Consider the following 57,671-nt stretch of genomic DNA (forward strand, 5'->3'; position numbering starts at 1 on the left):
CGCCACATCCGATACCTCGGCACGCGTTGGTCGCGGGTTTCGGATCATTGAATCGAGCATCTGGGTCGCCGTGATAACGACCTTGCACGCTAAGTTACACTTGCGGATGATCATCTTCTGAATGTGCGGAACCTTCTCTGCCGGTATCTCCACGCCCATATCGCCCCGGGCTACCATGATGCCGTCGCTCGCCTCAATGATGGAATCAATATTTTCAATTCCTTCTTCATTCTCGATTTTCGCGATAATTTGCATAGCAGAACCTTTTTCATCCAGAATCTCCCGGATCTCGCGGATCGCATCGGCATTGCGGACGAACGAAGCCGCCACAAAATCAAAGCCTGCATCCACGCCGAAACGAATGTCTTCCTTATCTTTATCGGTCAGCGCCGGAAGCTTGACCCGTACTCCCGGTACATTGACACCCTTCTTCTCGCCCAGCTCGCCGCCATTTTCAATCCGGCAGACGATGTCTGTTCCATTGACCTCCCGCACGTGCAGCTCAATCAGGCCATCATCGATCAAAATGCGGTCGCCCGGCTTTACATCCTCCGCCAGCCCCGCATAGTTGATGTAGCCGCGTGTCTCATCCCCCACAATCTCCTCGGTCGTCAGAGTATACAGATCGCCCTCTTTCAGCGTCACTTTCTTTCCATCTTTTAATTTGCCGGTACGGATTTCCGGTCCCTTGGTATCCAGAAGCGATGCGATCGGAATCCCCAGCTCCTCGCGCACACTTTCCAGAATCTCCAAACGATGTCTATGCTCCGCATGATCGCCATGCGAAAAGTTAAAACGTGCGACATCCATGCCATTTAACGCCAACTCCTTCATAATCTCCCGGTTATCGGTGTTTGGTCCCATTGTGCAGACAATCTTTGTCTTTTTCATGCCGTTATTCCTCCTCATATTCTGTCATTTTTTTAAGAATTTTCCCATCAGCGAATCATTTATAGGCTCTTTTGTATGCTTTATCCAGCCTATTTAAATCCCCTGCGTAACTGTTCAGTAAATGCGCAGACCTGCTGAACAGTTACTCCCCTGCTAAAAAACAATCCACCGCCTGATTCTATTTAGAATCTTTCAATTCTTCTTCGGTCACGTGTTTGTGCGTATACAGATGATCCATGCAATATTCCAGATTTCCCGCACACTTCGAACAATAGCGGAACTCCAGGTTCGGATCGTCCTTCTCGGTACGTCCGCAGACCGCGCATTTGTGGCGGGTCAGGGAAATTTTCTGGATCTGCGCTTTCTGCATCTCGTTTTTGAACTTCTGCTTGCGAACCGCCTCTTTCGGGCTGATCTTCCGGTAGTTACGCGTCATCAGGAAGAAAATGATAAAATTGAGCATCGAAACAACAATCTCAATTTTCGCGATAATGCCACCCGTTAAGAAACTGTAGACCAGAAGCGCTCCGTACATCATTCCAAGGTATTTCGCCCGGATCGGAATGAAAATCAGAAGGAACTGCATCTCCGGGAAGGTGCAGGCAAACGCCAGAAACAGCGATTCATTTAAGTAATACGGGGACATCGGCACCGAAAAGCCGGTCACACCGTACACCAGGAATGCCGCAATGATGTGTCCCAGCACGCCCATAAAGAAAAACATATTAAATCGGAAGGTTCCCCACACGCGTTCCAACGTCGATCCAATCGAATAATAGAGATACATCGCGAGCAGCGCAAAGAGGACGCCCGACTGAGGCGGGCATACGAGAAAGGTCACGATTCTCCATACCTGTCCCCGCAGGATCGCCGCTGCATCAAGCGCCAGATACTGCACGTAAAAATACGGATTAAACAGGCTCATCACAAATCCAGCCGCATACATCATGATGATATAGTACATCAGATTCGGGATCGCAAACCGACCGAATTTGCGCTCTAATTTTCTAAAAAAATTCATAATTCACATCCTTTGCCGTTTTCCTTTCATTATAGAGAGCGGCGGATTCTTTGTCAAATTATATTGTCGCTTCCACCACGTTATCTTACGACACATTCGGTTCCAAAAGTACCCGCCTGCGCTCTATAATGGCTGCATTCCAACTCAGAAAAAGCGGTATTTTCCACGCAGAAAATGCCTTTCCTTGTACAGGAACGCCCTTCTCCCATTATGCGCGATATTAACAAATTTTGCACATTTTTAGCATCTTTTTAACGCACCCTACCGATTGTTTTCTTCCTTATTCTATGTTAAAGTATAGCCGAATACATGTGTAATACAAAGGAGGGAAGGGGCACTGCCCCGATTGTACATGAATTCCTGTAAAAAATTAGGAATCGACATCGGTTCCACAACGGTTAAAGTATCTATTATTGAATACGGCGGTAAGCTTCTTTTCGCCGATTATAAACGTCATTTTGCAAACATACAGGAGACGCTCGCGGACCTGCTCCGTGAGGGTGAAGAGAAACTTGGCGCACTGACCGTCGAGCCGGTCATCACTGGTTCCGGCGGTTTAACACTTTCTAAGCATCTGGGCATTCCATTTGTTCAGGAGGTTGTAGCGGTTGCCACATCCCTGAAGGATTATGCCCCGCAGACCGACGTTGCCATCGAGCTTGGCGGCGAGGATGCGAAAATTATTTATTTTACCGGCGGCATTGACCAGCGTATGAACGGAATCTGCGCCGGAGGCACCGGCTCTTTTATTGACCAGATGGCTTCGCTGCTTCAGACGGACGCATCCGGTCTTAATGAGTATGCGAAAAATTACAAGGCAATCTATCCGATCGCGGCGCGCTGCGGCGTTTTCGCCAAGACGGATATCCAGCCCCTCATCAATGAGGGCGCAACCAAAGAGGATCTGTCCGCCTCCATTTTCCAGGCGGTTGTCAACCAGACCATCAGTGGTCTGGCATGCGGCAAGCCGATCCGCGGCAATGTTGCGTTTCTCGGTGGACCGCTTCATTTCCTCTCGGAGCTGCGCGCGGCATTTATCCGCACCCTGAATCTGGGGACGGACCAGATCATTGCCCCGGATCACTCGCATCTGTTTGCGGCGATCGGCGCGGCGATGAACTCTGATCCGAAGACGACTGCCAGCCTGCACGATCTGATCGAACGGCTGTCCCACGGCATCAAGATGGATTTCGAGGTAAAGCGGATGGAACCCCTCTTTACTGATGAAGCTGACTATGAAAAATTTAGGACCCGCCATGCAAGTCATGATGTCAAAAAAGGTGATTTAGCGACCTACGAAGGCAACTGCTACCTCGGCATTGACGCCGGTTCCACCACAACCAAGGTGGCGCTCGTCGGCGAGGACGGCTCTCTTCTATACCGCTTCTACAGCAACAACAACGGCAGCCCGCTGGCGACGGCGATCCGTGCGATGCAGGAGATCCATGACCAGCTTCCGGAGAAAGCACAGATCGCTTATTCCTGCTCCACCGGTTACGGCGAGGCGCTCTTAAAGTCTGCCCTGATGCTGGATGAGGGCGAGGTCGAGACGATCTCCCACTACTACGCAGCGGCGGCATTTGAGCCGGATGTAGACTGCATCCTCGATATCGGCGGCCAGGATATGAAATGCATCAAGATCAAGGACGGCACCGTAGACAGCGTACAGCTCAACGAAGCCTGTTCGTCCGGCTGCGGCTCCTTTATCGAGACATTTGCTAAATCATTAAATTACAGCGTACAGGATTTTGCCAGAGAGGCGCTCTTTGCCAAAAATCCGACCGACCTCGGTACCCGCTGTACTGTTTTCATGAACTCTAACGTCAAACAGGCGCAGAAAGAGGGAGCTTCCGTCGCAGATATTTCTGCCGGACTGGCTTACTCCGTCATCAAAAATGCCCTGTTTAAGGTTATCAAGATTACCAATGCCTCCGACCTCGGAAAACACGTGGTCGTGCAGGGCGGTACCTTCTACAACGATGCGGTTCTCCGCAGTTTTGAGAAGATCTCCGGCTGTGAGGCAGTCCGCCCGGACATCGCCGGTATCATGGGTGCCTACGGTGCGGCTCTGATTGCCCGTGAGCGCTACGATGCTTCCAAGACAACCACGATGCTGCCGATCGACAAGATCTTAAGCCTGACCTACAAGACGACGATGGCGCGCTGCCAGGGTTGTACAAACCACTGTGTCCTGACGATCAACCGTTTCGACGGCGGACGTCAGTTCGTTACCGGCAACCGCTGTGAGCGCGGTCTGGGCGGCAACAAACAGAAAAAAGACATTCCGAACTTATTTGACTATAAATACCACCGTATGTTCGATTATGAACCGCTGACCGCCGATCTGGCGCCGCGCGGTACCGTCGGCATCCCGCGTGTCCTGAATATGTATGAAAACTACCCGTTCTGGGCGGTCTTCTTCAGGGAACTGGGTTACCGCACCGTTCTGTCCCCAAAATCGACGAGACAGATCTACGAACTTGGTATTGAATCGATCCCGAGCGAATCCGAATGCTACCCGGCAAAACTCGCGCACGGTCATATCGAATGGCTGATCCGCCAGGGACTGACCTACATTTTCTATCCGTGCGTTCCTTACGAGCGCAACGAAACCCCGGAAGCAGGAAATCACTACAACTGCCCGATGGTCACATCCTACGCGGAAAACATCAAAAACAACGTAGAATCCCTGACGGATCACAAGGTACATTTCCAGAATCCGTTTATGGCATTTACAAATGAGGAAATCCTGACAAAACGTCTGGTCGAAGAATTTACCAAGGATCAGTCGATCCCGGAGAAAGAGATCCGCGCCGCCGCTCACAAGGCATGGCAGGAACTCATCGCCTCCCGTCAGGATATGGAAAAGAAGGGCGAGGAAGTCATCGCCTGGTTAAAAGAAACCGGACACCACGGCATCGTGCTGGCAGGCAGACCGTACCATGTAGATCCGGAGATCAACCATGGCATTCCGGAACTCATCACTTCCTACGGTTTTGCCGTGCTGACCGAGGACTCCGTCTCCCATTTAGGACGCGTTGACCGTCCGCTGATCGTCACCGACCAGTGGATGTACCACTCCCGCCTCTACGAGGCAGCTTCCTATGTGAAGACACAGCCAAACCTGGATCTGATCCAGCTCAACTCCTTCGGATGCGGTCTGGACGCAGTTACTACTGATCAGGTCAATGATATTCTGACCCGCTCCGGCAAAATTTATACGCTGCTCAAGATCGACGAGGTCAACAACCTCGGCGCCGCACGTATCCGTGTGCGCTCCCTGATCGCCGCAATCCGTGTGCGCGAGATGCGCCACTACCATAAACCGATCGTTTCCAGCGCATACAGCCGTGTTTATTTCACGAAGGAAATGAAGAAAAACTACACAATCCTCTGCCCGCAGATGTCGCCGATCCATTTCGACCTCATCGAACCGGCGGTCCGAAGCTGTGGTTACAACCTGGAGGTGCTGCAGAACTCCGACCGTACTGCTATCGACACAGGACTTAAGTACGTCAACAACGACGCCTGTTACCCGTCCCTGATCGTGGTTGGTCAGATCATGGATGCGCTGCTCTCCGGCAAATACGACTTAGAGCACACAGCCGTTATCATGAGCCAGACCGGCGGCGGCTGCCGTGCTTCCAACTATATCGGCTTTATCCGCCGTGCCTTAGAGCGCGCCGGTATGCCGCAGATTCCGGTTATCTCGTTAAATGCCAACGGCATGGAGACGAATCCGGGCTTTAAAATCACCCTGCCGCTTCTTACCAAAGCAATGCAGGCGGTTGTCTACGGCGACCTCTTCATGCGTGTTCTCTATGCGACCCGCCCATACGAAGCAAAAGCCGGCTCCGCCAACGCCCTGCATGAGAAATGGAAAGCAATCTGCATCAAATCACTGCAGAAACGTTCTTTATCCATGGCAGAGTTTAACCGCAACATCCGCGGTATTGTTCATGACTTCGACGAACTTCCAAGACGCAATGTCCAAAAACCGAGGGTTGGCATTGTCGGCGAGATCCTGGTAAAATTCTCCCCGTTAGCAAACAACCACGTGGTAGAGCTTCTGGAAGCCGAGGGTGCCGAGGCTGTAATGCCGGATCTGCTTGATTTCCTGCTTTACTGCTTCTACAACAGCAACTTCAAAGCCGACAATCTGGGCGGCAAACGTTCCACCGCACACCTGTGCAACATGGGAATCTCCCTGCTGGAGTATTTCCGCCGCACCTGCCGCCGCGAACTGGAACGCAGCACACATTTCCTTCCGCCTGCACGGATTCAGGATCTGGCGTCGATGGCGAAGCATTACGTTTCCCTCGGCAATCAGACCGGCGAGGGATGGTTCCTGACCGGCGAGATGCTGGAACTGATTCACAGCGGCACGACGAACATCATCTGCACCCAGCCGTTCGGCTGCCTGCCGAACCACATCGTCGGAAAAGGCGTCATCAAGGAACTGCGCGCCAGCCATCCAGAGGCGAATATCATCGCCGTAGACTACGATCCGGGTGCCAGTGAAGTCAATCAGTTGAATCGTATCAAACTGATGCTTTCCACCGCACAGAAGAACCTGTCAGAAGGGAAAAAAGATTCGAGAATTGGATGATTTTGGATAAAATTTCCAGCTGACTTTTAAAGACGTCTGTGCTATAATAAATTTATATGGAGTTTAAGATAGGCTATGGATTCCATAGCCTATCTTCTATATAGGGGAACAAAAAGACAGACTAAAAGGAGATCTCAGGATGAAATCAAAATTATTCCTCTGCGCGGCTCTGGCTGCGGCTCTCTACGTGACGCCGTCTTATGCAGCTGATTATTCCGCACAGGTTGTGAGTTTTTCTCAGGAGGACCCGGACAACCTCTCCATCGAGCTGACCGGCTCCAAAGTAATTACCGACGATTTTTCATTCAAACTTCCATCCCAGGCATTTTCGAGACTCATCATGGTTCCGAGCGGGGATTCCTACGAGGTATATGAAAAAACAGCCTATGAAGCCAACGGAGGCGGACTTCTCTTCCGCATTCTCGCATTTGAGGACACGCATTACCGCGATTTAAACGGCTGCACCATCTTAGGCTTCTGCGGCAACAAGATCTTCATTCTGGATCCGCACTACGACGAGCAGTATGCCAGCGACAGCGAAGAATATACACAATGCAAAGAAATCGTGACCTCGATCAAGAAGAGTTTCATTTCCTATATCAAAGACGCCGGGACGGTTGAGTAGCATCGAATCGAATATAAATATGCAAAAAGAACGTCAAATTCTAAGTTTTTCGCTTGGGTTTGACGTTCTTTTTTACTTTAAACTCTTCTATTTTTGGCTCTTCTATTTTCGTCTTTGTGCCATAGAGGTCCCTTACAAGACCGCTGATGGTCGTGTACTGGCTTCTACGCAGGTAACGGACTGCCAGCATAGAAGAAACAACCGCGCCGATCGCCCATGCTGTATCATACCAGCCTGCCGACAGCCCCACGGTAAAGGCGTTCTCCGCGATACCGATCGTCGAAGCGCCGCCGATCGCCAGACCCGCGATACTAGCTGCCACGACAAACGCATTATTTTTTCCTTTATATAAAAGGAAGTTCTCTGAGTCCTTTTTCTGGCAGTAAGACACATAGATACTGATGCTAAACAGCAGAAGCACATATAAAATAACAATTAGCAGCGGAATATTCATTACTTCGCGCCTCCATTTTCCTCTGCCTCGCGGCAAATACGCTCGTAGGCTTCCTTTGTCTGCGGGAGCACGCTTCCGCCGTACGGAATTACATATACATCTTTTCCGTTAAAGTCTACCTCTGCCAGCAGATCCTTCATATCTTTAAACGATCTTACGCCCATATCCCGAACCAGCTCCGGCTCCATGGAAGACAGAAGCAGCGTCTTCGAACGACGGATGGACTCGCAGGCTGCGTAGAAAATATAGCCGCCGATGGTGAAAGACGCACGCAGTGCCTCATCCAGGCATCCCTTAGAGAGAGGCTTAATCCAGTCGAAGAAATCCTTGGAACCGCTTCCCTCCGGGCATTCCGCCAGCATAATGAGTGTACCGCCCTCTTTGACCGCTCTCGATGCGTTAAACAGCGTCTTGGTGGACTGATAAAAATTCAGATCCTTCGGGAAACCGCCGCAGCTTGCAATTACGACATCTGCCTGATAGTCGATCGGCAGTCCGTATCCCTTCTGTACATAACTGCAGCTTGCCTGCCATGCCTTGTCAAACTCACCACAGAATAAACCGCTGTGGCGGGAAGATGTATCTACCACGATATTGATACCGAACGTAACATGTACCATGGCACCTGCCTCGCGCATATCCAGGTTGATCGGGTTGTTCTCCACCAGACCGCTGCCGACACGCACATCCGTCATCGGTTTCTCCGGATCCAGCGCACGCTCATGGTTCATGCGGATCGTCTCACGGGAAGCAATACCTGGAACGATGCTCTTTCTTCCGCCGCCGTAGCCTGCCATCAGATGGTGCACCGTACCGCCGATGCAGATGACCTTTCTGCCGACTGCCAGCGGATTGACCGATACACGCGTTCCGAAGGACGTCGTACCGATGTATACCAGATCCGGCGCATCGCAGTCATGGTCAGTCACGCTCGCTACATGGTCGTAGACAAACTCGCTTGCAAGTTTTCTGCGATCCTCCGCCGTATTCTTGCGGTGTGTTCCCAGTGCAACCACAACCGCAATCTGGTCATATCCCACGCCTATCTCATCGTGCAGATATTTTACCAGAAGCTCGCAGATCACGTCCTGACGCATCCAGAAACGCGTCATATCACTGATCACGATCGTAACCGGATCGGTCGGTGCAATCAATTCCTTTAACGGCTTCGTGCCAATCACACCATCCGTCACACAATGCAGAAATTCTGCTTTTATATCTTCAATGACCCGCATCTTATTTTCATACAGGTATTTTACACTCTTCGCACCGTCAATCTCAAAATCGACCGCCGACGTTCCGTACTTTAAATGTACTTGCTCCATTGTCTTTCTCCTTCACATTTCCTCATCTGCGTTAAACAGTTACGCTTTAAACCACTAAAGTATATAGTAAAGCACCTGTTTTGTCAAGTCTTTCACAAAACAGGTGTTTTATTTTTATAATTTATATGATATTTTTCAATCTCCCCGGTACGCCGCATACATCTGCGTCGTTGCCATATCCGAATGTCCGAGAATCGTCTGAACCGCCCGCATGTCTGCACCTCTCGCAATCAGGTGCGCCGCAAAGGAATGGCGCAGCGTATGCGGCGTGATATCTTCCTCAATCCCGGCTTTCTCGCCGTAATATTTGATAATCTTCCAGAATCCCTGCCGGCTCATCGCGCCGCCTGTACAGTTGACAAAGAAATAGTCCGATCCCTTTCCACGCAGCAGCTCGTTTCTCGCATGTTCCAAATACTCCTCCAGCGCTGCTTTCGCCGAACGTCCAAATGGGATCGTCCGTTCCCTCTCCCCGTCGCGACAGACCAGAAATCCAATGTTCATATTGATATCTTCCATCTGGATCCCTATAAGCTCTGACACCCGGATTCCGGTCGCATATAAAAGAGCCAGCATCGCCTTGTCCCGAATCTCCTTCGGTGTCTGCCCGGATGGCTGTGCCAGAAGCGCTGATACCTGATCGACACTCAGAACCACCGGCGCCTTTTTCTCCACTTTCGGCGCATGCAGACTTTCCGCCGGGTTCCGCCGGATGCATGCCTGCATACATTCATAATTAAAAAACGCTTTCATCGCCGCCATCATCCGCGAAATGGTGGTAGCCGCCTTTCCCTGCTCTTCCATATGAAGAATATATCCATGCAGGCTGGTCTTTGTCACCTTCGCCGCCTCCCGGATCTCTTTCTCCTCCAGATAAGTAATCATCTGCATCAGATCTCTCCGATATGACTGTACGGTATTTTCCGATGCCTGTTTTACCTCCCGCAGGTACTGTTCAAATCTGTCTACTTCCCCTCTCATACTTCCCCAATCTATTCTCGTAACCATTTCCGCCATTCTTTTATTCACGGCATTTTCTGCCAAAGCCCCAGCCTGCGGGGCAGATATCGTTCCGCGGCAATCCTATTGACTCCTCCATCTGAACCATCCATTCTCCTGAGGTTTTCTCACCCTATCTGCAACTTACCTTCTTCTCCACAAACGGGGCTTTTATCGTCCGCAGGTATCATTATATCTACATTTTCCCATAAAATCAAACATAATTTTCCCCACTTTTCCTACATTTTTCGACTGATTTACATAAAAATACAACATATGGTGCGTCCACTTTTTTCACCCCCATATGTTGTAAATTTTGAATTATATTTTTATTCGGACAGCCCCATTAAAATGGGCAGTGTGAGACCAGTAATGATACAAAACCAGGATTCAGCCACACTTCCAGCGCTGTTCCCATCCCCAGCACCAATAAAAGGATTAAAAATCCAGCCGTCCGTATCCGCCTCTCCTTTGCAAGCGCCCAGGAAAGAAGCAGCCAGAACACAGGAATATAAAACACCACCTGTGGAAATAACGTCGCCACAAATACAGGCAGTCCCCAAAAACCGCCCCAGCCAGTAAATCCTGCCAGCAGCCATGCCTGCTCCAGACCTAAGACGAGACAAGCACCCCACGCAGCCAGGCATGCGACCGGCGTCATACCTGCCAGCCACAGCATCAGCGCCATCCCTGACCGCTGCAGCCAGACCTGAAAAAACAAAGTTCCCCGGCTGGCTGCCTTCATTCCGGCGTTTAGATGCCACCCGGCACCCGATGGATCTCCAATTTCTTGTCCAAGCCTCGCTGCCGGCACACTTTCCAGCCCGGCATGTCCGCTCCCGGACGAAATTTGAAAACAAACGGCTGCTATCGTCCCCAATACAATCCCAAGGATCCAAAAAAACACTGATACATCCCAGGTACTTAAAGCCGGAAGCCGGAATCTCCTTTTCACATGCAATCCCTGCCTATTCCTTTGTTACCTTATCTGTATTCAGTGTTTTTTATAATATGCCTTTATATCTGCCTCTATATGCTGTTAGCTTCATGCGTCTTTCAGCGTTTAATCCATATATTTATTTCATCACAGATGCTCACAGTGCTTCGCTGATCCTTATTTTTACTTCTGTCCTGCTTTGCAGGCATACGCCAGAATCGCGGACACAGTCTTTCCATCCGTCAGCTCTCCTGCGTAGATCCGTTTCAAAAGGTCGGAAAGTTCCCACGCCTCTACCTCAATCTCCTCGTCCGGGTCAAGATGCTGATGGGTTTTCTTGAGATCGCGTGCCAGAAAAATATCCAGCGCCTCATCACAGAACGCGATCGTTGTGTTGACGCTCATCAGATATTCCAGATGATCACAACGGTAGCCCGTCTCCTCCTCCAGCTCGCGGTACGCGCAGTCAATCTTCGCCTCATCCAGCGAATCCAGCTTACCAGCCGGAATCTCCAGTGTATAGCGGTCCAGCGCATTGCGATACTGACGCACCATGAGAATCTTTCCATCCTCCGTAACCGGAAGCACCGCTGCCGCGCCGTCATGATGGATAAAATCCCATTTTGCCTGATGTCCGTTTACCTCGACGGTATCTTCGTACATTTTCAAGATGGTTCCCTGATATTTTAACTCTCGTTTCAGGCGTTTGACCGGCACGGACTCCAGCGATGCCTGCTTTTCTACTTTCTGTTCCATATTTTCTCACCCTTATATCCAGGTTCCTTCTGGGTTCTTTTTCAACATTTTTTCACTATTTCAGGTCGATGCACTTCTCATAGCATGCGTCACATGCCTTGATAACCGCATTCCGCAAACCATACTCCTCCAGGACGCTGACCGCATAGATCGTCGTGCCGCCCGGCGAGCAGACATCATCTTTGAGTGCGCCCGGATGCTTGCCGGTCTCGAGTACCATCTTCGCACTGCCGACAACGCCCTGCGCCGCCATCCGGTAAGCCACATCTCGCGGCATGCCGTACTTAACGCCCGCATCTGCCAGCGCCTCGATGAACATATAGATGTATGCCGGTGCACTGGAACTGATACATACAACCGCATTCATCATATATTCCGGAACGATCTCCATCATACCAAAAGATTCAAAGAAATTGCTGATCATCTGCTTTTCTGTCTCTTCAAACAGCTTCTTGTCGTAGCAGACACCTGTCATACCCTCGCCGATCAGCGCCGGCGTGTTCGGCATCGCACGCACGATACGGCGGTCACCGCCCAGCTTCTCGTTGACACTGTCAATCGTGATACCCGGTGCAATCGAAATAATAATATTTTCTTTCGTTACATGGTCCTTGATATCTGCCAGTACATTGTCATAAAACTGCGGTTTTATAGCTAATACGATATATTTTGCATTTTCCGCACAATCCTGGTTTGTGTCAACCGCCTTGACACCTGTCTCTTTCTCTATCTGTGCCACTCTCCGGCGGTTCAGATCCGTAAAAGTGATGTCTTCCGTTTTATATTTGTTCAGCAGGCTTCGCATGATCGCATAGCCGATATTTCCCATTCCGATAAAACCAATTTTCGCCATAATCTTTGTCTCCCTCCATCTGCCATCCGGCACTTCCCTGCCGGATGAGCCTCCATTTGTTGTCTGACTGCAGCTGCTCTTTCCAACAGCCACATCTGGCTTTCTATTCAGCATCTTGGTAACGGTTCAATCTTCTTACCATTACGCCACAATAAATGCATGAAGCTGCTAAATAATCACTATTTTTCAACTCTATCATGCTATAATACTCGTCTTTTGGACAGTTTGCAAGCAAAATTTCTCCGCCTGCCTTCACGCTCACGACCCTTTATTTTACCCTGCTCATGCAAATTTTCAGTCTGTCCGAAAAACAGAGTTTCCGTTTTCCGCTTCATGAAAAAAAAATGTATTTTTCTGTATTTCTTTCTCTCTCAAAAAAGATGTAAAGAATGTGCTTTGGCACATTCGGGCGTCTCGCGCGGTCGCTTGCGACATGTTTCTGCTTCGCGCGAGCGCGCATCCTCGCGGAGCGTTTTTTTGTTTCATAGGACGCAATTTCCCATGAAACAAAAAAGTCTTATGAATGTAATGTATCTTCATCCATAAGACTTTTATTTTCATGCTCAAGTTTACTCCATGCAGCCCTGCTGCCGGGTTTTATTTGGCGTACTCGGTAACTCTCGATTCACGGATTACATTGACCTTGATCTGTCCCGGATACTGTAACTCTTCCTGAATCCGCTTTGAAATCTCTCTCGCCATCAGAACCATATCATCGTCGCTGACCTGTTCCGGTACAACCATGATACGCACCTCACGACCTGCCTGAATTGCGTAGGATTTATCAACACCCTTATAGGAGTTCGTGATATCCTCCAGCTGTTTCAGACGGTTGGTATATGTTTCCAGAGTCTCTCGTCTCGCACCTGGACGTGCCGCTGAAATCGTATCAGCTGCCTGTACCAGACATGCAATCAAGCTCTGTGGCTCTACATCGCCGTGATGGGCTTCCACTGCATTGATAACGGTTGCGGACTCTTTGTACTTCTTACAGAGCGCCACACCCAGTTCTACGTGGGTTCCCTCCTGCTCGTGATCGACTGCCTTTCCAATATCATGTAATAAACCTGCACGTTTGGCGGTCCGTACATCGACGCCCACCTCAGCCGCCAGAAGTCCGGCTAACTGTGCAACCTCAATCGAATGCTTCAATGCATTCTGACCGTAACTTGTCCGGAATTTCATCTTACCAAGTAGCTTGACAAGTTCCGGATGGATACCATGAATGCCAACTTCCAGAAGAGCCGCTTCGCCCTCCTCGCGCATCATGTTTTCCACTTCTTTCTGTGCCTTCTCTACCATCTCTTCGATTCTGGCTGGATGAATCCGTCCATCCACAATCAGACGTTCCAGTGCAATACGCGCTACCTCTCTCCGGATTGGATCGAAGCCAGACAGGACAACTGCCTCCGGCGTATCGTCGATGATCAGTTCCACGCCCGTCAGAGTCTCCAGTGTACGAATATTTCTTCCCTCACGTCCGATAATTCGTCCCTTCATCTCATCATTCGGAAGCTGTACGACTGATACGGTTGTCTCAGCCACATGATCCGCAGCACAGCGCTGAATCGCTGTCACCACATAATCCTTGGCTTTCTTCTCTGCTTCCTCTTTCGCTTTCGCCTCGAGATCTTTGATCAGCTTCGCCGTATCATGCTTTACATCTTCTTCCACGGAACGCAGCAGATATTCCTTTGCCTGTTCAGAGGTTAAACCGGAGATCTTCTCCAGTTCCAGCATACCTTTCTCATAGAGAGCCTCTGCCTCCGCAGTCTTTCTCTTGAGTGCCTCCTCCTTGACATTCATACCCGCTTCACGCTTTTCCATCGCTTCTGCTTTTTTGTCCAGGTTTTCTTCTTTGCTCAGTACACGTCTTTCATAGCGCTGAAGCTCAGCTCTTCTTTCCTTTGTTTCTTTCTCAAGCTCATTCTTTGTCTTTAACGACTCTTCCTTCGCTTCAAGGAGAGCTTCTCGCTTCTTTGTCTCAGCAATTTTCAATGCTTCATCTATTATTTCCCTGGATCGTTCTTCTGCGCTTCCAATCTTCGCCTCATATGTCTTCTGGCGATGCTGGTTCGCAACGACCCAAGTAATAGCTGCTACAATAACACCTGTAACGATAACCGCAATTATTACTTGTGACACAGGAGCACCTCCTTATTTAGTTTTCATTGTACGAAAATACAATACTATAATTTTAAACGGTTTTATACAGTATGTCAAGCAGAATAAGCGCTTCCTAACCAGCTTCCGTTACTGTTCACACACGTGTGCCCAGCAACGGGATTTTGCCGATGCTACGCATTCCAAATCGGCAAAATCTGCTGCCGGAACTGTATCGTACGGAATTTTCAGTTCAGAAAATTCCTACTAGTGAACAGTTACGAGACGCCTTCAGACAGCGTTCTGTTCTGTTTCATAATACATTTGCACGTTCACAGTCATGAAACAAAATCCATTCAAAATCATCTTTGGCAAATGACTCTGCGCCTGAAAGTCAACTAAATGCATCCTCCCGCTCCTTCATCTCTCTCCGGATATCTTCCCATGAAAATCCCCGCCTCATCAGATAGGCAATGATCTTTTTTTCCTCCTCCGGCGCTGTCTCTCCCGCCTTGTAATGCTTCTTCTCAAGCAAAACGCGGATTGCCTCGCCCGAATCATGTTCTGTCTCTTCCAGCTGCTCCCGGATGATCTCGCGCGATATGCCTTTTCGCTGCAGGTAAAGCTTCAATTCCGCCTGGCTTTTCCGCGTTCCATGAACCTGCAGGTAATTCGCCGCATATCTGGCATCGTCCACAAAATGATATTCCTGCAAAAATCCAATCGTCTCCTGCACGATCGAATCCGGATACCCGTCCTGGAAAAGGCGGCGGCACATTTCTCCTTCCGTCCGGTCCTGCACCTTCAAAAGATTCAGCGCCCGCTCATGTGCCCGGCGGCTTAAAAGATCCAAAAGCTCCCTCTCCGTTCTTTCTTCCAAAACCGCGCCCTCACAGACACCGTATTTTTCTAATTCCCCATTATATAAAAGAAAGGCAAAGTCCTCATCCGTGAAAACTTTGCACTTTCTCTTATCCAGGGATTCTACGCGTTCAATCCGCATATACAGCCCCTTTTCATAGCTACAGTTCACACGTTGCCAGCTGTAACTTTTCCTGTTACTGTTCACACATATGTGCCCTGTAACAGGATTTTACTCTATTTTTCGTCCTCTGCGTCCACTCCTACCGGCGGAAGCTCCGTCGGTGCTTCCTTGGACGCCTCCGGCATCATCGTGTCTTCGGAAAGTCCGTATTTGACACGTACCTTGTTCTCAATCTCAAGGCAGATTTCCGGATTTGCTGCCAGGAAATTCTTCGCGTTCTCGCGTCCCTGACCGATCTTGCTGCCCTCATAAGCATACCAGGCGCCGCTCTTCTCCACGATGTTCTCCTTCGCCGCCAGATCCAGGATATCGCCCTCACGGGAAATACCTTTTCCGAACATGATATCAAACTCTGCCTCACGGAATGGCGGAGCAATCTTGTTCTTCACAACCTTGATGCGGACACGGTTTCCAATCACTTCGCCGCCCTGCTTCAGAGACTCAATCCGGCGGACATCCATGCGGACAGAAGAATAGAACTTGAGTGCCCGTCCACCGGTCGTAACCTCCGGGTTTCCGAACATGATACCAACCTTCTCACGCAGCTGGTTGATAAAGATAACGATACAATTTGAACGGCTGATTGCTGCGGTCAGCTTTCTGAGTGCCTGCGACATCAGACGTGCCTGCAGACCTACGTGGGAATCACCCATCTCACCGTCAATCTCTGCCTTCGGAACCAGTGCGGCAACCGAGTCCACAATCACGATATCGATCGCACCGGAGCGCACCATCGTCTCGGTAATCTCAAGCGCCTGCTCGCCGTTGTCCGGCTGGGAGATATACAGATTATCGATATCAACACCGATCTTCTTCGCATATGCCGGATCGAGTGCATGCTCTGCATCGATAAATCCAGCGATACCGCCTCTCTTCTGTACTTCTGCCACCATATGCAGGGCAACCGTCGTCTTACCACTGGACTCCGGTCCGTATACCTCGATGATTCGTCCCTTCGGAACACCGCCCAGTCCCAGTGCAATATCCAGGCTCAGGGAGCCGGTCGGAATCGTCTCTATATTCATATTCGCACCAGAATCACCCAGCTTCATCACCGAGCCTTTTCCGTATGCTTTCTCAATCTGTGTCAACGCAGCATCCAATGCTTTCAGCTTGTCTTCTTTATTCATCTTTCCCTCCAAAGCGCCGCTCCGCGGCCAATCACGAACAAACGTTCTAAACTTAGCTCTATCATAGCGGATCCGGCTGTAAATGTCAACTGTTTTCTTTTGGTTTTCCCCCGGACGCACTGCAGGATGCTGCCGGATCTATAACCTGATTCTGCGATTCAAAGTATCTACAATTATATCATTTTCCGGCTGGTTCTGTCTATTATTTTGCCGAGAAAAGCTGCTACCCGAACTGTGTCGTACGGAATTTTCAGTTCAGGAAATTCCTACCTGTGAACAGTTACGCTGCCACCATTACTGTTCACACAAAACCTTCCGTTGCAAAAATGCCTGCCTGTACACGTCATCTGGCACCGCCCCGCTTCTACTCTAACAGCCGCCCGATATCCAGCGCCCCCCAGCCCTGCTGGTTGCGCGGCAGCCCCAGATCCACTGCCCGCTCTTTAAAGCGAAGCTTCACATCCCGGTTCGTCATGTCCGGGTTCTGCTCCAGCAGAAGCGCCGCCGCCCCCGCGACAAGCGGCGTAGACATGGACGTCCCGCTTTTAAAACGGTACCCGTTCCGCCGCAGGTTACAGCTCACAATCCGTGATCCAGGCGCCACAATGTCCGGCTTGCAGATGCAGGCGTCCGTCGGCCCCCGCCCCGAATAGTCCACCATCCGGCTGCCTGCCACCTCTACCTCCCGGTCATCATCCGCACATCCCACCGTGATGACCTTCCGGCTGATCCCCGGCGTTGTGATCGTGTGCGCGGCTGGACCATTATTTCCCGCTGCCACCACGACCACATACCCGGCATCCCACGCCGCATCGACACCGCGCACCAGCGCCGAATCCTCGCTCATTCCCTTCGGTGTAAAGGAGCCAACCGATATATTGATAATCCGGATCCCGTACTGGCTGCCATTCTGGCGCACCCAGCGAAGCCCTGCCAGCACATCCGATACATACCCATTTCCCCTCTGATCCAGCACTTTCAGGCAGACCAGCTGCGCCCCCGGCGCCACACCCTGATAGCGTCCCGCCGACGCCGTGCCGCTGCCGGCAATCATCCCTGCCACATGCGTTCCATGCCCATTGTCATCATACGGCTGCTGCTTTTTCTTAAGGAAATCCCGAAATCCGTAAACGCAATTTTCCAAATCCGGATGCAGAAATACCCCTGTGTCCAGGATCGCCACCCCGACGCCTTTTCCTGTCAGTCCTCGTCTGTACGCCTCATTGCAATGAATCCATTCTCTCGCCCGGTTCACAGGAAAAAGCCCCCATATTCTTCCCTTACTGTTAGAATATGGGGGCTTTCGCCGTATGTGAATGCAGCCTCTTATTTGTGGAAGCTGTAATAGACGGTTCCGCCTGCCAGTCCACCGCGGAACTGCGCCAGCTCACTGACCGTCACCAGCTGATAGCCACGCTCCACAAGCGCCGGAATGATCGTGACTGCCGCATCACCGGAAGCATTGTAAAGCTCATGCATCAGAACCACCGAGCCATCTTTTACCTGGTTTAACACGGTCTGCACCGATGAAGCCGCATTGCGCGTCTTCCAGTCCAGCGTATCCACATCCCAGAGTACGATCGGCTGGCTGATATTGGCAAGCACAGTGCTGTTTTTTCCACCGCCCGGAAGACGGACTGTTTTCGGTGCCTCGCCTGTGATCGCGGCAACCGCCTGATTGCAGGCCTCCACCTGCTGACGAATCTCCTGTGCGCCTAACTTCTGGAGATACTTGTGATCCTGCGTGTGATTTCCAATCTCATGCCCATTGGCATACATCCGCTGAATCTCACTCTTATAGGAATTCACACGGTTTCCGACCACATAAAAGGTCACACGGCCGCCGTACTGTTCCGCGCAATCCATGATGCGGTTTCCAACCGGGGCATACGGACCATCATCAAAGGTCAGTGCCACCATCGGTGCATTCGGATCGATATAACGACCGCCGCTGGCTACCATTCCATCCGGAACCTGGCTGTCCCCCTGCTCCGTTCCCTGTGTCTCAGAAGCAGTCTGTCCGTTATTTCCTGTCTCCTGGTTCTCTGTTGTCTGCTGTCCTTCCGCTGCGCCAGCATGATTCTCGCTGCCAGCAGCCGTCTGTGCATCCCCCGCCTCATTCTGGGAACCGGACGCCTGCTCCCGCCTCTGAATCAGCTCCATATCCGATGCCGGTCCGGACGGCACATCATCCGCATACGCCGCAAACGACGCCCCTACCGTACAGACCGCCGTAAGTAACAGTGCTGCTGCTCTCATTTTCCATGTTTTTCTCATACCGCTCCAAACCCTCCAAATTGTTTTCTTTTTCTTCTGCCATTCCGATGCAATCCGGAACAGCCGACCATGTGACATACTCACGTACAATGGTTTTATTATATCACACTCTTCCTTTATTAAGAACACTTCGTCCCATTTTACTTCTTACATTTTTCTGACAAGGTTAGTGTTCACGCATACGTGCCCGGTAACGGAATTTGACGTGGTTTCGCATTTAAATACGGCAAATTCCTGCTACCTCCACGTTCTCTTATGACGCTTTCGATCCCAAATGTGCCTGCCTGTAAACAGCTCCAAAGAATATTCATAAGTATTTTTAATAAATATTTCATATTGTGTAATACACCTAATATATGCTATGATAAAAATGATGTCGTTACGCATCACAACGCGTGCAACGTAACACATGGAGTTTATTGACAAAAGAGTTGAAAGGAAGTAACAAATGGGCGGATTTTTTGGTGTCACATCAAAAACAAACTGTACACTGGATCTTTTTTTTGGTACGGACTATCATTCCCATCTGGGAACACGACGCGGTGGTATGGCGGTTTATGGAGAAAACGGTTTCAGCCGTTCTATCCACAATATCGAGAATTCCCCGTTCCGTACAAAATTTGAGCACGATGTCGATGAAATGCAGGGTAACATGGGCATCGGCTGTATCTCAGATATGGAACCGCAGCCTCTGTTAATTCAGTCGCACTTAGGAAGCTATGCCATTACCACAGTCGGCAAGATCAATAATGAAAAAGAGCTGATTCAGGAAGCATTTAAGAACGGGCATATTCATTTCATGGAAATGAGCGGCGGCAAGATCAATGCAACCGAGCTGGTCGGCGCCATCATCAGTCAGGCAGATTCCCTTGTTGAAGGTCTGAAACTGGCACAGGAAAAAATCAAGGGTTCCATGACCATTCTCCTGCTGACCCCGGAGGGCATCTATATCTCCCGTGACCGCCTCGGACGTACCCCGGCGATCATCGGACGCAAAGATGGTGCGTTCTGTGTTTCCTTTGAAAGCTTTGCATACATCAACCTTGGATACACGGACTACAAAGAACTGGGACCGGGCGAGATCGTCCGCATGAACGCCGACGGCGTAGAGGTACTCAGCCCGGCTCGCAAGGAAATGAAAATCTGTTCTTTCTTGTGGGTTTACTACGGTTATCCGACCTCCTGCTACGAAGGAATCAACGTCGAGGAAATGCGGTACCACTGCGGTCGTATGCTTGCCAAACGCGATCAGTCCGACGCCGATCTGGTAGCCGGAATCCCCGATTCCGGTATCGCGCATGCAGTCGGCTACGCCAATGAATCCGGCATTCCATTTGCCCGTCCATTCATTAAATATACCCCAACCTGGCCGCGTTCCTTCATGCCGACCACCCAGAGCCAGAGAAACCTGATCGCACGTATGAAGCTGATCCCGGTAGACGCCCTGATCCGCGACAAGAGTCTGCTCTTAATCGACGATTCCATCGTCCGCGGCACCCAGCTCGGCGAAACAACCGAATTTCTGTATCAGAGCGGTGCCAAAGCAGTACATATCCGTCCGGCTTGTCCGCCGCTGCTGTTTGGATGTAAATATCTGAACTTCTCCCGCTCCAATTCCGAGCTGGACCTCATCACACGCCGCATCATCCGCGACCGTGAGGGCGACAATGTTTCCCCGGAGCTTCTGGATGATTATGCAAACCCAGACAGCCAGAATTATAAGGAAATGGTCGAAGAAATCCGTAAACGCTTAAACTTTACCTCCCTGCAGTTCCACCGCCTCGACGATTTAATCGAGTCGATTGGTCTGGAACCGTGCAAGCTGTGTACGTATTGCTGGAACGGAAAAGAATAATGTTGTAGAATACGTTTCTATGATAACCAAAATGGCAGCCCATCAATTTCTGCTGATGAGCTGCCATCTTTATTCTGTTAATTCTCTGCCAATCGTTTTATCAGCACCGTGCCTTTATAGTTTATACAAGCACACCGCCAATACCCACATCACTTCTGCCCTGTCACCATCATATAACGGTTATGTGCGTCCTTCAGACAGGCAATGAGCGGCTTCTGAGTCAGTGCAAAATACCTTTCCCGGATACTCTGCTGCATCTCGTCCAAATCCGTTTTCAAACTCTTTCCAAGCAGCATCGACACAACAAAATTGCGCGTCACCGACAAAATCGTATTGCACTCCAGATCAAGAATCTTTCCCGTCGCCCGTTCTACTACAAAACTCACATAAAACTCGCCGTGCAGGCTGTAAATCGCGTCCTCCTTGCTCGGTTTCGCCTGACCTACAACCAGAATCGTATCATCCTTATACATTATATCGTTTCCCCTTTTCTTCGAAACTGCCCTGATAAAAGCAGTTTCATCCATATACTGGTTTTATGATACCATGTTCTTAGGAAAGGTACAAGCTACGCTTCCTCGGAACCATATAAAATATGTAGGATTAGTTACTGTTCACGCATACGTGCCCAGTAACGGAATTTGCCGTGGCTTCGCATTTAAATACGGCAAATTCCTGCTGCCACCACGTTTTCTTACGGCACTTTCGGTTCCAAAAGTGCCTACCCGTGAACAGTAACTAGGATTACAATACATCATAAAAGGAACCAAACGCTCTCACGAGAAAAGGGATCGAAATCGACCCCTTTTCCCACTCTTCTTAGGTTAACAAGTATGGTTAACAAATAGTTAACAAGTAATTAACAAATGATGTACTTTTTACTGCTTTTTACCACATCTAACCACCCTTAAAACCCTTGAAAAATCAATATTTTTTAGAATTTTCCAGCTGTAGCTGCTTCCTCAATCGAAACTGCAACCGCCACAGTAGCGCCAACCATCGGGTTATTACCCATACCGATCAGACCCATCATCTCTACGTGAGCCGGTACGGAGGAAGATCCTGCGAACTGTGCATCGGAGTGCATACGTCCCATGGTATCAGTCATACCGTAAGAAGCCGGACCTGCTGCCATGTTATCCGGGTGAAGGGTACGTCCTGTACCGCCGCCGGATGCTACGGAGAAGTATTTCTTGCCTTTCTCTACGCATTCCTTCTTATATGTACCTGCTACCGGATGCTGGAAACGGGTCGGATTGGTGGAGTTACCGGTGATGGAAACGTCTACGCCCTCTTTCCACATGATCGCTACACCCTCGGTAACGTCATTTGCACCATAACAGTTTACTTTCGCACGAAGTCCCTTGGAGTAAGATTTTCTCCACAGTTCTTTCACTTCGCCTGTGTAATAATCCATCTCTGTCTCTACATATGTAAAGCCGTTGATACGGGAAATGATCTGAGCCGCATCTTTGCCAAGACCGTTTAAGATAACGCGAAGCGGTTTTTTACGGACTTTGTTTGCTTTCTCTGCGATACCGATCGCACCCTCTGCGGCTGCAAAGGACTCATGACCTGCCAGGAAGCAGAAGCAGTCGGTCTCTTCTTCCAGAAGCATCTTACCTAAGTTTCCATGTCCCAGACCTACTTTACGCTGATCTGCTACGGAACCCGGAATACAGAATGCCTGCAGTCCCTCGCCGATCGCTGCCGCCGCATCGGCAGCTCTGCGGCAGCCTTTCTTGATTGCGATTGCCGCGCCTACCGTGTAAGCCCAGCACGCATTTTCAAAACAGATTGGCTGGATCTTCTTTACCTGATCGTATACATCCAGTCCGGCATCCTTCGTGATCTTCTCAGCTTCTTCGATCGAAGCAATGCCATAGCTATTTAATACGGAATTGATCTTGTCAATTCGTCTCTCGTATGATTCAAATAATGCCATTGTGATGTTCCTCCTTAACTATGTACCCTGTGATTATTTGTTACTGTTCACGCATACGTGCCCAGCAACGCAATTTTGCCGATGCTTCGCATTCCAAATCGGCAAACTCCGATGTCAGAAATGTATCGTACGGAATTTTCAGTTCAGAAAATTCCTATCTATGTACAATAACAATTATTCCTGTCTCGGATCGATAATCTTAACTGCATCGTCTACACGGCCGTACTGACCTTTTGCCTTCTCATATGCAGTGGTCGGATCGTCGCCCTTCTTGATGAAGTCGGTCATCTTACCTAAGTTTACAAACTGGTAACCAATGATCTGATCTTCTTCATCCAGTGCAATTCCTGTTACATAGCCTTCTGCCATCTCAAGGTAACGCGGACCTTTTTTCAGAGTTCCGTACATCGTACCTACCTGAGAGCGGAGTCCTTTTCCAAGGTCTTCAAGGCCGGCACCAATCGGAAGCCCCTCTTCAGAAAACGCACTCTGCGTTCTGCCATATGCGATCTGGAGGAACAGCTCACGCATGGCGGTGTTGATTGCATCACAGACAAGGTCTGTATTTAATGCTTCCAGTACGGTTCTTCCCGGAAGAATCTCTGCTGCCATCGCTGCAGAATGGGTCATACCAGAACATCCGATCGTCTCTACCAGAGCTTCCTGAATGATACCTTCCTTAACATTCAGGGTCAGCTTACAAGCACCCTGCTGCGGCGCACACCAGCCAACACCGTGTGTTAAACCGGAAATATCCTTTACTTCTTTGGACTTAACCCACTTTGCTTCCTCCGGGATCGGAGCAGCGCCGTGATTTACGCCCTGGGCTACTGGACACATATTTTCTACTTCTTGTGAATAAATCATTGTAAGACTCCTTTCGAAATGATTGGATTTTGTACTTTGTTAATTTTATCACATCAATCCTGTCCCTATTATCTCACGAAATTCTCAATTCGTCCATATGTTTTTTGTAACTTTTCAGACGGTTTTCTCATCTTTCTTTCTCTCCAAAAAAACATACAAAAACACGACAAAACTAACGAACAGAATACATCCCTTTACCATGCTGGAAATACTTAACGCCCACCAGATACCGCTAAGTCCCATCACAGAGGACAACAACACCGCCACTGGGATGCGCGCGGAGGTAAAGGTCACGCTGACGATCGACGGATACAGCGTCCGCCCCAGACCGGAAAACGCACCGATCGAGGTCTGTTCCACCATCATAAACATCTGGCTCAGTCCCACGATCCGCAGGTAATTGACGCCGAGCGCCATGACCTCTTCTTCCTGCAAAAAGATCGAGAACAGCGGACGCGCCATTCCGATCAGCAAAAATGTCGTGCAGAGTCCCCACGCCGCCGTCATCGCGATCGCACAGAAATAGCCGCGGCGCACACGGTCATACCGCTTCGCCCCATAATTCTGTCCGAGGAATGCATTGACTGCCGCCGAAAAGCCATCTCCGACCATCCAGGAAACGGATTCAATCTGACTGCCAACACGCTGTGCCGCCACTGCCAGATCACCCCATCCGGTGATAAGGCGGGTCAGAATCATCGAAATTCCTGCGTAAATCAGGTTCTGCACCGCCGACGGCACACCGATCCGCACGATCTCCCTCCAAACCTTCACTGGAACCAGCACCCAGAGACGCAGATGCGGAAACAGCACCTTTTCCCGCAGGACTGCCTTGAAAAACAGGAGGCTTACGAGCGCCTGTGCCGTGACCGTCGCAGCCGCTGCTCCGCTGACTCCCAGTTCCGGAAATGGTCCGATTCCAAAGATCAGCACCGGATCCAGCACAACATTGAAGACAAGCCCCGCCACATTGACGATAAACGGTGTCCGGCTGTTTCCCGCCGCCGTCAAAAGTCCTGTCAAGATCGCATTTAGATAAGAAAAGATCACAAGCCCACAGGCGATCCGCACATACCATTCTGCCTGTGCAATCACCTCCGGGCTGTTTAATTTAAAAAATCCAATTAACCGACTGGCTCCAAAGAGCGAAACCAGCCCATACAGCACGGCAAACAAAATCCCCAGCTGCAGCGCACCTCTCGCATACTGCGCCGCACTGTCATTTTCTCCCGCACCAAGACAATGGGCGGTCTTTACCTGACCGCCCGTTCTCGCCAAAATCGCAAATCCCTGGGAAAACCAGGTATACATACCTGCCGATCCCACCGCTGTGACGGCACCTGCCCCGAGGCGTCCGATCCACGCCATATCGGTCAGATTGTAAAGCATCTGAACCAGAGAAGTCGCCATGATCGGAAGAGCCAGTCGGGTCAGTGCCGGGGCGATTGCTTCATTCAGCAAATCTACATGATGAGATTTCATTATTTTGCAGAAAGATACTCGTCGATGCCTCTTGCACCTGCTCGTCCGGCTTCCATCGCGAGAATAACCGTAGCCGCGCCAGTCACTGCGTCGCCTCCGGCGTAAACGCCCTCTTTCGTTGTCTTTCCATTGCTCTCATCCGCCACGATACATCTCCAGCGGTTGATCTCCAGACCTTTGGTTGTATTGGAAATCAGCGGGTTCGGGGAAGTACCCAGCGCCATGATAACGGTATCTGCATCGATCGTGAAATCAGAACCGACCACCTCAACCGGACGTCTTCTTCCAGATTCATCCGGCTCGCCAAGCTCCATACGGCGGCATACGATGCCTTTGACCCATCCGTTCTCATCCTCGAGAATCTCAACCGGGTTGGTCAGAAGGTCAAAATGGATGCCCTCCTCTTTTGCGTGATGTACTTCCTCCACACGTGCCGGAAGCTCTTTCTCACTTCTTCTATATACAATATGAACTTCTGCACCGAGACGCAGAGCCGTTCTTGCCGCATCCATCGCTACGTTTCCGCCGCCGACTACGACTACCTTCTTTGATTCCATGATCGGTGTGTCATAATCATCGCGGAATGCCTTCATCAGGTTATTTCTGGTCAGGTACTCATTCGCAGAAAATACGCCGTTGGCATTTTCACCCGGAATACCCATGAACTTCGGAAGTCCGGCGCCAGAACCGATGAATACTGCCTGGAAACCTTCTTCATCCATCAGTTCGTCGATTGTGATAGATTTTCCGATAACTACGTTTGTCTCAATCTTAACGCCCAGCTTGCGGACATTCTCGATCTCCGGCTGTACAACGCCGTCCTTCGGAAGACGGAACTCCGGAATGCCGTAGGTCAATACTCCGCCCGGCTCATGAAGTGCCTCGAAAATGGTTACTTCATAGCCCAGTTTTGCCAGATCGCCTGCACAGGTCAGACCTGCAGGACCGGAACCGATGACTGCTACTTTCTTTCCGTTTGTCTTCTCCGGCGCTGCCGGTACAAAACCATGCTCACGGGACCAGTCTGCCACGAAGCGCTCAAGTTTACCAATGGAAACCGCCTCGCCCTTGATACCGCGCACACACTGTCCCTCACACTGGGATTCCTGTGGGCAGACACGTCCACAGACTGCCGGAAGTGCCGAAGAAAGTGCGATGACTTTCGCTGCCTCCTCAATATTTCCCGCTTTTACTTCCTGGATAAACGCCGGAATATTGATGGAAACCGGGCATCCAGCGATACATTTTGCATTTTTACAGTTCAGACATCTCTCAGACTCCGCAACTGCTTCTTCCATATTATAGCCGAGACATACCTCTTTAAAATTAGTCGCACGTACCTTCGGATCCTGCTCTCTGACCGGCACCTTTTTCATCATATCTCTCTTTGCTTCCATTATTTGTCACCTCCGCACTGTCCGCATCCGCCGTGATGAGTATCGCCCTCTTTCAAGCGCAGCATCGCTCTGCCTTCCTGAGTCTTATAAATTCTCTGACGTTCCATCGCCTCGTCAAAATTAACAAGATGTCCATCAAACTCCGGTCCGTCTACGCAGGCAAATTTGACCTGGTCGCCTACGGTGACACGACAGGCACCACACATACCGGTTCCATCTACCATGATCGGGTTCAGGCTGACAATCGTCGGAATCTCCAGTTTTTTCGTCAGCAGGCAGACAAATTTCATCATGATCATCGGTCCGATTGCAACACAGACATCGTACTTGCGTCCCTGTTTTTCAACTAAATCCTCGATGACACCTGTAACCATACCTTTAATGCCAAAGCTGCCATCATCGGTTGTGATGTAAAGGTTTCCGGCTGCCTTCTCCATCTCCTCGGTCAGGATCAGCAGATCTTTGGTCTTAGAACCTACGATAACATCTACATCAATGCCGTGCTCATGCATCCATTTTACCTGCGGATAAACCGGAGCCGCACCGACACCGCCGGCTACGAAGAGGTATTTCTTCTTTTTCAGCTCTTCTACATCCTCATGGATAAACTCGGACGGATTTCCAAGCGGTCCTACGAAATCATGGAATGCATCCCCAGCCTTGAGGGTGCTCATCTTCTCGGTAGAAGCTCCCACGGTCTGGAATACGATCGTGATCGTTCCTGCCTGACGATCAAAATCACAAATAGTCAGCGGGATTCTCTCGCCCTCTTCGCCCATCTTGACGATGACAAATTCGCCCGGCTCACATGCACGCGCTACACGCGGTGCTTCTACAACCATCAGATAAATCTTATCTGCCAGTTTTTCAGCTTTTAAAATCGGGTACATTCTATTCCTCCTTACAGTTATATGAACATTTTATTGTTTGACTTTTCAGAATTCTCAATTATTTTACCACTTTGTCCTATTTTTGACAACCTTAGAGCGATTCCTTTTCCAGCTTCCGATATTCCCTGAATTCATAGCACAAATTGAAAAATGTCTGCTCGCCGCTTCGTCTTACCAGTTCCCAGCCTTCTTTCTCCAGATCAACCATATGTGTGTCTGCCACATAGGAAAAATCAATCCAGGTGATCTGCGCTGTGTCGCAGAACGGAAGGAACTGCCGGTAAATCGACTCGCCGCCGATGATGACGACATCTACATCTGTCAGATGTTTTTCCTGTTTCAGCTCGTCAATCCGCACCAGCGCCTCCTCGACACTGTGGCAGATCTCTGCCCCCTTTACGCTCAGAGCCTTCTTTTTTGTCAAAATCAGGTTGATTCTGCCATCCAGCGGTCGCTGAGCCGGGAAAGTCAGAAACGTTTTATAGCCCATCACGATGATTTTTCCCATCGTTTCCTGCCGGAATAATTTCTGATCCGCCGGGATCACCGTCAGCATCTGCCCTTTATTGCCGATACCCCAGTTCCGATCCACTGCCGCAATCAGCTGAAAATGTCTCGGAAACCGTTCCGGAAACTGTCTTTTGAGTGTCTTCATCATGCTCGCCGCATTGATATAGAATGCCTCGTCTGGCTGTTCTTTCTTATCTACATGAGAATGGAACACGCGCTCCATCTCCCGAAGCGCCGTCTCTTCTTCCGGGAACCGGTTCATAATATCAATCATTGCATCACGGCTGTCACGAAGCTTCTGCATCAGGACATCCCAGATCGTCGCCTTATCCGCTTCACTGACAAAGCCATAGTGGTTTAAAATAATCTCTTTTGCATCCAATTCCGATGAATACTCGATGGATTCTTCTGCCGCCTTATAGTCTACCAGAAACGACGGCATATAACTCCCATCATGCCCCATGACGCCTACCGTTTCACTGCACAGCATCAACTCATCGTCAATCAGGTAAGACATGGAACATTTCGTGTGGCCGATCGTCGCAAACGCGTAGATCGTATGGTCGCCCAGTTCGATCGTCTCACCGTCCTCCAGCGATACATCAATCTGTAAATCTGCATCGTCATATTCCGAATCCCATGGAAGCCCCGCCGCTTCTGCCGCCTCGCCGCTTAGACGCCGGATCGTCTTCAAAGCGCCCGGTTTCACTAAAATTTCTTTTGCGCGCTCGGAAGCATATGTTTTCACCCCCGGCCATGCTTTCCGCACCGCCGGAAGCCCCGCTACATGATCATAATGGGAATGGGATAAAAGAACCGCGTCTAACTCTGCATCGCCTAGTTCTCTTTTTATATTTTCCACCATCTGATCGGCAGCATACGCCATCCCCGCCTCGAACAGGAGATTGGCTTTTCCCTTTATCAAAAACACCGCACCGCTTCCGCAGCCAGATACATCGATCACCGTCATTGCTTTCTCATCCTTTTTGTTTGAATTTAAAATCGAACCGAGAAAATTTGAACAAAAACAAATCCTCAAATCCATATTTCGTATTTGATTTTACTGGATCTTTATGAAAAATACAAGGACTGGTTCAAATCAGATGAATGTAAGGAATAATAGGGTAACTGTTCACAAATAGGAATTTTCTGAACTGAAAATTCCGTACGATACAGTTCTCGCAGCAGATTTTGCCGATTTGGAATGCGCAGCATCGGCAAAATCCCGTTGCTGGGCACACATGTGTGAGCAGTAACATAATGGGATTTTTAATAACAGAATGCCGCAATTTCATTCCAAACAAACGGAACAATATCTGAGCGGGTGTGGCTGGGATACTCGGACAGATTTTCTAAATTATAAAAAGGATCGGCACCGATATGAAATCGTGTGTTTCGTTACACAGATTCCGGATCAGCGCCGATCCTCTGGGTGGTTGGTTTTAATTTAGTAAATTATGGGGAAGAGCTGCGCCCCAGCATGCTCAGTGGCTTCAGCGTGCTCAGTGCCCCAGCTCAAAAAAGCTGCGCTTTTTCGCTGGACGGGCTGCGCCCTATAAATCAGTCCAGCAAGACAGTTCCTTATGGGCAAGCACAACGTTCCTGTCTTACTGCCCTGCTTTGCACTGCTTATGCCTCAACCATGTACGGATATGTTACATCCAGGCACGGTACTCTGAGTTCTTTGATGGTTCTCGGGCTTAACCAGCGATACATGTTGATCTCGCTGCCGGCTTTGTCGTTGGTTCCGGATGCTCTTGCACCACCGAACGGCTGCTGGCCGATAACTGCACCGGTCGGCTTGTCGTTGATGTAGAAGTTTCCGGCTGTTCCTTTAAGTGCATCTTCCATCTTAACGATAGCTTCTCGGCCATCTGCAAAGATTGCTCCGGACAGACCATAGGACGTTGCGGTATCGCAGCTTGCCAGAGTCTCATCCAGTTTGTCATCCGGATATACATATACGGTCATAACCGGTCCAAAAATTTCCTCTACCATAGTCTTGAAATCTGGCTTCTTAGCCTCAATCAGGGTCGGATATATGAAATATCCCTTGGAATCATCGTATCCGCCGCAGATAACTTCTGCATCCTCGGATGCTTTTGCATAGTCGATGTACTCTTTGTTGGTCTTGAATGCGGATGCATCGATAACAGCGCCCATCAGGTTTCTGAAATCGGTTATATCGCCAATTTTAATCTTCTCAATCTCTGCCAGCATACCCTCTTTAACCTGCGGCCAGATGCTTGCCGGAACAAATGCACGGGAAGCTGCGGAGCACTTCTGTCCCTGATACTCGTAGGATGCTCTTGTCAGAGCTGCTACCAGACCCGGTACATCTGCGGAATTGTGAGCAAAGATGAAGTCCTTTCCACCAGTCTCGCCAACCAGACGCGGATATGTTTTGTATTTCTTGATGTTCTCGCCTACTAAGGAGTAAACACCGCTGAATACTTCGGTAGAACCTGTGAAATGGAATCCTGCCAGATTCGGATCGCTTAATACGTACTTGCTCATGTCAGAACCACGGCTCGGTACGAAGTTGATAACACCTGCCGGAAGTCCTGCAGCCATCAGGGCCTGCATTACATAGTAGTTGGAAAGAACTGCTGTGGTAGCCGGTTTCCAGAGAACTACGTTACCTGCGATCGCCGGAGCGGTCGGAAGGTTAGCACCGATGGATGTGAAGTTGAATGGGGAAATCGCGGTTACGAAACCTTCCAGTGGACGGTACTCGATGCGGTTCCAAACATTCGGTGTGTTGTTCGGCTGTCTGTCATAAATCTGCTGTAAGTAGTATACGTTGAAACGAAGGAAATCAATCAGCTCGCAGGTATCAATCTCAGCCTGATATGCGGTCTTGCTCTGTCCTAACATGGTAGCTGCATTTACTTTATCTCTCATCGGACCAGCGATTAAATCAGCTGCTTTTAAAAAGATAGATACGCGGTGTTCCATCGGCATCTCGGTCCATGCTTTTCTAGCTGCCAGAGCCGCTGCGATTGCATCCTTTAACTCTTTCTCACCGCCGGAAGCTGCTTCTGCGATTACATGAGCATGGTCATGCGGCATAACTGCTTTGGTTTTTCTCTCTGTCCAAACTTCCTTACCACCGATGATCATCGGAACCTGAACAACCTGTGCGGACTGGCGCTCCAGTTCTTTCTTTAAGCTGGCTCTCTCCGGGCTTCCTGGAAGATATGCTTTTACCGGCTCATTTTTCGGCATCTCTACTTTGAAATATCCATTGCTCATTGTTCATCTCTCCTTTTTGACATTTTGTCTCATTCGTGATTATGATATGAAAACTTTTCTCGCTTTATTTTCATTAAATCTAACTCTTTCTTGTTATTTTTCATATTAATGAATTTCTATGGCTAAATATTAGCACGTTTTTCATTTTGTGTCAATACTATTTCATATTTAAAAATACATATTTTCATTATGTTTTTCTGTGCATATCGCATAATATCTTTGCTTTTTCCTGTATTCTGTTTTGGATTGTAATTTTTATCGATCTTACTGTTCACGCATACGTGCCCAGTAACGGAATTTGCCGTGGCTTCGCATTTAAATACGGCAAATTCCTGCTGCCACCACGTTTTCTTACGGCACTTTCGCTTCCAAAAGTGCCCACCCGGGAACAGTAACTATCGATTCTTGTAATTCTGTATGTTTTTTTATGCTTTGTTTACGGGACATGGTTTTTGTGGTATACTGATCCCGCCTGAAACAACTCACAAAAGTGAGTTTATCCTGAAAATAATTCACTTATATGAAAAAGGAGTTTGATTATGCTTAAATTAGAACGTACCAGCGTCATGAATCTGGAAAATGCCATGCGCGGTGCCCGCAATCCGATGAACAGCTGGGGACGGATGGACAGCTTTTATGATGAGAATGGCAAATATAAACTGGGACCGAATGATCTCGACCTTGCGAAACGTCTCCGCAAAGCAGGCAGCGACCACCGCAAGTTTCTGCGCCAGGTATTTGTCTCAGTCGATGTGACCGCACCTCTCTACTGGTGGAAAGAATATGATACTTATAAAGTAGCGACCGTCGCCAATTCAACCAGCACGATGCACAAAATCGCCAGCAAACCGTTTTCGATGGACGATTTCAGCTGCGACCACATGACAGCCGGAACACGCGCATTTATGGAAACAGTTGTCGCCAAGCTGGAGGAAATCCGCCTGCGTTATCTGGAGACAAAGAATAAGGATGACTGGTATGATATGATCCAGCTGCTGCCGAGCAGTTATAATCAGATGCGGACTTGTTCGTTTAATTATGAGACACTGATTAATATTTATTATGCCAGAAAGGATCATAAGCTGGCGGAGTGGCATACATTCTGTGACTGGATCAAGACTTTGCCGTATGGGGAAGAATTGATTATTGGGGAAGGGAAATAAATAGATAGCTAAATAATTTGATTGTCGTGGATGGGACGGAGAAAAAGCCGCCCGGGCAAAAATGATCAGGTTTCGAGGACTGGGATTTTCTAGGCATCTTCGGTTTGATTAAAAACAGAAAGAAATCCTCACAAAGCAAGTTTGTTGCGGTTTCTTTCAACATCAAATCCGAATCTGCCAAGTAAATCCACAGTCTCGAAAATTTCATTTTTGCCCGGGCGGCTTTTTCTCCTGTTTATTGGATGATAACTTGGTAAAATTTAAGATCCTGGTGTCATCCAGCGCATGAATGCGGCTGGATGACGACGTAGGATCTTTTTTTATGACAGTATTGTGTTTATGATTTTAGCTGACATCTACTGTCTTATCTTATTATCTAATAAAGTAATGCCGTCACTGCTAGTCCTTCTTCTAATTGCTGAATGAGCAATTAGAATAGACGTTTAGTTGTGGCAGAGAACTGGCATTCCCTTGTATACTTTCTCGTAGAGAAGTTTTGCTTTATCAACCGGCAGATTGATGCAGCCGTGGCTGCCGGAATACTGGTAGATGGTTCCGCCGAATTTACTTCTCCAGCTTGCGTCATGGAAACCGATGCCGCCGTTGAATGGCATCCAATAGTCTACGTGACTTTCATATTCATATGTGCCGTCTGCCCGTTTGGCGCCGCGCAGAACGCGGTCGGCCTGCTTGTAGGTCAGGCTGTAAATACCTTCCGGGGTTGTGTAGTTTTTGGATACGTTTCCGGTTACGCACGGAGCATCCCAAGTCAGGGCGCCGTTTTCGTACATATATACATGCTGGGCGCCGAAATCAACTTCTGCGTAGGTATTGCCCCAGTCTGCGTCTGAATGGCTGGCTGCCTGCTGGGAGAACTGGACTTCACGTTCCTGATTGATACCTGTCTGCGCCATCAGAACCAGGTTGTCTGTCTCTGCAGTCTGGTCAATCTTCCATCCATAAGGGCCTGTCAAGGCTACCTCTTTTCCGGAAGTGGTATGGAAAGTACGGGTAGTTCCAGCTGTGTCGTATTTCGCTGCCAGCGCCTTGATGTAAGCAGCTGCCTTATCGCGGTCTACAGTAATGACACCATTCTCGCCGCCTGTATACCAGCTGACATATTCAGTACCGGACAGTGTCTCGGTCGCATCACCGATATGGAAGGTGATGGTCGCATTTTTAGCCTGGTTCATCTGGGCGCAGAGTGCTTTTAAGGATGCATCGCCGGAAGTCACCTGGAGCGGTGTGTAACATCCCAATGCTTCCAGATCGATCTCTGTCATGCCGGAGGCGATCGCCGCATTGATCGCCGTCTGTACCTTTGCCTTATCCACAGATTCTCCCTTTACTTCCGGAACAATCGTGAAATCTTTTCCTTCTTCCCAGGCGGATATATGGGCATCTACCGTCGGTGCTACACTATCTGACATACAATTTAAGGAAGCAATGCGGTTTGCAAGCATCGTCTGATCGCAGGAAAGCGGCATCGCGATCGTCAGCGCTCCTGCTCCAGCTACCCCTGCTGCCTGCTGGTCAATCGCTGCCTGCAGCTCATTTGTAATCACTACTTTATAGCCGATCTCCGCTGCGGTGATCTCTTCTGTCTTGCCTCCACGTTCTTTAATCGTTAATTTATAAGAACCGTAATTCTGCTCCAGCTTTGCCTTCGCTTCCTCGTTGCTCATTCCGCCGACTGCGACGCCATTTACACTTGTTCCATTTGCAAAACTGCCATCTGCCAGTACTGGCTGTGCAAACATCAGCACTAGTGCAGCTGCCGCACCAGTCATTTTAAGTATACTCATACTTTTATTTTTCATTTTTCACAAACCTCTCTGCCGCGCCATCCGGCTGCGACCTGCATGTATGGATTCTGAATCCTTATTATAGCAGAGTCGGAAAAAAAGTCCAGACCGATTCTAAAAAAGATCGTCAAAAGATCCAATTCGTAAGAATTTCTTAACGGTTCCTTTTTTCTTTCATTTTTTCCATATTCATGATTGCAGTTTTTCCATTTTGCAGTATGATGGTATTCATTGCAAATGGGAAGTATAACTTTCAGGACGTCCTTAAAAATGTTTAAAATTTTCATGTTCCCAAAAGCGCCAAAAGGACCGCCGCATCTGGCATGCCCTCTTCTAAGTAAACAAGATTTTTATTGTTATCTTGGTCTGCTTAAAAGGAAATATGCCAGTCTGCGGCAGTCCTTCTTTCTATTTCCGGTCAATTTCCGGATTGACATGCACCATAATGTGTTTTACCTTCGGAAATGTCTTTTCAATGCTGTTATGCACCACCTCGGCAATCTTGTGCGCCTCCCGCAGCGGCATGGAACCATCTACCTCAATCTCAATGTCCGCATAAATTTTATTGCCAAAGATCCGCGTCTGAAGCAGGTCAATCCGCGCAACATCTGGATTCTGAAGAACGCAGGCGCGCAGCTGTTCTTCGGTCTTCTCATCACAGGAATGATCGACCATTTTATCCATCGCATCTTTAAAAATCTCATACGCCGCTTTCACGATAAAGACGAAAATAACCAGGCTCGCGATCGGATCCATGACCGGAAATCCCATTCTCGCGCCCACGATTCCGACCAGCGCACCGATCGAGGAAAACGCATCGGAACGGTGATGCCATGCATCTGCCATCAGTGCGCTGGAATCAATCTTTTTCGCATAATATCGGGTGTACCAGTACATCGCTTCTTTACTGACAATGGATATAACAGCCGCTGCCAGCGCCAGCATCCCCGGTACCTGCAGGTGACTGTATTCTCCCTTGAGCACGTCCGTAAGCGCCTCCACGCCAATCCCCAGACCTGTCATAAAGAGAACCATCGAGAGGACAATCGCAGCCACACACTCCATCCGCTCATGTCCATACGGGTGCTCCTTGTCCGGCTGTTTGGACGACAGCTTAATTCCAATCACCACAATCATCGTGCTGAACACATCGGACGCCGAATGGATACTGTCACTGATCATCGCATTCGAATGTGCGAACACGCCGGCTAACAGCTTCATAAACGCCAAAAGGATGTTCACTACTATCGTTACAAAAGACACTTGATTTGCCACCTTCTGAAAATCATTCTGTTTCATATTCGTTACCTCCAAAAAATATCTCATGGCACTAACGATAGGTGGGTGCTGCAAACCCATAAAAAAGTATAAAAAAACACCCACGAACCAGTATGAGTAACTACTGTCCCGTGGATGAAACTAACTTCCACTGTCGCTTCTGCGACCCGACCCCATGATATTCACGGTCTGCTCAGTTTGTACTGTAGTTTGATATGCAGTGCAAAGAGTTTATGATGAATAATAGCACAAGTTTACTTAGTTGTCAATATCGGGAAACGCCCTTTCTTCCATAATTTATTTCTTCAATTCCTTAATCCCAGCCTCAAGCCCTGCCGCCGTCAGCGGAAACATCGGGATCTCCTCGCGGATCAGGCTGATCGTGTACGCACCGTAGGCATATGCCCAGTTATTTTCCCGCATCGGGTTCAGCCAGATCGCCGACGGAAAACGCCGGTGCATCTCCTGCAGCCAGTAAATGCCCGTCCGTTCGTTGCTGTGGAAATAGTCGAGACTGCCGCCGCGGTACAGAAGTTCCGACGGCGCCATCGACGCATCCCCGACCAGAATTACCTTGTATTCCGGTTTCAGGTTGTGAAAGACCCACTCGGTCGAGATCTTATCCCGCCAGGAGCAGGACGGCGTCGTAAACAGCTGATCGTAGAAACAGTTGTGGAAATAATAAATCTTCAAATCCTTAAAATGGGACGACTGATTGACCGCCTGGAACAGCCGGTTGCACAGATCCGCATATGCCCACATCGACCCGCCGCTATCCATCAGAAGCAGGAGCTTCGTCTGGTTCTTTCTAGGGCGCTCCATGACGAGCTCCAGACGTCCGCCTTCGTCACAGGTCTTCTCGATCGTTTTCTCCACATTGAGTTCCGTTTTCGGTCCATCCTCACGGCAGGATAAAAGACGCAGCTTTTTGAGCGCCACCTGGAACTGCCGGATCTGGATAACCGCATCGTCGCGGAAATCGCGGTAATTCCGCTGTTCCGCCACCTGCAGCGCGCTCCGGTTTTTGCCCGGTCCGCCCACGCGGATGCCCTTCGGGCTGTAACCGGAATGTCCAAATGCCGACGTACCGCCGGTTCCAATCCACTTATTGCCGCCGTGGTGCTGCTCATGCTGCTCTTTCAGTCGTTCCGCCATCATTTTACGGATATCGTCCAGATCAAGTCCCGCAAACCGCGCATCGACCTCATCCTTATCATACGGCGTCTGCGCGTGCGCCTTGGAAAGCCAGTCTAAGACCTCCTTCGGAAGTTCCTCAAACGTCTGCACATTTTTAAAATATGCCAGAAATGCCTGGTCAAATTTGTCATATTCGGACTCTTTTTTGACCAGAACCGCCCTCGCCATATAGTAAAACTCCGTCAGGCTCGCGTCGTTCAGGTTCATTTCCAGCGCATCCATCAGGCTGTTCCACTCATTGAGGCTCGTCTTCATCCCGTAATAACGGAGTAGATACAGAAAATCAGTAAACATATCGGTTATTCTCCACCAGCTTTAAATCCTCTGTCTTTTTTAAGAGTACCCCCGCAAACGGGATCTCCTTTTCCAGCTTCTCCACCGGCACGCCGCCGATCACAAGCGCCTGAATCCAGTCCAACACCTCGGAGGTACTCGGCTTCTTCTGCAGGCCGCGCAGATCGCGCACCCGGTAGAAGGCGTCCAGCACGCCGTCGATCAGCTTCTGGTCGAGATCCAGGTAATGTGCCTTGATGATCTTCTCCATCATCGGCTGCTCCGGGAATGCAATATAATGGAAGATACAGCGGCGCAGAAACGCATCCGGCAGCTCCTTCTCCGCATTGGAGGTAATAATCACAATCGGACGATGCTTCGCTTTGACAGTCTTTCCCGTCTCCGGAATGTAAAATTCCATCTTGTCAAGTTCCCAGAGCAGGTCGTTCGGGAATTCCAGATCCGCTTTATCGATCTCATCGATCAAAAGAACCGTCTGCTTTTCCTTCTCAAATGCCTCTCCCATCTTTCCGAGGCGGATATATCTGGCAATATCATCAACGCCATCCGCACCAAACTGGCTGTCGTAAAGACGCTGTACCGTATCGTACACGTAAAGACCGTCTTGTGCGCGGGTCGTCGATTTAATATTCCAGATCAAAAGTTCCATATCGAGGGATCTGGCAATCGCCTCCGCGAGCATCGTCTTTCCAGTGCCCGGTTCTCCCTTGATTAAGAGCGGCTTTTTGAGCGCCGCCGCAATGTTAACGCTGCGGATCAGTTCATCCGAAGCGATGTATTCGTCACTGCCGTGAAATTGCTGCATGGTAAATTCTCCTTTTAGAAAGTTCTCCTTTTACATAACTGTAAACACTAACAAGGGCAGCATAACGATTCAGGATCCATGCTGACTGCGATCGGTTCGGATCCATCGTTCCTCTCGATCGTCATACATAATCCTGCCCGTTTGCCACCCTATTGATTTTCTATAAATATAGCAATATTCTAATAGTTTGTCAAATCGTATATATGTTAGGATTTCATTAGAAAAACACGATTGTTACTGCTCACTATTCTACTTTGCCACCCGGATATTCTTGCTGCCGCTAAATCCTTCCGGCGGCTCTGTCTCCGTGAGGATCGTCGCTTCTTCAAACACCCCGAACGTCACCGAACTTACCATGCCGAATTTCTGGCTGTCCGCCAGCACATAGCAGCGCTCTGTCTGGCGCATCGCCTCTTGCTTGACTAATGCCTCATTCGGATCCGGCGTCGTGAAACCGTGGCGCTTGCTGACGCCGTTGGTTCCAAAAAATCCCTTTGTAAAATGATAGCTCTGGATCATCAGGATCGCCTGACTTCCGATGACCGCCTCCGTCGTGCCCTTTAACTCACCGCCAATCAGAATTACGCGGTTTCCGGCGGCTGCCAGCCGTTTGGCATGTGATACCGCATTCGTCACAAACGTGGCGCTGCGCGCCGGAAGATAGTCTAAGATATACCCGGTCGTCGTGCCCGCGTCCAGATAGACAAAATCATCCGGCTGGATAAGTCCCGCCGCAAACTGGGCGATTCTCCTTTTCTCCTCCTGCTGCAATTCCATCTTCTGTGCCACTGACGGCTCGGTTCCCGTAAATGTCCCGTCCGAGGACACCGCGCCGCCAAACACCTTGGTCAGGCGCCCCGCCTTGTCAAGCGCATTCAGATCCCGCCGGATCGTCGATTCCGAAACTCCCAGCACCTCTTTAATCTCAGGAACTGTCACACTCCTCTTTTTATCCAGAAGTTCCAAAATCAGTTCGTATCTTTTTTCTGTCAGCATGACTCTTTTCCTTTCATCTTCTGCTGTGGTTGAACTTTTTTTAGCTCAATTTTTCACTTCTCTCTGTCTTAATATTCTTATCAACTGCAGCTGCTTTCGACAATGACCTTCCGAATCGGCAGCACACGCCCCGGCGATACGGAAAGCTCATCCACACCCATTTTCAGGAATTCTTTTGTCAAACTCAGATCCGCGCCCAATTCGCCGCAGATACCTGCCCAGATGCCCTCAGCGTGCGCATTTTCGACAACCATGCGGATCATCGCCAGTACCGCCGGATGGTGCGGATCGTAAAATGCATCCAGCTCCGGGTTCTGACGGTCAACTGCCAGCGTATACTGGGTCAGGTCGTTCGTTCCGATGCTGAAAAAGTCCACTTTTTTCGCCAGATCCCGGCTTACCATGACTGCCGCCGGGGTTTCAATCATAATGCCCTGCTTCGGATCGCCAAACTGGAGATTCTGTGCGGTCAGCTCCGTCTTGACCTCCTCGACAATCTTCGCAATCGCCTCGACCTCCCAGACACTTGTGATCATCGGATACATGATCTGGAGATTGCCATAGGCACTTGCCCGAAACAGCGCGCGAATCTGTGTCTTGAAAATCTCCGGTCTTGTCAGGCAGATACGGATCGCCCGGCAGCCCATCGCCGGATTTTCCTCTTTTTTCAGTTCAAAATAATCGCACTGCTTGTCCGCGCCGATGTCCAGCGTGCGGATAATGACCGGTTTGCCCGCCATCGTTTCCGCTACCTGTTTATATACCTGGAACTGCTCCTCCTCCGTCGGAAATGTTTCTTTTTCCAGATACAAAAATTCGCTGCGGAACAATCCGATGCCCGCCGCATCGTTCTGAATGACCGACGCCAGATCCTTGCTGTTGCCAATGTTCGCATACAGGCGGATCTTCTTGCCATCCAGAGTGACTGTTTCGCGCCCTTTCAGTGTTTGCAGCAGTTCTTTCTTCTCCTGTTCCTCCCGCTGCCGGCGGCGCATTGTTTCCAATGTCTCCTCATCCGGTTCCACATACAGGACTCCGTTCGTACCATCCACAATCGCAAATTTCCCATCTACCGTCTCATCGAGCGCCACGTCCGTTCCGATCAGAGCCGGAATGCTCATCGTACGCGCCAGGATCGCCGTGTGGGAATTGACGGAACCGTGTACCGTCACAAAGGATAGCACCTTGTCCTTTTCAAGCTGTACCGTCTCTGACGGTGCTAAATCATCTGCCAGAATAATCACCGGCTCGTCCGTATGGATGCCCTGACCTGCGCCTCCGGACAGAACGCGCACAATCCGCTCCGAAATATCTTTGACATCCGCCGCGCGCCCGCGCATATATTCGTCCTCCATCGCCGCAAACATCTGGGCGAAATTGTCACCGGTCACCGCAACCGCATACTCGGCATTGACCTTCTGCGTATCGATGATATTCTGAACCGCGTCCAGATAGTCCTCGTCCTCCAGCATGATCTGGTGAATCTCAAAAATCGCCGCATTCGCCTCGCCAACTTCTTTTACCGCCTTTTCATACAACTCGCCGAGCTGGTGGATGGACTCCTGAACTGCCGCATTAAACCGCGCTTTTTCCTGCTCTGCATTCTCTATTTTCGTCCGCTTTACGGTCTGCTCGCCTTTCTGATACACACATATTTTTCCAACTGCAACACCGCCAAATACACTTTTTCCACGATACGTCTGCATGACCATTCCCCTTTCCATTGATCCATTGTCGAAAAATGCCGCCATGTAATAATCCCTTACATCGCGGCATCTTTGTTAAACTACATATTTTCCTTCATAAACTGGCTGACTGCCTCATAAGCTGCTTCTTCATCCTCACCCTCAAAGGTCAGGGTTACTTCCTGCCCGTTCTTTACTGCCAGTCCCATGATACCGAAAATCTTTTTGCAGTCGCCGCTCTTTCCGTCTTTCGTCAGTTTGATCGTACTCGTAAACTGTTTTGCCGCCTTTACCAGTTCACCTGCCGGGCGTGCGTGGATTCCTTCCGGGTCTGTAATGGTATATTTAAACTCTTTCATGATGATGTTCTCCTTCTCATTATAACCTATTTTGATTGATTTGACCAAAAAATTTCTAATAAAGATTCACATTCCGTCAAAAAAAATTATTTATCTATTCTTCTACATTCTTCTTGAGAACTCCTAAGAGTACCGTCGAGATCGCCATGCCAACCACCAGTGCCAGCAGATAGAACAGCGGATTTCCCATGACTGGGAATACGAAGATTCCGCCATGCGGCGCCATCAGTGTGCAGTTAAATAACATGCTCATCGCTCCCGCAACACCCGAACCGACGATGCAGGCTGGAAGCACGTGTACCGGATCGGACGCTGCAAATGGAATCGCGCCCTCCGTGATAAATGCCAGACCCATGATGAAGTTGGTCGGTCCTGCCTCGCGCTCTTCCTTTGTAAATTTCTTCTTAAACAGCATTGTTGCCAGCGCAATCGCACACGGCGGTGTCATACCGCCAATCATAACAGCTGCCATCACATCGTAGTTGCCGGAGGCGATTGCCGCCGTACCAAATACATATGCCGCCTTGTTGAATGGACCGCCCATGTCGATCGCCATCATCGCCGCCAGCACAAAACCAAGAATCAGCTTACTCGAACCACCCATGCTGCTCAGACCATTGTTTAACGCCATATTGATCGCGCCCATGACCGGCTCTACGACGAAGCTCATAACCAGTCCGATGAGCAGGACGCCCACAACCGGGTAAATCAGGACCGGAGCAATCTTTTCCAGTGCCTCTGGAAGATTCTCGCACGCTTTCCGAAGCGCCAGAATCAGATATCCGGCAATAAAACCTGCCGCCAGGGCGCCAAGGAAACCTGATTTTCCCTGAGAAGCAATCATGCCGCCGACAAAACCGACTGCCAGCGCCGGGCGGTCTCCGATCGCCATCGCGATGAAACCAGCCAGAATCGGGAGCATAAAGCCAAATGCCACACCGCCGACATTTTTAAACCATGCCGCCAGCGGGGTAATCGTACCAAAGTTTACACGCTGGTCGAGCGGAAGTGCATTCATATCCACACTAAAACCATCAATCAGAAACGCAATCGCAATCAGGATGCCGCCGCCGACTACAAATGGAAGCATGTGGGAGACACCATTCATCAGCTGCGTGTAAATCTGGTGTCCGACACTGCCCGATTTGCCGCCAGAGGCTGCCTTTGCCGGGCTGCTGCTTCCAGATGATGCTGCGTGGTAAACCGGTACCTCCCCGGACGCCGCGCGCTCCAAAAGCTCCGGTGCCTTGCTGATACCGTCCGAAACCTGACATTCGATCACTCGTTTTCCGTCAAACCGATCCATCGGCACCTGTGCGTCCGCTGCCACGATGATGCAGTCCGCCGCCTCGATCTCCTGTGCCGTCAGCACATTTTTTGCTCCGGCTGAACCGCGCGTCTCAACTTTGATCTTCCAGCCCTTCGCGCGTGCCGCTTTTTCCAGGCCTTCGGCTGCCATGTAGGTGTGCGCGATACCGGTCGGACAGGAAGTAACCGCTAAGATCTTCGGTCCGGCTGTCTTTTCCGTCTCTGCACCCGCTTTTTGCGCCTGAATCTCCTGACCACCTGCCTGTGCGGCATTCTCTCCATTTGTATCTGCCGCTTCTTCGACGGAATCAGCCGCCAGTCTCTCATCGATGCCTGCCTGTTCTGCATCTGCCTTATCAATAATGGAAAGAAAGTCTTCCACCGAAGAGGCATTTCGCAGGGAATCTGAGAAATTCTCGTCCATCATGAGAACGGAAAGCTTGCTCAACACATCCAGATGTACGTTATCTTTTGTATTTGGCGCTGCAATCAGAAACAGCAGAGTGACCGGTTCGCCGTCCAGGGAGTCGAAATCCACGCCATTTTTGATGACCATCGCCGCCAGCCCCGGCTTTTTGACCGCATCACATTTTCCATGAGGAATTGCAATCCCCTCGCCGATACCGGTCGTGCTCTCTTCTTCTCTCGCATAAACCTGCTTGCGGAATGCTTCGACATCCGACAGCTTTCCGCTCGCCGCCATCAGCTCTACCGCCTTGTCCAGTGTCTCCGATTTGCTGGTGGGTGCCGCATCCAGCGATATACTTCTCGGATCCAGTAAATCAGTAATCTTCATATCTGTTGCCTCCCTATTTATGCCCGAATGTCAGGTATGCATTGCATATCCGGCAGTACATTCTGCCAGCTTCAAAAATGTCTGCATACAACCTCATCCGATTTTTGTGATTTTACAGGTCTCATACACTTTCTTTATCTCATCCTTCGTCGCCAGCTGCTCCGAAAAGGCGCTCGCGCTTCCAGCTGCCAGTCCCATGCGGAAGGCGTGTTCATAATCTCCGCTCTCCCCGTATCCGGCCAGGAAACCGGCTACCATCGAATCTCCGGCTCCGACACCATTTTTCAAGGTTCCCTTCGGTGCTTCCGCCGCATAGACGCTTCCATCCTCCGCCAGAAGAACCGCGCCCTTGCCTGCCATCGAAACCAGCACGTTGACCGCACCTTTTTCCTGCAGCTTCTTCGCATACGGAACAACTTCCTCCCGCTCCGAGAGCTTCACGCCGAAAATGTCTCCCAGTTCATGATTGTTCGGTTTGATTAAAAATGGATGGTGTCCCAGCACATTGAGCAGCAGATCCTTGGTCGCGTCCACAACAATCCGGACGTCCCTGCCATCCAGGCGCTCCATAATCTTCTGATAAATATCATCCGGCATCGACGCTGGAATACTTCCAGCCAGCACCAACGTATCATCCGCCCCCAGCCGGTCAAGCTGGGTCATCAGCGCATCCACCGCTTCCCGCGGAATCCTCGGTCCCCGACCGTTGATCTCAGTCCCGTCGATGGATTTCAGCTTCAGGTTGATGCGGGAGACTCCCTCATCCAGGGAAATAAACTCGGCTTTCACGCCCAGCTGCTCCACTTCCTTCCGAACCTCCTCGCCGACAAACCCGGCAGTAAAGCCAAACGCCGTATTGGCAATTCCAAGGTTTTGAAGGACCGTCGAAACATTGATTCCCTTTCCGCCCGGAAGCAAAAGCTCCGAATCCGTCCGGTTGGTCAGTCCGAGCTTAAAATCGCTCACTGACACAATATAATCTAACGATGGATTAAAGGTTACCGTATAAATCATAAGCCTTCATTCCTTTCTTATCTTGATTGATTCTGACTGTATTATAAAATCATTTTCATTCAAAATCAATCAAACTTATTCACAAACATACTGCCTCTTTTTGGGTTATATTGCACAATTTTGATTTTTTATGATTGTTTTTGATTGATTGTTTCGTGTGAATTCCGGCGAAACGATTGCTGTCACTGATGGAATAGTGTTTCCAAAAACATCATTTTTACTCAGCTTCATCTCCTCTTCTAATCGTAAAATCCGCCTTTGTTGACAAGGATTTCCCCATTTGCTATAGTAAATGAAGAATTTTGTAATATCTTTGTAATATTTCCAAGATGTTTTTATATCAGAAAGGATATACGATATGAACGATTCCCCTTTGAAACCTGCTTCTTCCAGGCGCAAAAAAATGGATAAAACAATGATGGCGATCTATTTCCTGATCCTTTTTATTGTGGCCGGGGCGGCTCTGCTGGCATTTCTATGCCTCTCTAAACCTTCTGATAAGAAGAACAACGCCGGCTCTGATCCTTCCATTGCTTCTTCCAGCACCTTAAAAAACAGTCATCAGACCGGCACCGATACTAAAAGTACGGCGAAAGCCAAAATCAAAGAAGAAAAGCCGATCGATCCGTATGAAAATCTCGCGGTCGCCAATGTGGATGATGCGCTGAACCTGAGAGAAAAACCAGATACAGATGCCAAGGTACTCGGCACCTGCTTCCGCGGAGGCGGCGGTACCATTTTAAAACGCAAAAATGGCTGGACAAAAATCCGCTCCGGTGGGCTGGAGGGATGGCTCAAGGACGATTATCTTGTATTTGGCGATGATATCAAGCCGCTCGCCAAAGAGCTCGGTCTCTATATCGCTACCGTCAGCACACAGACACTCCATGTACGTGAGGAAGCCAGCACGGATTCTGCCATCGTCGGTCTGGCTGCCGCGGAAGACTACTATCCTGTACTGAGTCAGGAAACTGGATGGGTCAAAATCCAGCTTTCCGTTGACACCTCCGGTTACGTTTCTTCTGATTATGTCACAATCAGCGTCAAGCCAGGACGCGCAATCAGCATTGAGGCTGAGATGGCTGCGCTGGAGGCGGCACGGCAGGCTGCTGAAGAAGCTGAGCAGGCATCCAGAGCCGCCGAGGAAGCCCAGATTGCAGCCGCGAAATCGCAGGCAGAAGCAAACGCGGCTAAAGGTTCCTCCCAGACTTCGGGAAAATCTGGAAATTCTGGAAGCTCTTCGAAAAAGAGCACGGCTGCACCAGCCGCTAAATCGTCCTACGTGGTCTCCGCCTCCGAGAGCGACGTTTATCTGCTCTCCGCCTGCCTCACGATGGAAGCCAACGGAGGATCCTATGAAAGCTATCTGGCAGTCGGAAGTCTGATCGTCAACCGCGTCAAATCTGGCAAATGGGGCAAATCCATCTCCAGCGTCATCTACGCGGACGGACAGTTCCCAGGCGCGACCTCCGGCCTGCTTGACAAATATCTCGATAGAGGACCGTCCTCTACTGCCACCAAGGCGGCAAAGGCAGCGCTCGCCGGGGAGAATCAGATAGGCGACTACCTTTATTTTACCTCGACCAAATCAGCAAACTACGACAGCTACTCCAGCTATCAGGTGGTTGGTGGGAATTGTTTCTATAAAAAATAAAAGGCTAAAAAAGGCGGATTTAAACGCATTACATTAAACCTCATATACATTCCCATCGCCTTATGATATGATAATCATATCAGCAAAACATACAGGCAGAGGACACCTACTGTCCATACCTTATTGATAGGTACTCTCGGAGTCTTTCCTGCAAATCATCTTACAACATTAAGCACAGAAAGCTTCCGGGAGTCCATTAATTGCAAATGGAGGAAATTATGAGAAAATCAATTTATACCTTGATGGTTTCCACTCTCATCGCAGCCGCCAGCATGACCGCCTGCTCCAGCCAGCCGTCTGAAACAACCACGGCTGAAACAACTGCCGCTGAATCCACACAGGAAAACGATACATCAGCAGAAAGCAGCGATGCCAGCGAAACAACTACTGCCGGAGAAAAAGAAACCGCCCAGACAACGGATGCAGATTATGCAGAAGACGAGACTCTGAGCGAAAAAGAAATCACAGAACTTTACCGTGGTTTTGCCAGATCCCTTCAAAGCATCATCGCCAATAAAAATATGAACGATTTAGCCGAGCTGCTTGTCTATCCGTCCTACATCGGCATCGATGACGGGATTGTCGTAAATAACAGAACTGAATTTATGGCTCTCGACGCAGACAAGGTATTTACCGACGCGCTGATTGAGGCAGTCAAGACAGCCGATGTTTCTTCCACCGAACTGACCAAGGCAGGTTTCATCGTAGGCGATCCATCCGGTAAACCGGCAGTTACCTTTGGTCTGGACAAAGAGGGATCTATCGGTATCACAGGTATTAACTACTAATCAGATATAAAATAGTGAAAAAGAGCGCCGCAACACTCACAAACCGGCTTTCCATTTCTGGTAAAACCGCTCCATGAGTGCCGCAGCGCTCTTTTCTACGTTACAGCCAGACAACTGCATCCATCAATCCGGCTGACTGCTTCTTCTACATTATCCTTCAATCGCAATATATTTTTTCTGCTCGACTTCCGGTTTTGCTTCTTTCTTCGGAACAAAAATCTTCAAAATACCATGCTTAAATTCCGCCTTGATATCTTCCTCTGTTATATCATCACCGACATAGAAGCTTCTCGCACAGGAACCTGCGTAACGCTCTCTGCGGATGTAACGACCGGACTTTTTCTCCTTCTCGTCCTCATCCAGTCCCTTCGCAGCCTGAATCGTCAGATTACCATCTTCCAGGGAAATCGAAATCTCTTCTTTCTTAAATCCCGGCAGATCCATCTCCAGCTCATAGCCATCTTCCATTTCCTTGATATCGGTCTTCATCAGGTTCTGTCCATGGCGTCCATACAGCTTTTTCTCTATCTTCTGTCCGGCGTTATCATCATAAAACGGAAAATCATTAAAGAAATCATCAAACAAATTTTCTCCAAAAATACTCGGCATTAACATAAGTCATCTCTCCTTTTTTTCAGCTTACTAGCTGTTCATTATGTTTATAACCAACATTTTCGGAACCGGGACGGTCTGGGAACATTCCCGGAAGCGCTCAACCCTTTCTTTTTGCTTCCTCTTTGTTCCTCTTCCTTCGTTCTGGCTATGTTATAGCACTTTCCGTTAGCACTGTCAAGAGGTGAGTGCTAATTATTTGTGAATATTTTGTGAAATTGTCAATCCTTTTTCTCTCTATTGATACTGCCACACTAAAGAGGATAGGAGAATTCTTGCAAAGTGTTGTTAAAAAAGTAAATCTCTAATATTATTCTTATACTATTTCATAATCAAAACCGTCGCCAGAATACATACGAATCCAATCAACTCTGCCGGTGTAAAAACGGAATTCAGCCAGACCGCCGACAGGCACGCCGCCGTCAGCGGTTCCAGGCAGGCAAGCACCGAAGCGCGCACCGGTCCCGTCAAAGAAACTCCCTTAACCGTGTTCTCATCCGATTCTTTCCATACACAGCACAACCGAGACACTTTGCATCTCTGTTTTATCAGGGATTGCAGTTCTTACATGGTTCATATCCATCTGCAATCACTTCATCGCGCGTACCGGTAAATTCCTGCCGGTTTGCCGCCTTCATCTGGGTGACAGATGTGCAGCTTGGAAGATGAAATTTTTTCGAGTTGGTATTGAGAATGTAGGTCTGAACCGTCGCGCTGCTTCCAGAGGATCCAGCGCCGCCTCCCGACGAACCAGCTGCTCCCGATCCAGCCGATTGATTCTGGCTGCTGCCATTTCCAGCCGTTCCCTGTCCGGCTGTGCTTCCCGCACTTCCAGAACCGTCCGCCCAGCTTTCTCCTGTCGCATAATCGATCGCAATACCCGGCTGGACATTATAGACGTACACGCAGAACAGCACTCCCTCGCCCTGATCCTCGACGGATTCCGCCTCCATCAGGACGCCGGAGGCAACCAGATTATTGCCCTCAAAAACCGGCGTTACGCGGTACATGACATGGTTTCCGGTTTCTTTCACATAATCGGCTGTCAGATTTTCAAATGGCAGCATTCCCTGTACGTTCAGATAGCGGGTTCCGGTAATCAGGTTTTTGACATTGGCATTCTCCGCCGTAAGCTGGTAGCCGATCAGATGACAGCGGTTATAGAGATACTTTCCATCCACATTGTCATACTTCGCCGTATGCCAGCCCGCCGGCTTGACTTCCCCGATCGAGCCGCGCTTCTCCGTCGGCATCGTGTCCTGCGAAACCGAAGCATATGCCACGCCGCAGCGCCCCAGGCTGTCCAGATCACTGTAACTCTCAAATGATACATCCGTCAGGTCCGCATCGGTAAAATACGGCACATTTCCATTGACTGCCACATACGGCTGACCGGAATATGCCGGTACATCCGCCAGATTAAATGACGTTCCCGAAGCAGAAGATACACGGTTTCCACCATTTTCTGACGATGACACCACCTGCGAATCTCCGTCCGCACTTTCCGCCTGATTTTCCTCCGCGCTGACACTTCCGTTTCCATTCAGACTTCCCTCTGGAATCTCCTGCGCGCACGCTGAAACAGACAGCATCGCCGCTGCAGCCAGCCCCAGAAGCCACATTTTCAATTTTCTCATATGAATTTCTGCCTTTCCGTTTAAGCCTATCCCTTTCAGAGCCATGTAGATTTGTGCGTTCTGGCGCCTGATTTTCAGGTGCAGAACCGGCTCTTTTTTATATTTGACTTGTTTTTTATGTTTTTCTTACTCTTTTATATTGTACTTACTTTTTATGTATATTTTTTACCTGCGCACATACCGCTCTTCTGTGATTTTCTCATGCGAGGAACCCGCATATTCCTGCGTTTCTGCCAGCTTCCAGCTGCCCAGATCCATCTTAAAATACATATCTGCCGGATAATCCCGGTTCCAATGACAAAGAATCACTTCTTCGATCCGGCTCTCATACGGAACAACATCCTTGTCCTCGACAAAACAGTACTCTCCCGGCCCCGCCTTTTCCAAAAACTCTTCATCTGCCTGAATCTGCCCGGATTGCCCCAGTTGCCCGGATTGTTCCTGTTCTTTCGGCATATTTCCATTCACCTGTAAAAACTGTTTCTGGCTGTATGCATTCATCCACAGTTTTTTCCCACCTGTCAGCTCCAGAATACGCTTTCTAAGCACGCGGTCCTGGCTCTGCCGTCTGTGATTGAACATCATGCCGTTCTGATTATCCACACATACAATTATCTTCATCTCTCTTTTTCTCCCTTTTTCTATCTGCTGTACGCTTCATGTTTCCCAAGGAATCAAAGCAAGCGTCAGCTCCTCCATCCAGGTCCGCAGATTGGGACGCCTGACTGCCAGCGTGTTGACAATCACCGATCGTACACGCACCGGCATCGTTTCTCCTTCTTTTACCAGCCTGCTCACATCGTTTATGACATAAAAATTGCCATTCTCATATCCCAGATACATCATCACATGTCCCGGAAAATATAGAAGTGTGCCCGGTTCTAATACTTTTAAAATCTGCTTTTTTTCTGAGCAGCGCCGCCCCGCCAGCTCTATTTTTCGAACTGGCATCTGCAACTGCCCGGTCGTATTGCGAGGCAGGATCCATCCAAAACAGCGGTACACCTCCCGGATATAGGAAGAACAATCCCGGCTTTCCAGCATTCCGCCCCAGCCGTAGCGGTCTCCCAGACACTTGAACGCCTGTTTAATAATCTCCTCATTTGTCAAGCTCAAATATCCCACCGATACGTCCCGGCTCATCGGAATCAATCCTTTTTGCCGGAAGAAACTGCCATCCGGGGCGCGGCATGGAAGCCAGACGATGTAATTATTCCAAGACAGTCTGTTCTGTACCCTCTGTTCTGCCTGTGCTTCTGTTGTCTCTATTACCGCTCCTGTCCCTTTTTTTCTGTTTGTTTCTATTGTTTCTTTTATCTCTGGGATTCCTTCTTCCACGCACAATTCCAACACCGTCCCCATCCGAAGCCGGTATGCACTGGTTCCCGGATAGACTGCACTTGCTTCCAGCCAGACCATATCCCCTGTCACTACTAACGGATGGATCGGAAATGCCGCCATCAGCCATTCCGCCCGGTTCCGACAGACTGCCACCGACTCTGCCGATATCCAGCCCTCGCTGCATTCATTCCGAACATACAGATAACTCTCCTCCTGCACCGAACCCAAAATCAAAAGCGGTTCCCCGACCATACAGAGACAAAGTGCTGCCTCATCCCACTCCGGATCGGATGGATCCTCCTCATCGGCTAAAAAAGTCTCCATCGGAAACTGTTTGATCAACCCCTGTGAAGTCGCGATTCCATATTTGATATGAACATTTTTATTCACGGAATTTTGAGCATCACGCACAGTCCAATTTATCCCCTGTATCCCAAATGATAAGAAATTTCCACACCATTTATCATAAACAACTCTCTCTTCTTTGGCAAAGGCTTCATTTTTCAAATCATGCATTTCCGTTCCATATGTCCGTAAAATCCGTGCATTCAAATTTTCAATTTCTTCCGGCGTCATTTTTACTGATTCTGACACATTTTCTATATCGATCCAATGCTCTGCCTGGCATTGTTCCTTCGAAACATCTGGTGCGAATGATAAAAAAGACGATCTCATATGAACTGATCCAAAACAGCCTGCTTAATTTTCGTATCTTTTATATGATGCATCTTCCTTTTTTATACACAATAAGGAATCGGCAGCCCCCCAGCTGTCGTCTCGTCGTTTCCGAAAGTGCCCCCAGCTGACTGACCAGCAAATCCATCAGATCCTCGCCGTCCATGGCATATCCACTCTAACTCACATTACTGATACTCAATCACATACCAAATCCAGAACTACCTCTTGCGTCTCACATTCCCACAAAAGGCATCTGCTTCCACGATTGATCCCCAGATTTAGTAATTCTCCGCATGGATCTCGAAATAAGCCTGCGGATGTGCGCATACCGGACAGACTTCCGGTGCTTTCTCGCCTACTACGATATGACCGCAGTTGCGGCATTCCCATACCTTCACTTCGCTCTTCTTAAATACTTCCTGTGCTTCCACATTGTGAAGCAGGGCACGGTAGCGCTCTTCATGGTGCTTTTCAATCTCCGCTACCATACGGAATTTCGCTGCCAGTTCCGGGAACCCTTCTTCCTCAGCAGTCTTGGCAAATCCATCGTACATATCTGTCCACTCATAATTCTCGCCTTCTGCAGCAGATGCCAGATTCTCTGCGGTATTTCCCAGACCCTTTAATTCCTTAAACCACATCTTTGCGTGTTCTTTCTCATTGTCTGCGGTCTTTAAAAAAAGGGCGGAAATCTGCTCAAATCCATCTTTTTTTGCCTTGGATGCAAAATAGGTATATTTATTTCTTGCCTGTGATTCACCGGAAAAAGCCTCCCTCAGGTTCTTTTCCGTCTGGGTTCCTGCATATTTGTTAGCCATTGCATTGTCCTCCTTTTAATTGCATGAAAACAGTTCATCTTTTCTTTCTATTATAGCACGCTTGAATGTTTTTAATATGTTTTTCAAAAGCATTTTTTTCCAACATCCAGACAAAAACAGGGATATCAGACGTTCAAATCTGATATCCCCGTTTCTTTTCTAAATAGGAATCTACTACCTACCGCTTCCCCTACGCCTCATCAATCGCATGCCCGATATCATGGCGCATATATTTGTTAGCGAAATCGATCCACTCGGTCGCCTTGTATGCGTTGGCGCGCGCCTCTTTCAGGTCTTTGCCCTTTGCAGTAACGCCCAGCACTCGACCGCCATTTGTCACGATATCGCCGTCTGCATCGAACTTCGTGCCTGCATGGAATACATAGTAACCGTCCGTGTCTTTGAATTTCTCCAGACCGTGAATCTTGAAGCCCTTTTCATATTTCACCGGATAACCATCCGACGCCAGAACAACACAGACTGCCGCATTGTCCTCAAATTCAAGCTCAATCTGATCCAGAGTTCCGTCGATACATGCCTCAAAGACTTCCACGATATCGTTCTTCATGCGCGGCAGGACAACCTGTGTCTCTGGATCGCCGAAACGCGCATTGTATTCCAGCACCTTCGGACCATCTTCGGTCAGCATCAGACCGAAGAAAATGATGCCCTTGAAGGTACGTCCTTCCTTCTTCATCGCGTCAACCGACGGCTGATAGATGTACTTTTTGCAGAATTCGTCTACTTCTTTTGTGTAGAACGGGCTTGGCGAGAAGGTTCCCATACCGCCTGTATTTAAGCCCTGATCGCCGTCCAGCGCCCGCTTGTGATCCTGGGAGGAGGTCATAATGCGGATCGTATCGCCATCGACGAAGGAAAGGACAGAAACCTCGCGTCCTGTCATAAACTCCTCGATAACCATCTGATTGCCGGCAGAACCAAACTTCTTGTCCTCCATGATCTCCTTGACGCCTGCCTCTGCTTCTTCTAAAGTATTGCAGATCAGAACACCTTTTCCAAGTGCCAGACCATCTGCTTTCAAAACGATCGGCATCTTAGCGGTCTGTAAGTATTCCAGCGCCTTGTGCGGATCGGTAAAAGTCTCATAGGCTGCGGTCGGAATGTTGTATTTCTTCATCAGATCCTTGGAAAATGCCTTCGATCCTTCCAGAATCGCCGCATTTTTTCTCGGTCCAAATACACGCAATCCCTGTGCCTCGAACACATCCACGATACCGCCAACCAGCGGATCGTCCATGCCAATCACGGTCAGATCAACCTCATGCTCTTTCGCAAATGCCGCCAGCTTATCAAATTCCATTGCACTGATCGGCACACACTCTGCATACTCTGCGATTCCCGCATTGCCCGGTGCACAATAAATTTTATCTACCTTCGGACTCTGAGCCACTTTCCATGCGATCGCATGCTCACGTCCGCCGCTGCCAACGATTAAAACTTTCATGTTCTTCTCCTTATATTCTTCCGTTTGCAATCGCATCGATCGCCTGCGGAAGCAGTACCCACTCTGCCTGTTCCATCACGCGCTGCTGCAGCGTCTTCGGCGTATCATCCGGCTGCACCTCTACGGCTTTCTGGAAGAGGATCGGACCGGTATCGGTTCCCTCATCCACATAGTGAACCGTCGCGCCCGTCACCTTGACGCCGCGCGCCAGTGCCGCCTCATGCACCTTCAGTCCATAATAGCCGACGCCACAGAAGGACGGAATCAGGGACGGGTGGATATTGATAATTTTATTTCTGTATGCCTCGATCATCGCCGCCGGAATCTTCACAAGAAATCCAGCCAGAACGATGAGATCCGGCTTACACGCCTTGACGGTCTCTAAAAGCGCCTCATCGAATGCATCTCGCGTCTCATACGCCTTCGGAGTCACAACAAACGCTGGGACACCGTGTTTTTTCGCGCGCTCAATCGCATAAACGCCCTCATTGTTGCTGATAACCGCTACAACCTCTGCGTTCGTGATCTTGCCGTTATCAACCGCATCCAGGATTGCCTGCAGATTTGTACCGCCGCCAGACACCATTACAACGACTCTTAGCATAATGTTACTCCCTTTTCTCCTGCCTCAATAGAACCGATGATGTACGGTGTATCGCCAGCGGACTTCATTGCCTCCATCGCACGCTCTGCATCAGCCGCATCGACTGCTACAACCATGCCGATACCCATATTGTAGGTATTGTACATCATGTGCTCCTCGATATCGCCTTTCTTCGCCAGCATACCGAAGATCGGCGGAATCTGATAGCTGTCTTTCTTGATGACTGCGCGGACGCCGTCTTTCAGCATACGCGGAACATTCTCATAGAAGCCGCCGCCTGTGATATGGCTGCACGCTTTCACAGTCACGCCCGCATTCTTCACTGCTTTCAGCGCCTTTACATAGATACGGGTCGGTGCCAGAAGTGCCTCGCCAAGCGTGGTTCCCAACTCCTCATAGTAGGTCTCCAGTCCCTCTTTGTTGAGTTCCTTCTCAAATACCTTGCGGACCAGGGAGAAACCATTGCTGTGAACGCCGGTGGATGCCATACCGATCAGTACATCACCCGGTTTCAGGTTTTCGCCGGTAATCATGTCTTTTTTATCAACCACGCCGACAGCAAAACCAGCCAGATCATAATCTTCCTCCGGCATCAGTCCCGGATGCTCGGCTGTCTCGCCGCCGATCAGAGCTGCCTCCGACTGTAAGCAGCCTTCTGCAACGCCTTTTACGATATCCGCGATCTTTTCCGGATAGTTCTTGCCGCAGGCAATATAGTCCAGGAAAAACAGCGGCTCGCCACCTGCACATGCAATGTCGTTGACACACATCGCAACCGCGTCGATACCGATCGTGTCATGCTTGTCCATGATGATCGCCAGTTTTACCTTGGTACCACAGCCGTCCGTACCAGATAAGAGAACCGGCTCTTCCATCTCTTTAATCTTTGCCAGGGAGAATGCACCGGCAAAGCCGCCCAGACCTCCCAGCACTTCCTCACGCATCGTTTTCTTTACATGCTCTTTCATCAGTTCTACCGACTTATAACCAGCCTCAATATCTACTCCGGAATTCTTGTAATCCATGGTTTTCCTCCGTATGTCCTTGTTTATATTTTTTGTTTTTATTTCTGTGCCAGATACTCTTTATGTCCCAGCTTCTGTAATTTCTCATCCTTACCGGCTACTTCATTCTTCATCTCCTCGGAGTATGCCTTTAATTTCGCTAACAGCTCCGGATCGGAAGTTGCCAGAATCTTGGCTGCCAGAATACCCGCGTTCTTACCGCCGTTGATCGCTACCGTTGCAACCGGAATACCGGATGGCATCTGTACGATCGAATACAGAGAATCAACTCCGCCTAAATCCGAGGTTTTCATCGGAATACCGATCACCGGCATCGGGAACAGTGCCGCGCACATACCCGGCAGATGTGCTGCCTTGCCAGCACCTGCAATGATAACCTTAAAGCCCTTCTCCTCAGCGGATTTTGCATAGTTAAAAAAGATGTCTGGCTCACGGTGTGCAGAAATGATTGTCATTTCATAATCAATCCCCATCTTGTCCAGAAAATCTGCTGCCTGTGCCATGATCGGCATGTCCGAATCGCTTCCCATTACAATTCCTACTTTTGCCATCGTTCATTCTCCTTTTCTCTGCATTGTATTTATTAGTTCTGCTTATAAGTAATTTGAATAAAAACAGCCTTACTTATTAGTAATGATACTAGGTTTTTCATGGCAAGTCAATAGGGTTTCGAGAATCCTTCAAAATTTCGTCATACCTTCTCATGGGGCGCTTCCTGTTCCAAAATAGCGTAGCCGTAATCAGGAACAAATTTCACTCTGACATTGCAGCCCATCCTGCTTTTATGTTATCCTTATTGGAATGACAACAAATAACCCATTTTCACCCCAAAGAGGTTCCCTAAATGAAACGGACATTATCATACACCATTACAAATAAAAACAAGGCCGACACCATCGGTGCCTTCCTGCGCGATGCCGGATATTCCCGCCGCATCCTCATCGAGCTCAAACAGAACCCTGAGCAGATCTGCCTGAATGGGACTCCATCCTGGCTGAACACACCGCTTCAGATCGGAGACACCCTGACACTCTTTCTCCCGGACGAACCCGTTTCCTCAGATATTCTTCCGGTCAATCTTCCGATCGATATAGTATATGAAGACGAAGATCTCATAATACTCAACAAAGCCGCCGGAATGCCTGTCCACCCGTCCCAGGGACACCATGAAAATACGCTGGCAAACGCCCTCGCGTACCGTTTTGCCTCGCGCGGCGAACATTTCGTATTCCGTGCCGTGAACCGCTTAGACCGAGACACCACCGGTCTTCTGCTGATTGCTAAACATAAAATAAGCGGCGCATTTCTCTCCGCCATGACTGCGAAAAAAGAAATACGCCGCGAATATCTCGCCATTGTCTCCGGGAAACCAGAAGAATCCGGCACTATCGATCTGCCGATCGCCCGAAAAGATGGTTCCACCATCGAACGCTGCATCGATATGGATCATGGGGAACACGCCGTCACCCATTACCGGTGTCTCGATTACCGGGACGATCTCGGCTGCTCCCTCGTCCGGCTTCGCCTGGAAACGGGGCGCACCCACCAGATCCGGGTCCACATGAAAGCCATCGGGCACCCGCTTTTAGGGGATTTTCTATACAACCCGGATTACCGCTTCATCGGACGGCAGGCGCTTCACTCCTATACGGTGGCATTCCGGCATCCGATCACAGGGGAAGCAATGGAGTTTACGGCTCCGATGCCGGAGGATTTTTCCTTCTTCTATTAATACTGCTTCCGCAGTCCCTTCGGATAATGGTTTTTCAGCGTCCCGCCGCTCTTCTTGCCCCATCCGAGCGAATACCCGTCCACACTCACAAGGCACCAGCCTTTTCCGGCGTCTTCCTCAGAAAGCTGGATCGTCTCGCCGCGCAGGTATGCCGCCGTCTCCGGCGCGTCGGCAGACAGGTTCACGTTCTGTTTTACCTCCGATGGATGCAGGGCAAGTGCCAGCGCGTGGGACGGCTCAAAACGATTTTTCTTAAATTCTCCCATCTGAAGCCCCGGGCGAAGCACCCGCAGCCCCTTAAAATCGACCATCTCCTCCGGCGTCCGGTAAAGCTGATCGCCAAACATCGTCATCGTACTGTCCGCTGTCCATTTCTTCGGCTCAATAAATATCTCTTTGCAGAAATCCTCATAGACTGCCAGAAGCTTCTTGTCCTTCATCGAAGCCGGATATTTACGCTTCACGCTCTCCGGCTCGCCCGTTTTTCGAAGAAGTGCCGCATAATGGCCTTCTCCCTCGGTCCGGTGCGGCCAGATACGGACCGTTTTCTCGATTCCATCCGTCACACCCGCCCCCCAGGCTGGAACGCCGTGCGAAAGTCCCGGATAGTCCGGCGTTTCCTCTAGCGTAAACTCAGGATGTGCCTCTAAAAAACGTCCGATTGCCTGCTCGTCCTCCTCCGGTGCAAAAGTACAGGTGGAGTACACCAGACGTCCGCCCGGTTTCAGCATCATCGCCGCATTTTCAAGAATCTCCTGCTGCCGCCCAGCACAGCGACACACATTCTCCGGGCTCCATTCCGTGACCGCCGTCTCATCCTTGCGGAACATTCCCTCGCCGGAACACGGTGCATCCACGATGATCCCATCAAAAAATGCCGGAAAATACTTCGTCAGCCGCCCGGAATCTTCATTTGTCACAACCGCATTCCGGATTCCCATGCGCTCGATATTCTGCGAGAGAATCTTTGCACGCGCCGGATGGATCTCATTGCTCACCAGAAGTCCTTCTCCGCCCAATCTCGCCGCCGCCTGCGTCGATTTTCCGCCCGGTGCCGCACAGAGATCCAGAATCATTTCCCCCGGCTGCGGGTTTAAAAGCGAAGCCGCAATCATCGCGCTCGGCTCCTGAATATAGTAAACGCCCGCATCGTGGTACGGATGACGCCCCGGACGATCCTCCGCCCCATAAGCGAATCCCTCCGCCGCCCACGCAACCGGATTCAGAGAAAATGGAGCCGTCTTAGCAAATTCAGCCAGATCCGCTTTCAGTCCGTTCACGCGCAGTCCCTGTGAGCGCTCCTTATCATAACTGGCGATAAACGCATCGTACTCCCTGCCAAGCATCTGTTTCATTCGTTCAGTAAATGCTGCTGGTAAATTTATCATAGT

General features: G+C 49.6%; 48 protein-coding genes and 1 riboswitch (1 of these 49 only partly in view). Of the genes, 7 read left to right on the forward strand and 41 right to left on the reverse strand.

Annotation, left to right across the window (positions count from 1 at the left end; translation table 11 throughout):
- Positions 1–909 carry the 5' portion of a pyruvate kinase gene (pyk, locus tag DW739_RS04320; RefSeq protein ID WP_265104138.1) on the reverse strand. It extends 546 nt beyond the left edge of the window, so only the first 909 of its 1,455 coding nucleotides appear in the window; the start codon lies at positions 907–909; its stop codon lies off the left edge, out of view.
- Between the two features lie 160 nt (positions 910–1,069).
- Positions 1,070–1,912, reverse strand: a complete 843-nt coding sequence (locus DW739_RS04325) for a hypothetical protein (RefSeq protein WP_107000332.1) — start codon at positions 1,910–1,912, stop codon at positions 1,070–1,072.
- 352 nt (positions 1,913–2,264) lie between these two features.
- On the opposite strand from DW739_RS04325, the gene DW739_RS04330 reads away from it, so the two are divergent.
- Both DW739_RS04330 and DW739_RS04335 read left to right on the forward strand, forming a co-directional pair.
- Entirely contained in the window at positions 2,265–6,521 is a 4,257-nt protein-coding gene (locus tag DW739_RS04330; RefSeq protein WP_118742676.1) for a 2-hydroxyacyl-CoA dehydratase, read from the forward strand.
- Between the two features lie 139 nt (positions 6,522–6,660).
- Positions 6,661–7,146, forward strand: a complete 486-nt coding sequence (locus DW739_RS04335) for a hypothetical protein (RefSeq protein ID WP_107000334.1) — start codon at positions 6,661–6,663, stop codon at positions 7,144–7,146.
- Between the two features lie 40 nt (positions 7,147–7,186).
- Here DW739_RS04335 and DW739_RS04340 read toward each other — a convergent pair whose 3' ends face one another.
- The 11 genes from DW739_RS04340 to DW739_RS04395 all read right to left on the reverse strand — a co-directional run bounded on the left by DW739_RS04340 (position 7,187) and on the right by DW739_RS04395 (position 19,025).
- Positions 7,187–7,600: a hypothetical protein gene (locus DW739_RS04340; protein WP_243023725.1), complete on the reverse strand. Its 414-nt coding sequence runs from the start codon at positions 7,598–7,600 to the stop codon at positions 7,187–7,189.
- Positions 7,600–8,925: a nickel-dependent lactate racemase gene (gene larA / locus DW739_RS04345; protein ID WP_118742677.1), complete on the reverse strand. Its 1,326-nt coding sequence runs from the start codon at positions 8,923–8,925 to the stop codon at positions 7,600–7,602. Before larA ends, DW739_RS04340 begins: the two co-directional genes overlap by 1 nt.
- A 135-nt stretch (positions 8,926–9,060) precedes the next feature.
- Complete coding sequence (gene xerA / locus DW739_RS04350; RefSeq protein WP_333549857.1) at positions 9,061–9,954, reverse strand: site-specific tyrosine recombinase/integron integrase; 894 nt, start codon at positions 9,952–9,954, stop codon at positions 9,061–9,063.
- Between the two features lie 316 nt (positions 9,955–10,270).
- A complete protein-coding gene (locus DW739_RS04355; RefSeq protein ID WP_147355658.1) occupies positions 10,271–10,879 on the reverse strand; it encodes a hypothetical protein in 609 nt (202 codons plus the stop codon).
- A 165-nt stretch (positions 10,880–11,044) separates the two neighbouring features.
- Positions 11,045–11,617 carry an NUDIX hydrolase gene (locus DW739_RS04360; protein ID WP_107000338.1) on the reverse strand — a complete coding sequence of 191 codons (573 nt, stop codon included), beginning with the start codon at positions 11,615–11,617 and terminating at the stop codon, positions 11,045–11,047.
- 55 nt (positions 11,618–11,672) lie between these two features.
- A complete protein-coding gene (gene proC / locus DW739_RS04365) occupies positions 11,673–12,470 on the reverse strand; it encodes a pyrroline-5-carboxylate reductase (protein WP_022359673.1) in 798 nt (265 codons plus the stop codon).
- A gap of 597 nt (positions 12,471–13,067) precedes the next feature.
- Positions 13,068–14,615, reverse strand: a complete 1,548-nt coding sequence (gene rny, locus DW739_RS04375) for a ribonuclease Y (protein ID WP_107000340.1) — start codon at positions 14,613–14,615, stop codon at positions 13,068–13,070.
- Positions 14,616–14,967: 352 nt separating this feature from the next.
- A complete protein-coding gene (locus DW739_RS04380) occupies positions 14,968–15,576 on the reverse strand; it encodes a regulatory protein RecX (protein WP_118482367.1) in 609 nt (202 codons plus the stop codon).
- A 95-nt stretch (positions 15,577–15,671) separates the two neighbouring features.
- Positions 15,672–16,748 (reverse strand): recombinase RecA, encoded by a 1,077-nt coding sequence (gene recA, locus DW739_RS04385; RefSeq protein WP_022359677.1) that lies wholly within the window; start codon positions 16,746–16,748, stop codon positions 15,672–15,674.
- Between the two features lie 364 nt (positions 16,749–17,112).
- On the reverse strand, positions 17,113–18,003 hold the full coding sequence (locus DW739_RS04390; protein ID WP_022359678.1) for a S8 family peptidase: 891 nt from the start codon (positions 18,001–18,003) through the stop codon (positions 17,113–17,115).
- Positions 18,004–18,074: 71 nt separating this feature from the next.
- Entirely contained in the window at positions 18,075–19,025 is a 951-nt protein-coding gene (locus tag DW739_RS04395; protein ID WP_117796355.1) for a polysaccharide deacetylase family protein, read from the reverse strand.
- 448 nt (positions 19,026–19,473) lie between these two features.
- Here DW739_RS04395 and DW739_RS04400 point away from each other — a divergent pair, with 448 nt between their 5' ends.
- Entirely contained in the window at positions 19,474–20,880 is a 1,407-nt protein-coding gene (locus DW739_RS04400) for an amidophosphoribosyltransferase (protein WP_117796354.1), read from the forward strand.
- Positions 20,881–21,029: 149 nt separating this feature from the next.
- Here the strand turns inward: DW739_RS04400 and DW739_RS04405 are convergent, their stop codons facing one another.
- The 8 genes from DW739_RS04405 to pruA all read right to left on the reverse strand — a co-directional run bounded on the left by DW739_RS04405 (position 21,030) and on the right by pruA (position 31,226).
- Positions 21,030–21,353 (reverse strand): DUF3870 domain-containing protein, encoded by a 324-nt coding sequence (locus DW739_RS04405; RefSeq protein ID WP_022359681.1) that lies wholly within the window; start codon positions 21,351–21,353, stop codon positions 21,030–21,032.
- A gap of 461 nt (positions 21,354–21,814) precedes the next feature.
- Positions 21,815–22,825, reverse strand: coding sequence for a GGGtGRT protein (locus DW739_RS04410; protein ID WP_107000346.1), 1,011 nt, complete (start codon positions 22,823–22,825; stop codon positions 21,815–21,817).
- 174 nt (positions 22,826–22,999) lie between these two features.
- A complete protein-coding gene (locus DW739_RS04415) occupies positions 23,000–23,692 on the reverse strand; it encodes a hypothetical protein (protein WP_022359683.1) in 693 nt (230 codons plus the stop codon).
- 114 nt (positions 23,693–23,806) lie between these two features.
- Positions 23,807–25,153 carry an MATE family efflux transporter gene (locus tag DW739_RS04420; protein WP_333490941.1) on the reverse strand — a complete coding sequence of 449 codons (1,347 nt, stop codon included), beginning with the start codon at positions 25,151–25,153 and terminating at the stop codon, positions 23,807–23,809.
- Positions 25,154–25,173: 20 nt separating this feature from the next.
- A complete protein-coding gene (gene gltA / locus DW739_RS04425; protein WP_107000348.1) occupies positions 25,174–26,571 on the reverse strand; it encodes an NADPH-dependent glutamate synthase in 1,398 nt (465 codons plus the stop codon).
- Positions 26,571–27,461 (reverse strand): sulfide/dihydroorotate dehydrogenase-like FAD/NAD-binding protein, encoded by an 891-nt coding sequence (locus tag DW739_RS04430; protein WP_022359686.1) that lies wholly within the window; start codon positions 27,459–27,461, stop codon positions 26,571–26,573. Before DW739_RS04430 ends, gltA begins: the two co-directional genes overlap by 1 nt.
- Positions 27,462–27,552: 91 nt before the next feature.
- Positions 27,553–28,941 carry a dihydrofolate reductase gene (locus DW739_RS15335; RefSeq protein WP_333549855.1) on the reverse strand — a complete coding sequence of 463 codons (1,389 nt, stop codon included), beginning with the start codon at positions 28,939–28,941 and terminating at the stop codon, positions 27,553–27,555.
- 659 nt (positions 28,942–29,600) lie between these two features.
- Positions 29,601–31,226, reverse strand: coding sequence for an L-glutamate gamma-semialdehyde dehydrogenase (gene pruA, locus DW739_RS04440; protein WP_118491810.1), 1,626 nt, complete (start codon positions 31,224–31,226; stop codon positions 29,601–29,603).
- A gap of 539 nt (positions 31,227–31,765) precedes the next feature.
- Between pruA and DW739_RS04445 the strand changes: the two genes are divergently transcribed.
- Entirely contained in the window at positions 31,766–32,389 is a 624-nt protein-coding gene (locus tag DW739_RS04445) for a hypothetical protein (protein WP_118482364.1), read from the forward strand.
- 443 nt (positions 32,390–32,832) lie between these two features.
- Here the strand turns inward: DW739_RS04445 and DW739_RS04450 are convergent, their stop codons facing one another.
- The 9 genes from DW739_RS04450 to pfkB all read right to left on the reverse strand — a co-directional run bounded on the left by DW739_RS04450 (position 32,833) and on the right by pfkB (position 43,926).
- On the reverse strand, positions 32,833–34,194 hold the full coding sequence (locus DW739_RS04450; RefSeq protein WP_118522156.1) for a L,D-transpeptidase family protein: 1,362 nt from the start codon (positions 34,192–34,194) through the stop codon (positions 32,833–32,835).
- A 408-nt stretch (positions 34,195–34,602) separates the two neighbouring features.
- Entirely contained in the window at positions 34,603–35,493 is an 891-nt protein-coding gene (locus tag DW739_RS04460; RefSeq protein WP_022359193.1) for a cation diffusion facilitator family transporter, read from the reverse strand.
- 101 nt (positions 35,494–35,594) lie between these two features.
- A riboswitch (NiCo riboswitch) is annotated at positions 35,595–35,679 on the reverse strand.
- Between the two features lie 90 nt (positions 35,680–35,769).
- A complete protein-coding gene (locus tag DW739_RS04465; RefSeq protein WP_118742680.1) occupies positions 35,770–36,963 on the reverse strand; it encodes a VWA domain-containing protein in 1,194 nt (397 codons plus the stop codon).
- The gene (locus DW739_RS04470) at positions 36,953–37,768 is read right to left on the reverse strand and encodes a MoxR family ATPase (RefSeq protein WP_118672613.1); all 816 of its coding nucleotides are present in this window, start codon (positions 37,766–37,768) and stop codon (positions 36,953–36,955) included. Before DW739_RS04470 ends, DW739_RS04465 begins: the two co-directional genes overlap by 11 nt.
- A gap of 249 nt (positions 37,769–38,017) precedes the next feature.
- Positions 38,018–38,764 carry a DeoR/GlpR family DNA-binding transcription regulator gene (locus DW739_RS04475; protein ID WP_118742681.1) on the reverse strand — a complete coding sequence of 249 codons (747 nt, stop codon included), beginning with the start codon at positions 38,762–38,764 and terminating at the stop codon, positions 38,018–38,020.
- Positions 38,765–38,844: 80 nt separating this feature from the next.
- On the reverse strand, positions 38,845–40,470 hold the full coding sequence (gene ptsP, locus DW739_RS04480) for a phosphoenolpyruvate--protein phosphotransferase (RefSeq protein ID WP_118742719.1): 1,626 nt from the start codon (positions 40,468–40,470) through the stop codon (positions 38,845–38,847).
- 80 nt (positions 40,471–40,550) lie between these two features.
- Positions 40,551–40,808, reverse strand: a complete 258-nt coding sequence (locus tag DW739_RS04485; RefSeq protein ID WP_118467833.1) for an HPr family phosphocarrier protein — start codon at positions 40,806–40,808, stop codon at positions 40,551–40,553.
- A gap of 94 nt (positions 40,809–40,902) precedes the next feature.
- On the reverse strand, positions 40,903–42,912 hold the full coding sequence (locus tag DW739_RS04490) for a fructose-specific PTS transporter subunit EIIC (RefSeq protein ID WP_118628624.1): 2,010 nt from the start codon (positions 42,910–42,912) through the stop codon (positions 40,903–40,905).
- Between the two features lie 93 nt (positions 42,913–43,005).
- Positions 43,006–43,926 (reverse strand): 1-phosphofructokinase, encoded by a 921-nt coding sequence (gene pfkB / locus DW739_RS04495; RefSeq protein WP_107000354.1) that lies wholly within the window; start codon positions 43,924–43,926, stop codon positions 43,006–43,008.
- Positions 43,927–44,329: 403 nt separating this feature from the next.
- Between pfkB and DW739_RS04500 the strand changes: the two genes are divergently transcribed.
- Together DW739_RS04500 and DW739_RS04505 are read left to right on the forward strand one after the other, a co-directional pair.
- Positions 44,330–45,580, forward strand: a complete 1,251-nt coding sequence (locus tag DW739_RS04500) for a cell wall hydrolase (RefSeq protein ID WP_243023726.1) — start codon at positions 44,330–44,332, stop codon at positions 45,578–45,580.
- A 218-nt stretch (positions 45,581–45,798) separates the two neighbouring features.
- On the forward strand, positions 45,799–46,368 hold the full coding sequence (locus tag DW739_RS04505; protein ID WP_118293599.1) for a hypothetical protein: 570 nt from the start codon (positions 45,799–45,801) through the stop codon (positions 46,366–46,368).
- 150 nt (positions 46,369–46,518) lie between these two features.
- On the opposite strand, the gene DW739_RS04510 is transcribed toward DW739_RS04505, so the two are convergent.
- The 10 genes from DW739_RS04510 to purE form a co-directional block, all read right to left on the reverse strand.
- A complete protein-coding gene (locus DW739_RS04510) occupies positions 46,519–46,983 on the reverse strand; it encodes an Hsp20/alpha crystallin family protein (protein ID WP_022359203.1) in 465 nt (154 codons plus the stop codon).
- A 318-nt stretch (positions 46,984–47,301) separates the two neighbouring features.
- Positions 47,302–47,511 (reverse strand): EamA family transporter, encoded by a 210-nt coding sequence (locus DW739_RS04515; RefSeq protein ID WP_182427930.1) that lies wholly within the window; start codon positions 47,509–47,511, stop codon positions 47,302–47,304.
- Positions 47,512–47,528: 17 nt separating this feature from the next.
- On the reverse strand, positions 47,529–48,617 hold the full coding sequence (locus DW739_RS04520; RefSeq protein ID WP_118742721.1) for a DNA/RNA non-specific endonuclease: 1,089 nt from the start codon (positions 48,615–48,617) through the stop codon (positions 47,529–47,531).
- A 165-nt stretch (positions 48,618–48,782) separates the two neighbouring features.
- On the reverse strand, positions 48,783–49,238 hold the full coding sequence (locus DW739_RS04525; protein ID WP_118742683.1) for a ribonuclease Z: 456 nt from the start codon (positions 49,236–49,238) through the stop codon (positions 48,783–48,785).
- 36 nt (positions 49,239–49,274) lie between these two features.
- On the reverse strand, positions 49,275–50,369 hold the full coding sequence (locus DW739_RS04530) for an NlpC/P60 family protein (protein ID WP_182427931.1): 1,095 nt from the start codon (positions 50,367–50,369) through the stop codon (positions 49,275–49,277).
- Between the two features lie 545 nt (positions 50,370–50,914).
- On the reverse strand, positions 50,915–51,454 hold the full coding sequence (gene rbr, locus DW739_RS04535) for a rubrerythrin (protein ID WP_118742685.1): 540 nt from the start codon (positions 51,452–51,454) through the stop codon (positions 50,915–50,917).
- Between the two features lie 190 nt (positions 51,455–51,644).
- On the reverse strand, positions 51,645–52,919 hold the full coding sequence (purD, locus tag DW739_RS04540) for a phosphoribosylamine--glycine ligase (protein ID WP_118742686.1): 1,275 nt from the start codon (positions 52,917–52,919) through the stop codon (positions 51,645–51,647).
- 10 nt (positions 52,920–52,929) lie between these two features.
- Positions 52,930–53,523, reverse strand: a complete 594-nt coding sequence (gene purN / locus DW739_RS04545; protein ID WP_118467813.1) for a phosphoribosylglycinamide formyltransferase — start codon at positions 53,521–53,523, stop codon at positions 52,930–52,932.
- On the reverse strand, positions 53,517–54,548 hold the full coding sequence (purM, locus tag DW739_RS04550) for a phosphoribosylformylglycinamidine cyclo-ligase (RefSeq protein ID WP_118570052.1): 1,032 nt from the start codon (positions 54,546–54,548) through the stop codon (positions 53,517–53,519). Before purM ends, purN begins: the two co-directional genes overlap by 7 nt.
- A 38-nt stretch (positions 54,549–54,586) precedes the next feature.
- On the reverse strand, positions 54,587–55,099 hold the full coding sequence (purE, locus tag DW739_RS04555; RefSeq protein ID WP_107000367.1) for a 5-(carboxyamino)imidazole ribonucleotide mutase: 513 nt from the start codon (positions 55,097–55,099) through the stop codon (positions 54,587–54,589).
- Between the two features lie 293 nt (positions 55,100–55,392).
- Between purE and DW739_RS04560 the strand changes: the two genes are divergently transcribed.
- Positions 55,393–56,280, forward strand: coding sequence for an RluA family pseudouridine synthase (locus DW739_RS04560; protein ID WP_118742687.1), 888 nt, complete (start codon positions 55,393–55,395; stop codon positions 56,278–56,280).
- Here the strand turns inward: DW739_RS04560 and DW739_RS04565 are convergent.
- Positions 56,277–57,668: an RsmF rRNA methyltransferase first C-terminal domain-containing protein gene (locus DW739_RS04565; protein WP_182427932.1), complete on the reverse strand. Its 1,392-nt coding sequence runs from the start codon at positions 57,666–57,668 to the stop codon at positions 56,277–56,279. The two genes, DW739_RS04560 and DW739_RS04565, sit on opposite strands and share 4 nt — an antisense overlap.
- Between the last annotated feature and the right edge of the window lie 3 nt (positions 57,669–57,671).

Source organism: Clostridium sp. AM28-20LB (assembly GCF_003480665.1).
In the GTDB taxonomy this organism is placed as follows: Bacteria; Bacillota; Clostridia; order Lachnospirales; family Lachnospiraceae; genus Otoolea; species Otoolea fessa.

Excerpts from the sequence above, each read along its gene's own strand:
- DW739_RS04325 (WP_107000332.1), bottom strand. The coding sequence starts at position 1,912 with ATGAATTTTTTTAGAAAATTAGAGCGCAAATTCGGTCGGTTTGCGATC.
- DW739_RS04330 (WP_118742676.1), top strand. The coding sequence starts at position 2,265 with ATGAATTCCTGTAAAAAATTAGGAATCGACATCGGTTCCACAACGGTT.
- DW739_RS04335 (WP_107000334.1), top strand. The coding sequence starts at position 6,661 with ATGAAATCAAAATTATTCCTCTGCGCGGCTCTGGCTGCGGCTCTCTAC.
- DW739_RS04340 (WP_243023725.1), bottom strand. The coding sequence starts at position 7,600 with ATGAATATTCCGCTGCTAATTGTTATTTTATATGTGCTTCTGCTGTTT.
- larA (WP_118742677.1), bottom strand. The coding sequence starts at position 8,925 with ATGGAGCAAGTACATTTAAAGTACGGAACGTCGGCGGTCGATTTTGAG.
- DW739_RS04360 (WP_107000338.1), bottom strand. The coding sequence starts at position 11,617 with ATGGAACAGAAAGTAGAAAAGCAGGCATCGCTGGAGTCCGTGCCGGTC.
- proC (WP_022359673.1), bottom strand. The coding sequence starts at position 12,470 with ATGGCGAAAATTGGTTTTATCGGAATGGGAAATATCGGCTATGCGATC.
- DW739_RS04380 (WP_118482367.1), bottom strand. The coding sequence starts at position 15,576 with ATGCGGATTGAACGCGTAGAATCCCTGGATAAGAGAAAGTGCAAAGTT.
- recA (WP_022359677.1), bottom strand. The coding sequence starts at position 16,748 with ATGAATAAAGAAGACAAGCTGAAAGCATTGGATGCTGCGTTGACACAG.
- DW739_RS04395 (WP_117796355.1), bottom strand. The coding sequence starts at position 19,025 with ATGAGAAAAACATGGAAAATGAGAGCAGCAGCACTGTTACTTACGGCG.
- DW739_RS04400 (WP_117796354.1), top strand. The coding sequence starts at position 19,474 with ATGGGCGGATTTTTTGGTGTCACATCAAAAACAAACTGTACACTGGAT.
- DW739_RS04405 (WP_022359681.1), bottom strand. The coding sequence starts at position 21,353 with ATGTATAAGGATGATACGATTCTGGTTGTAGGTCAGGCGAAACCGAGC.
- DW739_RS04410 (WP_107000346.1), bottom strand. The coding sequence starts at position 22,825 with ATGGCATTATTTGAATCATACGAGAGACGAATTGACAAGATCAATTCC.
- DW739_RS04415 (WP_022359683.1), bottom strand. The coding sequence starts at position 23,692 with ATGATTTATTCACAAGAAGTAGAAAATATGTGTCCAGTAGCCCAGGGC.
- gltA (WP_107000348.1), bottom strand. The coding sequence starts at position 26,571 with ATGGAAGCAAAGAGAGATATGATGAAAAAGGTGCCGGTCAGAGAGCAG.
- DW739_RS04430 (WP_022359686.1), bottom strand. The coding sequence starts at position 27,461 with ATGTACCCGATTTTAAAAGCTGAAAAACTGGCAGATAAGATTTATCTG.
- DW739_RS15335 (WP_333549855.1), bottom strand. The coding sequence starts at position 28,941 with ATGACGGTGATCGATGTATCTGGCTGCGGAAGCGGTGCGGTGTTTTTG.
- pruA (WP_118491810.1), bottom strand. The coding sequence starts at position 31,226 with ATGAGCAATGGATATTTCAAAGTAGAGATGCCGAAAAATGAGCCGGTA.
- DW739_RS04445 (WP_118482364.1), top strand. The coding sequence starts at position 31,766 with ATGCTTAAATTAGAACGTACCAGCGTCATGAATCTGGAAAATGCCATG.
- DW739_RS04450 (WP_118522156.1), bottom strand. The coding sequence starts at position 34,194 with ATGAGTATACTTAAAATGACTGGTGCGGCAGCTGCACTAGTGCTGATG.
- DW739_RS04460 (WP_022359193.1), bottom strand. The coding sequence starts at position 35,493 with ATGAAACAGAATGATTTTCAGAAGGTGGCAAATCAAGTGTCTTTTGTA.
- DW739_RS04465 (WP_118742680.1), bottom strand. The coding sequence starts at position 36,963 with ATGTTTACTGATTTTCTGTATCTACTCCGTTATTACGGGATGAAGACG.
- DW739_RS04470 (WP_118672613.1), bottom strand. The coding sequence starts at position 37,768 with ATGCAGCAATTTCACGGCAGTGACGAATACATCGCTTCGGATGAACTG.
- DW739_RS04475 (WP_118742681.1), bottom strand. The coding sequence starts at position 38,764 with ATGCTGACAGAAAAAAGATACGAACTGATTTTGGAACTTCTGGATAAA.
- ptsP (WP_118742719.1), bottom strand. The coding sequence starts at position 40,470 with ATGCAGACGTATCGTGGAAAAAGTGTATTTGGCGGTGTTGCAGTTGGA.
- DW739_RS04485 (WP_118467833.1), bottom strand. The coding sequence starts at position 40,808 with ATGAAAGAGTTTAAATATACCATTACAGACCCGGAAGGAATCCACGCA.
- DW739_RS04490 (WP_118628624.1), bottom strand. The coding sequence starts at position 42,912 with ATGAAGATTACTGATTTACTGGATCCGAGAAGTATATCGCTGGATGCG.
- pfkB (WP_107000354.1), bottom strand. The coding sequence starts at position 43,926 with ATGATTTATACGGTAACCTTTAATCCATCGTTAGATTATATTGTGTCA.
- DW739_RS04500 (WP_243023726.1), top strand. The coding sequence starts at position 44,330 with ATGGATAAAACAATGATGGCGATCTATTTCCTGATCCTTTTTATTGTG.
- DW739_RS04505 (WP_118293599.1), top strand. The coding sequence starts at position 45,799 with ATGAGAAAATCAATTTATACCTTGATGGTTTCCACTCTCATCGCAGCC.
- DW739_RS04510 (WP_022359203.1), bottom strand. The coding sequence starts at position 46,983 with ATGTTAATGCCGAGTATTTTTGGAGAAAATTTGTTTGATGATTTCTTT.
- DW739_RS04520 (WP_118742721.1), bottom strand. The coding sequence starts at position 48,617 with ATGAGAAAATTGAAAATGTGGCTTCTGGGGCTGGCTGCAGCGGCGATG.
- DW739_RS04525 (WP_118742683.1), bottom strand. The coding sequence starts at position 49,238 with ATGAAGATAATTGTATGTGTGGATAATCAGAACGGCATGATGTTCAAT.
- rbr (WP_118742685.1), bottom strand. The coding sequence starts at position 51,454 with ATGGCTAACAAATATGCAGGAACCCAGACGGAAAAGAACCTGAGGGAG.
- purD (WP_118742686.1), bottom strand. The coding sequence starts at position 52,919 with ATGAAAGTTTTAATCGTTGGCAGCGGCGGACGTGAGCATGCGATCGCA.
- purN (WP_118467813.1), bottom strand. The coding sequence starts at position 53,523 with ATGCTAAGAGTCGTTGTAATGGTGTCTGGCGGCGGTACAAATCTGCAG.
- purM (WP_118570052.1), bottom strand. The coding sequence starts at position 54,548 with ATGGATTACAAGAATTCCGGAGTAGATATTGAGGCTGGTTATAAGTCG.
- purE (WP_107000367.1), bottom strand. The coding sequence starts at position 55,099 with ATGGCAAAAGTAGGAATTGTAATGGGAAGCGATTCGGACATGCCGATC.
- DW739_RS04560 (WP_118742687.1), top strand. The coding sequence starts at position 55,393 with ATGAAACGGACATTATCATACACCATTACAAATAAAAACAAGGCCGAC.
- DW739_RS04565 (WP_182427932.1), bottom strand. The coding sequence starts at position 57,668 with ATGATAAATTTACCAGCAGCATTTACTGAACGAATGAAACAGATGCTT.